This window comes from Sinorhizobium sp. KGO-5, assembly GCF_036245905.1.
Classification (GTDB): domain Bacteria; phylum Pseudomonadota; class Alphaproteobacteria; order Rhizobiales; family Rhizobiaceae; genus Sinorhizobium; species Sinorhizobium meliloti_A.
Genome location: NZ_BDIZ01000017.1, coordinates 1 through 40,418, shown reverse-complemented (window position 1 = coordinate 40,418; position 40,418 = coordinate 1). Strand labels below are relative to the sequence as shown.

Genomic DNA, 40,418 nt, shown 5'->3' with positions numbered 1-40,418 from the left:
TTGTTGTCCTGATAAATCTTCCGGTTTACTCGCCATTTATAATCACCCCAACATTCCTAATCGTTTTGCCTGAACATAAGCCCATCCAGGCTTATATCCATTTTCTTTTGCTAGTTGATATAATTCTTCAACAGATTCACATTCTTCGGCTGTTTTTAAATTCAATTGAAACACTTTATCTTCAGTTACTTCTTCAAGTTCTGCATTTAAAACTAAATCGTAATCAGTTTGTTCTTCTTTAGGAAATTCACATCCACAGTAAGGACAAATCGTATAAGCAGATTCAACAACACCAAAACATTCTGGACATTCTTTTATTGGTATCGAATTATCTTTCGATTTCTTTTTCTTACTACCTTCAAAATAGTCTTGCCAATTATGTTCAGTATTTGGCAAACCGTGTCTATACCAGTTACCAACGTGATCTATAATAATCGCTTGTTTGTCAGGCTGGTAACGCATTGCTCTCATTGTCTGTTGAATAAACAGTGTGAGTGATTCAGTAGGTCTAAGTAGTATTACGCATTCACAATCTGGTACATCTACACCCTCACCGTATAACTCTGCGTTAACTAGAATATTCACCTTACCTTCTCTGAACATTTCCATTGCTAACTCTCTTTGTTGTTTAGGTGTCTTACCATCAACTTGTAATGCATCATAACCATTATCTTTAAATTTCTCAGCTACATTAATGCTTGATTCAACATTGTGTGTGTATATAATCGTTTTCTTACCGTCTGCAAATTTTTTGTAATTTGTAACTGCATCACCATAAATCGTTTTTTGCATTGCTTTTGTAATTGAATCGTTATTAAAATCACCTGTGCTATTGTGTGTTAATATATCTGAGTCCATTAAGTTCACTGAATAATATTTGAACGGTGCTAAACGATGTTCATCTATTAACCAATCGACAGTCTTACCTAAAATCAAATCTTCAAATATTTCCGTGAAACCTTTACTACTCATACGCCACGGAGTAGCAGTGAAACCATATACATATGCATTTGGGAAACTTTCGAATATATTAGTATAAGTTTTTGCTAATGAGTGATGTGCTTCATCTACTAATATGATTGCTGGTGTTGGTTCTTTGCCATTTTTAATTCTGTTTGCGACAGTTTGAACCATACCAACATGGCAAAGTTCCATATTTACATCATTAGCAATGAATGTACCCTTGATTTGAGATACTAACTCTCTCCTGTGTACGATAAACAACACGCGATTACCTTTTTCAGTAGCTCGTCTAGCAACTTCTGACATTGTTACGCTTTTTCCACTTCCTGCAGGACTTTGTACCATAATGTTTTTGTTGCCTTTACTCATGCTTTCATATACACCATTTAACAATTCTTCTTGATAATCACGAAGTGGTATCATCCACATCACCTACAGTGAATAATTCTTCTTGTAAACAATGTTCTCTATTATCTAATTGGTTTTTAGCAAACACATTATTACTTGGTGTTAGGATAAAACCGCGTTTTCCACTTTTTTCATTGAATACAAGTCTTGCTACTACTTGGCATAGTCCTGCTATGTTATCTCTAATTGTTTTACGAATATCTGGTACACTTTGCGTTATTTGTTGTCCTGCTGGTGTATAAAACTCAAAATTTGTTTCCCAAGCAATAAACACTAAACGTTTTTTAAGTGATTGCAGAAATCTCATGCTATCTATAGTAAAGAAGTCAACTCTTTGGTAGTGGCTCATTTCTGGTACTCGGTCATTTTTACCATTACGACCTAAATTAGCTAACATTGATCTAAACAATTCAGATATATTATCGATTGCGATTGTGTCGTAGTTATCTAAAGTAGTTTTATTATCTGCAAACCATTTCATTAAATCTCCCCACTCTTTCCAAGCATCGTGAGTGTTAAATTCTAGTATGTCTATATTTTCATTACCTTTTAAAGGACGTTCTGATTTATCAACATTTATATATAGCGTTTTACCTGGAAGATAATTAATTGTATGAGTTTTACCTGTGCCTGGTTTGGCATAAATTAAGTATGTTGCATTATCGGTTCTAATATTTTTAGCGTTCGATATATTAAAACTCATCTTGTACCTCCTCATATTCAGTTATTTCTGTGACTGTCTTTTTTATAGCTATGTGATGATCCATATTAATTTTTGCTTCTTCCATTCCATCAAACTCCCTTGCTCTGCTTCTGTTTGTGGAATAATTTGTATCTGGATTAGCATCACTAGGTTTGTTAGTTATATAAATTGGTATTTCTCTGTGCCGAATAATGTAAGTTATTGTTTCACTCACCATTGCATCACCCGATTCATAATACGATCTGGTTCATCTGTATTCTGTTCTATCCAGTTATATATAGATCGCTCAAATATTTCGTGAGATAATTGTAGACCTAAATCTTCATCGTTAATTTCAGCAGAATCTACTAAATTTTCATGTTTGTCAGTAATTTCTACAAAGACACCAAATTGCGTTTTTGTACCTTTCACATGAAAAGTAAATCCATCTACGGTAATAAAATTTCTTCTTATCTCTCCTATTTCGTAATACATCTTGTCTACCTCCTAGAATTGGTGGTATACTTATGTTGACTAATTACACAAATATACTCTTTGACTGTTAGCAATTGCCGTTGCTTTCAGTCTTTTTTTATTCCAAAGAAATCGTTTGGAGTAATTTCTAAATATTTACAGAGTTTTAAAATTGTAGTAGCGCTTGGGTGCTTTGTAGTTTCTTCGTAAAGTCCATACAGTGTTGTTTTAGATATACCAGTATCTTTATATACATCTGCAATCTTTAGTTTTTGTCTGGCCAATATTACTCTAAATTCGTTTTCCATTTTAAATTTCTCTCCTTTCAGTCTTTTTTATTGCATCGAAAAACTTATCCCAGAACCAATACAATCCGAAACCTGCCATTACCGATAACAACATACCGATAAAGAAATCGTTTGTTGCTAAGCCTATCGCTATTGTTGAAAATGGCATTGATAGAAATGTTAATAGCGTTCTCATGTAATCACCTCCTTATAAATTAGTTTCTTTAATGAGTATGTTTTGTTCTATATACTCAATTGCTGGTCTGATTTTGATATATCGTTTGTTACCTTTACCAAAACGGTACATACACGCTTCTTGAAATCCTTTGTCAGGGTAAACTTTAGTTTCTAAATCATCCCTAGAAATTCCGCTTGCTTTTACAAAGTCCTTTGCATCTGCAAATCCGATGAATTCCATTTGATCAACTCCTTTCTTTACATTGTATTAAGTTGTCAATTTGGAAACACTATGTGTAAAAAAAATACCACAATCTTCTTCGCTTAATTCTAAGATCTCAAATATTTTTGCCAGGTCGTCAACATTAACTCTTATCTTCCCATTCTCTTTTTTCGAATAAGTTCCTTGAGTCATGCCTAATTTATCTGACATCTCTTTAAGTGAAATTCCTTTTGCAATACGCTCTGCTTTCATTCGTCTTACGTTGAATTCGTACATGTTGTTTGTCACCTCGCTTTCGTACTGTAACCAATATTAAACGCATGTTTCCATTTTGTCAACAATATACTTCAAAAAAGTTTTTAAAAATATTAAAAGTACCAGTTGTTTCCTATATGGAAATATGGTAATATTAAATTATCAAATAACGGAGGTAACATATTATGAGGAATTCAGAACAAATTGGTAAATACATAAAGCAAATACGACAACAAAGACAAATGAGTGTAACTGATTTGGCGAAGAAAGTGGATGTAAATAAATCTACTTTATCAAGATATGAAAATGGAACTCGTAAAATACCAATGGAAGATATTGCAAATTTTGCAAACGTATTGGGTGTGACTCCTGAAAGTATTTTATTTGAACAAAAAGAAAATAATAAAAATAAAAGTTCTTTCGAAACAATCGCTGCTCACTTAGACGGTGATTTAACAGAAGAAGAATGGCAAGAAATATTGGATTATGCAGAATTTGTGAAAAGTAAGCGTAAAAAATAAGGGGTGTTATTGTGGAGAGTTATGAAAATTTATTAGCACAATATGATGATGAAATCATTATTGAAGAAACTAATTTAAAAAAGGGCCTACTCGGTGTGTATTTAGGTGAAATCATACTTATTGAAAAACGCTTAAGTTCTGTAAACAAACTTGAAACCTTGTACGAAGAAATAGCGCATCATTTAATTACATGTGGTGATATTAGAGATCAAACAAAAATGTTGAATCGTAAATTCGAACTAAAAGCTAGACGATTAGGTTCAGAGTTAGCCATTTCGCTTGATGGTTTAATAGATGCTTTTCATCATGGAGTGAAAAACTTATATGAAATGTCACAATATTTTGAAGTGTCAGAACAATATGTTTTGAATGCACTCAATAATTACAAAATGAAATATGGATTAGATGTCTACCACAATGGATATGTAATCAAGTTCGAACCGTTACAAGTATTTGAATTTAAAAATTTAGATTAAAAGGAGTAATATGTTATGGCTAAAAAAACAAAAAACTTATCATTAGTTAAAGAAACAGTACTAAATGAAAATGAAGAAATACAATATAGTATATTTGGAACTTATGAAACTAAAACGTTAGGACAAGAAACAATTAAAAATGGCGTTTTAGTAGCAACGAATAAACGCATTATTTTTTACGCTAAAAGATTTAGCGGTTATGATTTAGAAAATTTTGATTATAATAAAATAAGTACATTTGAATTAAGTAAAAAATTTACTGGGAATACTTTGTCTTTTTATTCCAGTGGTAATAAAGTTAATATGAAATGGATAAATGATTCTGAATTGGATGATTTTATAGCTTATGTAAATAATAAAATGCAAGATACAAAAGAAAAACCTTCTCAAACTGAAAATAAAAATGATAACTTAGAACAAATCAAACAATTAAAAGAACTTTTAGATATGGAAGCAATAACGCAAGAAGAATTTGATTTAAAGAAAAAACAATTGTTAAATTTGTAAATTTGCATATACGATATGTTAGGTGAAGAAAAATAATTGGTCGTGTTGTAGCAAGTCAAAAACTATTTTAATAAGCGTCCTTAGTAGAGCTTTTATATACAAAAATATAATTAAGGAGAATGTAGAATGAAAAAGGTTTTATTTTTAATATTAGCAAGTTTCTTGGTATTAGCAGCATGTGGACAAGAAGAAAGTAAGTCGGAAGATAAGAAAGAAACAAAATCATCTAGCAAAGATAAAAAGAAAGAAGATAAGAAGTCAGATGATGATAAAAAAGACAATAAGAAATCAGATGAAGAAAAATCTAAAACAGATGATAAAAGTTCTGAACAAGTAGCAGATAATGAAAATGTAAATACAGAAGAACAAACTACTGCACAAGGAAATGTACAGTCACAAGAACAACAAACTCAACAAATAGAACAACCAGTGCAGCAAGAACAAACTCAATACCAAGAACCACAATCACAAGAAGAAGTTGTAGATAACCCTGCAAGACAACAAGTAATAGATGAAGGTATTGATATGGATAATCCAACAGACGCAGAGATTGAAAGAATGAGAGAATTGAGTAAAGATTCACCACACGGATTACAAAATTCACCGTCTTAATTTTACGGGCAGTCCCTACTGCCCTATATATTTTTATCTTTTTTAGGAGGAATTGATGAATATGGCAACATTTACAGTAACAAAACGTAAAAACAAAACGTCTACTACTTGGCAATACGATGTGAAAGACCCAAGTTTTAAGTCAGGTAAGAAACGTAAATCGGGCTTTAAAACGAAAGCAGAAGCTACATTAGCAGCACAACAACTTATCAGAGATTTAGAAGATGGAAATAAAATAGAAGATAATAAAAAGTTTGAAGATTATTATAGAGATTGGTTGATAGCTAATGGCAAAAACACGTTGTCTGAAAAACAACAATATTGGTATGAACATGCGCTTAATTTGTTTCTAAAACATTTTGGAGAAAACATACTGATCAAAAACATAACAAGAAATGAATATCAAAAGTTTATTTCCGAATACTCGATTGACAGAACATCAGAAACGGTTAGGAAAGTACATCTGTATATATCTAGTTGCCTCAAAGATGCAATTTATGATGGATATATAAAAAAGGACCCGACTTACAAAGTAACTTATAAAGGAACTAAAGCACCTAAAAAAGAAAGTGTGAAATTCCTAACGATATTCCAATATGAACAATTAAGAAAACACTTTAAATTAAAGAGTGATAAAAGTACATTAATGCTATATATTCTTTTGATAACTGGTGCTAGGTTTTCAGAAGTTAATAGAATGACATATAATGATTTATATTATAAACCAGGTTTAATTCATTTACCTGGTACAAAAACAGAAAACGCTGATAGAGAAATAGAAGTGTCAGACGCAGATTTAGCACATATTAAAAAAAGTATTGCTAATCATCCGTTAAGAACAGATAAAAAGTTATTCGGTTTATCTCACACAGCGGTTTCTAAAGTGTTTAATAAAGCCAAAGATAGATTTAATATAGAAGATGAAATAACACCTTACTCATTAAGACATACACATGCTAGTTACTTAATTAGTAAAGGTATTTCCATTGAATATATCAGCAAAAGATTAGGACACGCGAGTATATCAATTACGCTAGATGTTTATACACATTTACTTGATGAACATAAAAAAGAGCAGGGCCAACGTGTCAGAGAAATATTCTCTTGACACATATTTGACACCTGCACGCTTGAAACGTTGTCATAGCAACGGGTTATAGTGTCCTGGGAGGGCATTTGTATACTTTCGGATATAATCGAAAACCGCATAACTAAAGGATTTTAGAGCATATACTTTAGAACGGAATAGAACGAAACGGAAACATTTTGACACGTATTTGACACGCGACCCACCCATAAAGGTGGGTTTATTTTATCTCCACAATTTCCATTAAATTAATTCTACTTAATCCAGTTCCTTCATCTAAATATAACTTTTGTTCCTAAAAAAATAACCACCCAGTGACATGCTTGGGTGGGATTGGGAATTATGAAAAGAGAAAAAATTGAAATTTTTGCATGTATTATAATAGTAACATTAATTTTATATTATACAAATATTAATGTGTGTACCTATAATGCTTAAAGAATTTATTATAACATAAAAAATAGGGCAAGCACCACTATGTGCCTACCCTAGTATGATTACGTGGTATCTACATTATACCACACTTCATGAAATTGTTCCCCATAATGGTCCTAAACTACCGTCTGACTTCACTTGTCTTACTGGCATGTAGACAGTGTAACCAGAATTGGTCATCCAACTAATCCAAATGTAACCATCATTCTTCTGAATTTCTGTATAATTTACAGTTTGGCCTTTCTTCAAAGTACCTGCAATAGGATATTGTCTACCAGGTCCTATTCTTCGTGTGATTATCCCTTGTGGTACATTACATGTGAAAGAAGCTACTTCTTTACGCCATAGTATACCGTATTGGTTTTTGTTCCACTTCTCATTACTTGTGGAAGTTGTTTTAGTTACTTTCTTTTTAGCGACTGCGTTTTTTCCGTTACCACCTTTTATTGCACCACCATGAATAGCTTCTGCGATAGATTTACAATAAGCATCAACATTTTTTCTGATTGTATTCATGTCTTTTGATGAAGTGATGAAACCTAGTTCAACTAATCTATAATTAATACCAATTCTTTTAGCGACATTACAATTTAATAAATTATTTCTTCCTGTAATACCTCTAATAGTGCCTACATGTTTTTTTATAGCGTTCTGTATACCAGTATCAATGCTATCTGCTTTTAATCCACTTGGTATGATAGTGTGTCCTCCACTTGCAGAACTACCAGCAGCATCTAAATGGAATTCGACTACTATTTCATATCCTTGTGACTTAACCCAATATAAACCATAATCTTTTCTATTGCCTATATTATCTCCGTATGCAGTATCTTGGTACATATCTTGTGATTGCTTAGACCCACCATATAAAGCAACTGTATGCCCTTCTTTTTCAAGATAGCTTTTAACTTTTTTGGTAATGTTGTTTCTAATAAAATCACGTTCATTTGTAGAATTACCAACAGCACCGGGATCATTATATCCATGACCTGCTACAAGCATAATTTTGCGTTTTTTCGTCTTAGGTTTACTTTTGATTGCCTTAGTTGTAGTGTTTTTAGCAGAACCATTACTTGACGATGTTGAAGTTTTTGTTGGTGGTACGATGAAATGTGTTAAACCACTGTAATTATCCCATCTTAATTTAGCGGGACTGTTAGCCAACCCATCAAAGTTTTGTTCTAATATTTGAAATTGTGAAGTGTTGCCGCCGTTATACACAATACCTATATGCCCGTATCGTTGATAAACACCAGTAGTATAAACTGCAATCCAACCTTTTTTAGGCACTGTGGACGCTTGATTTCTTATCACTTTCCAACCATTAGGGAATTTATTGTCTATGGCATCTTTAGCGTTGCCATACATTCTAAATGAACCGTCCGTTAATTTATACACATAAGATACTGCTAGATCCATGCACTGAAAAGCATAGTAACCATCGAAATCGACATATTTCCCTAGATAACTATTCACAATTTTATTTATCTGTGTTTGTGTTTTCGCCATTTTCAACTACCCCCTCTACTTGTTGGTTTGTATCTAGCATTACACCAGAGTTATTAATATCAGAATCAAAGTTATCCACTATAACTTCATCATCTTCGACATCTCTTAAACCTTCTTCAATCTCAACTTCTTCCGCAAAATCATCATTCCATTGTTCTGGTTCATAACCTTTTCTCTGATACTCAACTGGATCAACATTTTCATCGCGCGGTTTTGAATAAGTTTGTGCAATACCACTGTCTTTCATCCCTTTAGTAGTAGGATCGTTTATTACTCCGAATGTGACTAATACAGCTAATAATCCATTAATACCATCGCTAAATTGTTCCAGTTGTTCTGTATAGTTTAATCCTAATGCTTGCGTTATATTGTTAACAAAAAGGACTATCGCCGAAACGATAGCCACCCAAAATGATTTCTTTTTGAAACGTATTTTCCAGTTAATACTCTTCATCTAAAAACCTCCATAATAAAAAGCCGACACATATGTGTCGACTTATTTAAAGAAGATGTTTGCTACCAAAGAAATAAGTGGGACTAATACAACCCCCGCAAACCCCAACCAGTAGCCAATTACTTCTCTGTTTCCTTTTGCTTCTGCTTCTACAGTTCCTTGTAAATTTTTAATTTCTTTCTCATGACTTTTTGTTTCGTATTCTAAATCAGTAACTCTAGTCCCTACCGTCGATAATGATTCACTCATTTTTTCTAAATGTTTCTCAGACCTAGATTGCGATTCAAATGCTTTTTCTTGCAACAATGTCTGCCTATCTACTTTGTTTAACAAACTATTAAAATTGTCTGTGTGTTTGTTATCTACTTCGTTTATGCGTTCATTTAGCTTACCTCTTGATCTTTCCCACTCGTGTCTTAGTACATATTTATCTTCGTCCATAAATACCCAAACCACCTAAGAAACCGACAAAGCCAAGCCAAGCTGTCATAGCAATAAATTGTGCCGGTGTTATCCAATTAATGGCGTTATATACAGCCGCCGATGACATTAAGAAGTGTATGATGGCACTTCCTACGCCACCTACTAACATAAAATAGCTCGAATAATTATTTATAGACCGTTTACCAAACAAAAGACTTGATAGAATTAGACAAGTGCCGAACACAAGCAGTAACAAACCCCAAATCCAAATAGGCATAACTTCATTTAGCGCTCGGTAGAAATCACTTTCGTTAATAACCTTTTCTTGGCTTATGAGCCAATAGACACCTCGTATATCTACAAACACACCTAACCCAAACAAAGATAAAGTGGCTAGTTTATCGTGTATTGTGAAGTTTTCGTTCATCCATTCACCCACTTTCTACAAAATAAAAAACTACAACCTATTCGGGTTGCGACTCTTTTAACTCTTGATTTTCTCTATATAATTTTTCGATTTGTACCTGTAAATTAATATTCACGTCATTTAACCTTGCATTTTCATTCTGCAACAAAGCGATTTTAATATCTTTATCATCAACTTGTTCACTCATTCGTTAAACCCTCCAATTTCTTTTCTAATTCAGCGATTTTTTTATCTTGCTCTTTTAGTCCTAGTACTGCCCATGTAGCGATTTTTTGAACACTAATAGATTTATGATCTAACACACTAATATCCGGACTATCTTCTGCGATAAACCCAATATCCCCTGTGGTAATACCATTCTTCAAGTCATCTTTATAATCAAAAGAAACGGGCGTTAATCTTCGTATAGCTTGCATACCATCTTCTAATTCTTTAATGTTGGTTTTTAACTCTCTTGATGAACTCTTAATAAAATCTTTGGCCTGTGCGCTGACAAACTCACCAGATTTATATTTAGTAAAACGTACGCCCGTTTGCCCTTGTAAATAAGTGTCGCCACCATCAAACGCGATACGCCCTACGCCAGACAAATCAAATGTACTCGCATATATGTCTTGTAAACTGCTACCTTCTGAATTCAAAGCCCGAATAGCATTACCACGTAAATGAACATCGCCAAATTGACTTTGCACACTCAAATGTCTATTATTTGATATAATGCCTACATGACCGTGTTCATTACCGTCATATGATTGAATACTTATATATTGGCCACCACTACCTGCATTAGAACCAAAAGCAGTTTGTCTGCGTAATGCTAGACCCATTCCGTCTTTTTCGATTTCTAACGCACTATTCGTTAATCGTGAGTTCCAACCATCAGAAGAAGTTAATGTTAATCTATATTTACTTTCTACCATTAAATTTTGACCAGAATATATGTGCATACCTTGACCATAAACGTCAGATGTATATTCTTCATCTGCGAAAAAGTCAATAAAACGTGCGCCTTTTTTGTCGGGCGATGCACTGTGAACTTCCCTTTGTGTTGTAATCTCTTTATCGGTTAAGGATAACCAACGTGTGATATTAGTAAGTGTCTTACCACCTGCTTTTTTATTTATCAATCCCGACCGGTAGACACCATTCCAACTTTCTGTGTAGGCTTTATAAACTGCCTCACCTTGTGGGAATGTTCTAGTGAATTCACCCGTAGAACGTATTTTACCCCCCGTCATTTCTGTAAATTCATCTAAATCACGACCATGTACTCTTACAAGGCTTGTATCTAACGAACCGCTCGTTATAGTATCTGCTACAATACCTTCTGCAGTCAGTGCGGTTTTCGCTGTTCTACCACCATCAGTGGACAACATCCACCCACTACTATTCATCGTGACAATGTTGTTTGCGTTCTTCTTATCGATTGCATGAATACCCAAATCATCAAACATTAATTCGCTTGATGTATTTTGAATTTTCGTTACCATCGATTTACTTATAATATCTAGTGCTTGGAACGGTAATGATTTACGCCCTTGTATTAAGTCAGCTATATCTTTAGCTGCAGTCGATAAGTTACTACCGTATTGATCAGCCATGTTACCGGAACCGAAAGTTATTTCTAAATCTAATATTTGACCAGTGCTACTAAAGTTCCGTGTTATCTTAACTACACGAATTTCAGTATCTAATCCGATACGCTCATCTACTAGAAAAACCCTATCACCTAATACTGCATGTTGATAGTCGTAACCTTGTTGTGACATGTCGTAAATATCAGCAGTGAATGAAATTTGAACACTTTCATCAACTATCTTTTTAAGGTTAGCGTCCATCGTTGCTTGTTTAGTAACACGTCCATCACGTATAGGTGGCGCTTCTCTTATTCCTATTATTTTAGCAAGTGGAGAAGTGTATTCACGTTTCAATTTAGCTTTTTCAACAACATCTGTATCTGAATCATCATCTGAATAATTGCCGTACCCTCGTGCATAAGTCCACATTTCAGAAGCATCTACTTCTTTTTCAATATTTTGTGTGTTCACTTTATATCTATATTCAAAATTCGCATCATTACCGATTTGGTTATATAAATAGACAACGTTACCTACTATTTTAAATTCATAACCATATCTATCTATAAATGTTTTGAATATTTCAAGACGTGTTTCACCTTCTCCAATACCTTCAAAGCGATTACTAGGTGATGGATTGACGGTTAAATAAGTAAAAGGTGTATCATTAAACACAATATTAAATGCTTCTGTTACAGTTAAGCTTGCATCTATGCGTTCGTATACACGGTGAGAGTTAAGCCAATCCAACATATACAAAACTGCAGTAACGGATATACGGTATTTATCACCAAATCCAGTTTGTTTACTGGAAATGATGCGATATTCTTTACCTTCAAATAGGATAATCCACATCTTCAAATCGTCTTGCTTATCAAGAAACTCACTGTTCATATCGGTGTATTCTATATCTATATCGATACGTTCATCACCGTTTAACTCTTGATCGTGCTTGATAACTCCTTGTAAGAAGTATTCATTGCCTTGTAAGTCACGTATAAACATTTATTCACTCTCCTTTCTCAAAAGAAAAAGACTAACTTTAAAAGTTAGTCTTAAATAATGAATGATTGTGTACATCTAAAGTCGTGAGAATCACCAGTTGTTGAAACTAAATTTCCAGTACCTCCTATTACCAATCCCGAGTTAGTCGTACCACTAAAAGCTGGTAACCTAGTTAGTTGCCCCGGGTGAACACCACTAGGAAGTGTTGCAAATGCTTGTCCAGTTTCGCCGTTAACTGCTATTCTTAAAAATATTTCTGTAGTAGTACCATTTGTAACTTTTCTGTACGCACTAGGTTTGTTAGCGTCTGTGTTTTCAACACCAGTTAATTTTAAAGGAACCCAACCTGTATCTTGTCTTTTAGTTAATAATCCAGCAACATTACCCGCCACACAATCAAAACCGAAGAAATCGCAGTTTGTAGCTTTTACAGTTATCACATAATGTCCTTTAGTCGCAAAAGGTGCATTAAACAATTGCATATTTGGATTTGCATATATATTCTGTGTGTGATAGGGACTAGCTGTAGTGTTAAAGTTAGTGTATTTTAAAACTTGTGTGTTAGTAGCAGTATTTCTATTTATACTGTTGTAAAACATGTAAGGGTTAGAATATAAAAATGGGTTGTTACGATTATTTATATAAATCGTTAGAGATTCAGAGCCATCAGTTTTAGTGAAATTAAAATTTGGATATAACAATAAGTTATCTTCATCTATATTCACAGCATAGTGGAAAGTCTTTTCATCGTTACCAGTTGAAATTGCTGTCCCCGATTTTTCAGTTGTTTCTGCTGGCGTAGGATAATAACTAGCTTGACTTATATACTGATAGTCACCCACAAATTTTATTCCATCTACACCTGCACGTACCCCTAAGAAATCTCCATTTTTCAACTTTCTCAATGTATTTGGGGGTTGAAAACCAATGAAAGCTGCTACTTTTTCAGAAATCATTTGATAACCTAAATCATTTAAATGAATATGTGGAACAGCTTCCCCTGTTTTAAATGCTGACCAATCAAGGTTTCTAGTTTCTTTAAATAAATCTAATACTGGAATATTGTATTTATTTCCTATATCATGAACTATTTGATTATAGTCCTCCATAGATCCATTAGACGCTTTTACTTGCCAGTCTTTACTACCCCATTGTGGCATAGTAGTTAGAACTACAGTGGAACCACCAGACACTTCTTTATCGATAATTTTTTCTAACGCGCCACTATATTCTTCACTTCTTTGTACTTTATTGTATTCATTTGTTCCGAAAGATATAATGGATATATCCGCACCACTTGGTTCTGGAAATTCATCATTAACTTGACTTGCGTAATAACCCCCAATAGACCTGTTTATTATAGTGATTGTTTGCCCATGTCGTGAATATCTATCTAATGTATTCTTTAATCTGTCTGGCCAAGAATAGCTCCCACCATTCCCTGCACCTAATGAGTTACCCCATACACAAATTGTCACTTCATTACCCAACCATTCCTCGGGCGAGGTATTCATCATTTTATAAGCGTAAGCACTTTTAACTGATATATCTTCTGTTTTTTCTAAATAAGCATGGGCTTCATTCTCGGCATTAATTATTTCACTATCCATTGTATTTAAACGTTCATTCAATACTTGATGTGTTCCCCTAGCTTGAACAACCTCTGCGTCACTCGTTCCAGCTTCTACAACTAAATCGTTCAAAGCTTTCTCAACATTTTTATTTTGTTTATTAATTTCTTGTGCGTTTGAAATTACATCTTCAATATCTCTTTTCATATCAGAAACGCTATCTTTTTCATTATATAATTCTGTAAAATTAGCATTTACATTATTTAAAGTTCTTCGTTCCCATAAAGATTCTATTGTTCGTCTCGTCATTTTATCACCTATTTATAATAGTATTTTGTATCAATCTTCACTTCTTTAAAACTACCGTTGATAACTTTGAATACATTTTTACCCGGCTTTATTCCTACAAACTTCCTGTTCGTACTTCTAAGCATGTTGTTAATGCCAATTAATATTTTCGTACCATCTATTATTAAATCCTTGTTACTAATAGCATCTTTATATATAAATTTTTCTCCTGTTGTTGTATTTTCGATTGTTAAATTTCCGGTTGTGGTTACATCTGTTAATATAATTTTTAGATATAAAAAACGAGGGTCAATTTTTACATTGCCCCCGTTCCATACTGTGAATGTGTTAGTTGTATAAGTGTAAGTATCAAAATCTTGATTTATACCATCTGCCAAACCGTACTTTTCTACAATTGCATCAAAACCATTACTTTGTAATTCTTGTGTTGTATATTTCGTGCGCCAAAAAGGTAATCCTGTGATTCGTGCGTCTACTTCAAACGTTGAGTACCAATAACCGTAACGTTCTGGTGTAAACGATCCATCAATCGTTATTTTAAGCACCCTAGAAGGCACTGTGTTGTCACTTACATATAAGTAAGGGTAACTATCAAACAAGTTGTATATTTCATCACGTTGTAATCTGTGGTCAAAAGTTCCATGATAATGTTCAGTCATGAAGTTCATTTTGATTTCACGACCTTTTAAATTATAACCATAATCTATAACACCCGGTATGCCGTCTATCGCTTGTTCTTTGCGTTCCTTTTCTATAGACGAAACTAATAAATCCAAAGGGCGAACGCCCTCTGGATATTTCAATTCATTCATATTTGGGTCATACAGTGTAAAGGTCAAATGTATATACCCCCTTTATCTCATTAATTGTGTTGCTGCATTAAGTGCCATATTCTCATTGTTCATTTTTGTTATTTCTCTACTACTAGGGAAATAGTTTTTATCTCTAATTTCTTGGTTAACTACCTTAGTATTAGTTAACTCACCTAGTATAGCTTTCATAGTATTTAAAGATTCTTTCAATATACTGTTTTGTTCTTTGATATCTGCATTATCTCGTGACAAACGTTGTAATTCCATTTGCTCACGTGTAGCCATTTGTTGTTTTTCTCTCAACTGATCAGCGTATTGGCTTATCGCATCATACACGGCCGATTGTGTTCGACTGAATATGTCGCTTGTGGCAATCTGTTTAAACGCTTGGATAGAAACATCATTAGGTATGACAGTTTCGCCACCACGCATTTGCATGATTTCTCCACCTTTTTCGAAAACTTGATTGTAACCACGACGTGCGTTGTTTGTGCCAGTAGCGTAACCGTGTCCTTTACCTACAACGCTTAACATGCCACCTTTACCATATCTAGCTTTAGCGTATCTCATACCAGCAATTAGGTTATCCAAACCATTCCATATGTTTCCGTGACCTTTAGCTTTATAAGCGTTGAACGTACCAGGCTTAACTTGTACCAAACCTTTTGCACGACCATCAGCCAATCCATCAGTACCACCCATTGCTTTCGGATTTCCACCAGATTCAGTTTGTATTTGTTTTTGCCACGCTTTTACATATGCTCCAGATGTAGGTAATCCTGCAATTTTAAGTGCTTTTTTAATATCTCCGTTCCATTTGCCAGATTTACCTCCGCCGCCGTCATTTTCTTTTAACCATTTCAATGGGTCAATAGCTTTACCGTTTCTTCTTACTTCAAAGTGTAAGTGTGGTCCTGATGACATACCAGTGTTACCAGAAACACCTAGATAATCACCTGGTTTAACTTTTTTACTGCCATTAAATGCAAATTTACTCATGTGACCATAAATATAATCCATATTACCTTTTTTAATCCACATATGTTTACCAAAACCACCAGCAGTAGTTTTGGCTGTCGCTGTACCAGAAGCTACCGAATACAGTTTGTCGTATACATATCCAAGATCAATACCCATGTGTGGATAAGGGAATGGATAACCTGGCGCTCTACCATGTGGACTGAACGGGAAGTTAATCCCTTTAGATAAATCTATATAACCACCGTCACCGCCTTGTTCTTCCATCCATGACGTGAAAGTATCGATAGCAGACTTTTTAAGTTTGCTAAACATACCTTTCATCATATTATAAGGCAATTCGGCTGCTTTACTAATACCAAACCCATCTAAGTTTAAGCCAACGCCTTCAAGAACTTTATCGAGTAGTTTACCTGGCTTGTCTATCCAGTCCATTACGTCGCCTATCTTTTCAGACATCCACTTTTTACCTTTAGCTGCAGTTTCTAATGTTTTATTAACTACCGCCTTACCACCGTCTACAACTTTACCAGTAGCAACTTTAGCGCCAGCTTTTACACCAGTCGCAACATCACCGAAGAAATTATCACCTTTTTTCTTTTTCTTTGGTTTCTTCTTAGATAATGTACCATTATGGAATCTAGGTAACGTACCTTTAGAGAATGTAGGGTTGCTATTGCTTAACATAGAATGCGTTTGCGCACCGTTATACACAGTAGATCCTTGTGGTAAAAATGCGGTTGTATCTTTATTAGGTGTGAGTGCCACTTTACCGTTTGGATAACGAATAGCTTCGTGTCTGAAACCATTAGGGCCATTTCCGCGTCCTTTATCACCCACAGTGGCAAATGTATCACGTGCAATCTTACCGTTCTTAACTATATTTGTAGTCGTATTCGTGTGTTCTGTACCAGTGTGCAATTTGATTTTAGGTAGTTTGTCCATACCTAATTTTTCGCCGACCCAGTTTACACCACCGATAAGTTTGTTTAATCCACTTTTTACTTTGCCTATCATGCCAGAGAAGAAACCTTTAATCTTTCCTGTAACCGACTTGATAGCGTCACCCATTTTGTTCATGACACCAGTTATTTTGTTTTTCATTCCAGTAACTAAATTCACTGTGCTGTTCTTGATGCCACGCCACTTGTTAGACATGAAACCGCCAACGGAATTCATTGTGTTACGCGTTCCTTTAGATAAAGAACCCCAAGCACCTTTTACACCTGACCACAAGGCTTTTGCTTTATTTACTACTGAATTTTTAATTGCAGTCCATTTTTTTGAAAGCCAAGTGCTTACGGCAGAAATAATTTTTATGGTTCCACTTTTTAAAGCGTTCCATGTATTTTTAACTCCAGTCCATAAAGCTTTAACTCTATTAACAACACTGTTTTTAATAGATAGCCACTTTTTGATTAACCAAACAGCGACAGCAGCCATGATTTTTATAGTTCCAGTTTTAAGTGCGTTCCATGCACTTTTAACACCGTTCCATAAAGCTTTAGCTCTTGAAATCACTGTATTTTTAATGGATGTCCAAATTTTAACTGCAAAGTTTTTAACCGCGTTAAATATTGATACGACGCTATTTTTGAGCCATGTGAATGCGTTTTTAACACCAGTCCACAAACTTTTGGCTCTCGCAACAACACTATTTTTTATTGTAGTCCATACTTTAATTGTAAAATTCTTCACTGTATTGAAAATAGAAATCACACTATTTTTCAACCAAGTAAAAGCGTTTTTAACTCCAGTCCATAAACCTTTAGCTAAATTCACTACAGTGTTTTTAATCGTTGTCCATATTTTGATAGCTATTGCTTTAGCGGCGTTGAATACGGTCGATATGACTGTTTTAACAGTTGTTATATACCATTTAACACCATTAACTAAGGCCTTAACAATATTTACAACGCCAGTTTTTAGTGCGTTCCATACCCATATAGCCGCCGTCTTAATACCGTTCCATATTGCAGACAACACAATTTTCAGAGCTTGAATTGGATTTTGTACCGCAAATTTAATACCATTCCAAACTGTAATTGCAGTAGCTTTGATAGCGTTCCACACTATGCTAGTCGCTACTTTGATACCATTCCATATTGCAATTACATATGGTTTAATAAAACCAAATACTGCAATCGCTGCATTTTTAATAGAATTCCAAATATTAATTACTGCATTTCTAAATGTAGCGTTTGTATTCCACAAATGCATGATTCCAGCAACTAATAATCCTACAGCAGTTATAACTAAACCAATAGGACCAGTCATAAATCTTATTGCTAATCCTAATCCTCTTGCAGCTAACGACGCTCCTTTTGTTACTAGTGACCAAGTTTTAGTTGCAGCAGCCGCTATTTTTAATTTCGTTGAAGCTATTAAACCTTCATTACCAAGTAATTTAGTTTTTATTGCTGCTATTGCACCGGCATTTCCGAATACTCTTGATGCACCTGTTGCGCCTAATAATGCACCTCTAAATAGTAATATCGGTTTAGCTGCTAATAAGGCTACACCACCAAATGCAGTTAGTAATCCTAGTATCTTTCCTATCATAGGATGTGCGTTCGTCATTGTGGCAGTCCATTTGAAGAAAGCACCGCTTATACTTAACACTGCAGCACCAACTGGTGCCATACCTTTAGCTAATCCCCATAATGTTGAGGTGATATTTTTAATCAGTGTCCACACTTTAGGACCATTCGTTTCTAGGTATTGCACAAATTGTTGGAAACCATCAGACTTTTTCAATCCTTCTGACCATTCTGCAAACCCTTTAGTCACATCTTGTATACCTAACAGTACGTTGTGAGAATGACCACTGAATGCTTGGAACAAACTGATAATCCCTTTAAATATATTTCCAAATATGTTACCTACAATAGGTAAGTTAGCTTTCGTATATTCAATAAAACCATTTATCGCTTTAGATCCTTGTACCGAATTAGCCCAGTTGTCAAAACTTTTAGCCATATCAGCAAAACCTTTAGCAGCCCAACCATATAACGGACTTAACTTATTAAATAAAGCTGCAGAACCATTTACAAAACTTTGTGTTGCATTAAGTAAGTGTTGGAATATCTTTGGTCCTTGTGTGTTTAGAATATCGAATGAACGTTTTGCCACCGAAGATGTTTTAGCCCAATTAAGCATTTTTCCGCTAGCTGTTTCTATTTGGTTAGCTGTTTTAGTTAAGAAAGGATTGAGTGTAGTTAAAGCGTGTCTAGCAGTATTAATACCATTTGTCATAGTATTAAATATTGCTGACTGATTTTGTGCTATTAGACCTTCCCATGATGTTTTAAGACCCCTTAAAGCCGTTTGATATGCAGAAACTTCTTTAGTTACTCTTAATTGGCCATCTTCTAACATTTTGAGCGCGTATGTTGCTTGTCCTGCAAATGCTTGAACAGCTACACCAGCAATACCGAACGCGCCACCCATACCGATAGCCCCACCAGCAGCTGCAGTTAGCATGCCACCTAATCCAGCCCCTAAACTAACTACTGACCCTAGAATAGGTACGAGTGCAGAGAAGTGTGTGGTCATTACACCACCAACAACACCTTGAGTGAGTTCTCCTAAACTACGTAATGTGGTAGCGATACGGTCCATTTGTTCACGTGCGCCTACCCACGCATTAGTTGCTGTACCCATAAGTCTTTGTTGACGTTGGTATTCTTTTAGCTCGTCTGTTGTTTCATCAATTCGACCTTGTAAAACTTGAAAAGCTAATGCTTCTTTAGCAATATCATTACGTAAATTTGTTGCTGCGACACTATTCTCACCCTGTGCGTGTTTGACCTCGTCATATCTACGATTCAAACCATTTAATACCGCACTTTGTTGTGTCATAGTTGCTTTCAACTGACTTATCTTAGCTTTGTAATCGTCTGCAGTTTTTTCAGACTGTTTAAATTTTAATGAACTCATTTTTAATTCGTTGTTCATATCTTCTAAACGTCTTTTAGCTTCACCTAATGTTAGATTTGTTTCAGAGTTTTCAAGTCTAAATTCATCGTATTCATTAGTTGTACTATCAATTTGATTTTTAAGATTAGTAAAACTAATATTTTGTTTTGCTATTTCATTTTTTAAGTTTTGTGCTTGTTGTGATGTTTTACCTTGTGATAAAGAAACTTGATTATATTCATCTTCAAGTTCTTTAATAATTTGTATCTGATTAGATTGGACAGTGGTTAAATTTCTTAGGTGATTTTTATAATCGTCTGATTCTTTTGAAGATTTATTGAATTCTGCATTGCTTTGTCTTAGTGAATTAGATAGTTCTGATATACTATTCTTCGTATTATCAATAGCACTGTCTAATTTTCGCATAGCAACTGCTGATTCTGAATTTTCTTCTTTATAATCGTTAAAAGACGTTTTAGTTTTACTTAATTGTAATTCTAATTGTTTGAAAGCTAGTTGTTCTTTAGATATTTCCCCACGTAATTCTTTAGCTTCACGACTGTTTTCGCCTTTTAAGTCAGAAATGATTTTTAAATTGTCGTCAAGTTGTCCTAACTGTTTCTCACTTTTATTTAATGATCCCGTTAAACTGTCAATATGACGTTCATAATCACTTGTAGCCTTACTTGATTTTTCAAATTCTATCTGACTTTTCTTAACTTCGTTACGCAATTCATTAAGGTTCTTTTTAACATCATCAGTTGTTTTGCCAAACGTCTTTTGTTTTACTTGAACACTATTTAGTTCATCTTGATAACCGTTAAGTTGCTTTTTAGATTTTTCATAAGCTGCGTTCAAGTTTTGAAGTTTGATTTTTTGTTCGTCAGTAACTTCATTACTTTTGGCCATTTCTTTTTGTTGGTCTTGTAATTCTTTGTTGCGTTGTGCCATTAAACCTTCTTGTAACTTGATCGCACGGCCTAAATCAGTTTCTTGTTTTGCTAACGATTCGGCGCTTACTTCGTTTTGTTTCATTTCCTTACGTTGATCACGTAAAGATTTATTGATTGCTTTTAAGTTACGTTCTATCGTGGTTTTGGATGCTTTCAGTGGGTCAACATCCATCGACACCTCTGCACTTAAATTAAAATCTGCCATTCTCTCACCACCTTTTTTATAACATCGCCATCATTTCTTCTGGGCTTAATGCACCAGATTTAGCAACTTTTGATGCTTTTTTCTTACGTTTCTTAGTAGAGAAGTATTTATTGAAGTCCTCCATAACGATTTGGTCTACTTCGTGAGGCTTGTATTGTGCATCCTCGATAAAGTGACGATAAACTTCGTAAATATCTTCTACGACTTCGCTGGCTGTTTTGTCTTTGTTGTACTCGCTTTTTTTGTCGACTTTCCCGCGTCATTACTAGCGAAGATTTTGCTATAAGTTTCAGGTAAAGAATTTTCAACTTCTAATCCGTCAAACACTTGATCTACAGTGAATTTTTCATCGAATACTTTTACCAATAAGTTAGCGAAAGCGTCGTACACTTCAAATGTTTCTAATGATTCATCTTTTTCAGTTTTCTCTCTTAATTCTTCAATTTCAGATTCGAAAGCTTTATATTCTTCTGTTGCTTCAACTTTTTCTATTTGTTCAAATAGTTGTTCGCGTTCTTCATCTGTTTCAGCGTCTGCTACTTTTTCTTCTAACTTTTCATATTCGTTCAAAATTTTACGGTGCTTACGCATTACAAGTTGTGCTTCATTCACAAAACTAAATCCACCCTGTAATTTTTCTTCAAATTCTGCTTGTGCTTTCATTGCACCTAAATTTAATTTATCTTTTACAAACTGCTTGTTTTTACCATCGATTTTTAAAGTTATTTTAGCCATATTTTTATAAGCTCCTTATAAGTTATTTTTTGTATACAAAAAATAGGCGACCGGTTAAAGTCGCCTTAAGTCAATTTATGCTGCTGGTTCTTCATTAGGTTCAGTTGGTGTAGTCGTCACTTCACCATGAATCGCTTTGTAAAATTCTTCTTCACTAAAATCAGGGTCTGCACTGTGAATACGAGCGAATACTAATTTATCTTCTTCACGTTGCATGAATGACCCTTCCATTTCAATTTGGTCTTGTTGCTCTGGTGAATCTTCCATTGTAGAAGCACTTGTACCAGGAATGTTGAAGTTACCACGAGTTAAACCGTAATAAATGAATGATCCATCATTACAACGATACTTCCAAGTTGCTGATACATAAGGAGGTACCATATCAGATGTGTACATTTCAATTCCTTTGTCATTTTTAACGCCCAAAATTTCGTTACGTTCTTCTTTTGTTAATTCCATTAAGTTAGCTGTTAATGTTGCACCTGTAATACCACTGAATAATGATAATTTTTTAACCCCATCTGCGTATACTGGTTCGTTACCTTGTTCTAACTCTAATTCGATTTCTTGTAATCCCGGAACGTCTTTTAATTCTCCCGCTTCAAAACCATTACCTTCTTGCTTACGAATTTTAAAACCTTCACATGTAATTGCTACTTTTTTATCTGCCATAATTTATTTCTCCTTTTTAGTTAAAATAATGTTGAAACTAAGCATTTGGTTATAAAGATTGAAATCTTCATCTTTGCTAAGCTCTCTTTCAAAACAAATGCCGTTGATGCTCTCGATAATTTCAACCACACGTTCATTGATTGAATGAACATCACTGATTGACTTACCAAAGGTTTCAACGGCAAATAAATAACGATAATGACCACTGCCACCATCGTTTTCTAATGCATTGCCATTCATGATTTCAGTCAAGCGCATGAATGGTGCTTCTTCAGTTTTTTGATAAGATTCGGGTATTTCAAACGTGTATATTAAAGGCTGTTTAGAGCTTGTTTTACGGACTTCATTCATCATTGATACCAACTGTTCATCTTTACGTAATACGTCCCACATACGCACGATAGGGTGCCTAGTCAACGTCGAATACCTTTTCCATAGCCTGACGATAAATTGCTAGTATTGGACCCTTAGCTTGTTCGTGAGATTTACGTAAAAAATGTTGTGGTGGTTGGCCAACTGTACCTCTAACTTTTGTACCAACGTCTGGGAAATGGATATACCAACCAGATTCTTTACGTGATTTACCCATTTGATAACCAACTTCTTTTTTAGGATAAGATTCGTCACGTTGGAAGTTAGATATTTTGGTAACGTCCCTAGCATGTTTACTATGCGTTTGCCTATCAGATACTGGTGTATTTATTTTCAGAATGCCTTCATAAGTTCTGGACGCATTAGTAACAGCTTTTTTAGCTTGTTTCTCGCTTTCCCATATCAACTTATTGAGTTTGTCTGAAATATCCTTATCGGAATCTCTACGTTTTGTCATTCAACCACCTCACATTTCAACTGTTGGCGTTCCATATCTTGAAAGTCCGTTTCAATAGTTTTAATTTCATATTTCTTGCCTTTAAATTCCACAAATAATCCCGAATGTATATCTGTTTGTTGTCGATAACGAATGATAAAAACTATCGTTTCACGTCTTGTGTCTAGGTCCTCATTTCTAAATTCTTTAATAGTCGTTTTTGACACTTCACAAAACGGAGTAGCGATAGTAGTAGGCGTTTCTTCGTACCCACCTTCATCATTAATCGTGTTCTCGACTGTATATATCTTTATTCTGTGTTTGAGTTTGCCGATTTCCATTTTGCATACTCACCCCTTAACGCTTGAATATGAGCTAGGGATGAACGTGCAATCTCAACTCTTTCAAACTGTGTAGTTGTAGAACGATTTTCGTAATTATGCCCAATTGTATTAAGTACAGCCAAATTAAAAAGGGCTTTTATTTCTTCGTTAGAATTGTAAAAGTCCTCGTTGGATGTGACAGCCCCTTTGATTTCTCTCTTAGCTGCCGGTAATAACATGTATTCAATTTCTTCATCGTCATAATCTACGTCAATACGTATTCTATTCTTAATATTTTCTAACGTAAGCTCATACACATGTATCACCTACTTTTTATCTGAACGTTTTAAAAAAGGACCGTCAAAACCATTTGCTTTTAAAGTTTCTTCAACTTCATCAGCACGTTTAACAGTCATTTCTACCTCGTCATTTTTCTTTAACTTTTTGTCTAACTCTAAATCTTTATAAGGTTTAACAACTTTATATTTAGCCATTCATATCCCCTCCTATTATGCTTGTGGTTCTGAACCTGTACCTAAGTCGCCAGCAGTGCCAGTGTAAGTAATGAAACGACCAGCTTCTTCTACACCTTTTTTAACGTCGAAACGCATATAAGCTGCTAATACTTGACCGTAGATTTCATTTTCAACCCATTTAACAGAAGCTTGTTTACGGTCTGCAAAGAATACTGCGTATTTTAAGTCGCCGATAAATGCTTTCTTATCGCCTTTCGCACCAAATAATTCATCTTTGATAATGAATACTGGACGTCCGAATAACACTGTACCTGTTGGGCTTGTAATGTCTTGTTTTAATAGGTATTGACCGTTTTTGTCTTTCAATGTATCTAACGCTTGATAGAATGATTGAGATACAACTAATGAAAGATTATATGCAGGATCAATATCCACATTGATGATAGCTTTGATGTCATCTAAGTTTGCAGTGTTAACCGCTTCGAATGATTTCATTACATCTGCAATGTATTTGTTAGTTGTGTTAACCGCTTGGCGTGCATTATTTTGTGCAACAATGTTTGCTAAATTAGCTTCTGAATCGTCTAATGATTCTTGAGACACTGGAATTTGCCCACGATAAGTCTTAACTTTGTAGTCAATGTCAGTGAATTTTGGTTTAGCAAGCTCTGGGTTTTTCTCTAATTCTTCCACACTAACCATTGTTTCTTGTGCTGGGTTTAAAATTGGGTGTGATCCAGCAGCAGTTGTTACTGGTTGTACGTTAACGAATTTTTTCAAGTCAACGAATGTTTCAGGTAATTCTTCTGGTTGGTATTTAATATCTTCCGGAATGATTGGTTGTGCATCTACCGATTTAACATTGTCACGTTTAGCACCTTTTGATTTTAGGTACTCAACGAAACCTTTCGCTTCATCTGATAGTTGATTCTCTTTGTTTTCTAAAATTTTTCTCGCCATAGAACGTTTGCCCCCTAGTTTCTTTTTCTTTTCTTCTTCTAATTCTTCTGATGTTTTTTCTTCAACCGGCGTTTCCGGCTTTTCTTCCGGTACTTCCTTCTCGTCTGCTTTAGTTTCTTTGTCTTGTTCCGGTTGCTTTTCTACTTTTTTATCTTCCGCAGGTGATTCAGCGTCCGGTTTTTCGTTTTTTGCTTCTGTTTCTGTTTTTTCTTTTGGTGCTTCTGCATCACCACTGATTTTTTCTTCAGCAGATACAGAATCAACAATTTCCTTTTGCTCGTTATAAGTATCTTTTGCTTGTTGGATTTCTTCCTTTAACTTACGAGCTGTTTCTACATCACCGTTATTAACGGCTTTTTGTGCTTGGTCAATTAAGTCGTTAATCGACTTTGCTTGTTCTTGTAAAGTAGCCATATAGGTATTGCCTCCTTATTAATTTGTTGAAAATTGGCATAAAAAATAGCCTACGAATCAATTCGTAAGCCTTCCAATTCAAACTCAATTTTCATTTTTTCCAGTTGTTTGTATTTGTCTAATCCTTTAGCTCTTTGGCCAACTGCAACCGTTGTTTCTTGATACGCAGGTATCGTTACAATACTTACTTCAATCAGTTCATCAATTTTGTTGATAGTTTGTACATATTCACCGTTAATGTTTGACCACGTACGAGCTGTATCATCATTAGGTGGTAAGGTAAAGAAAAAGCTACATTGATTAACATTACCAGCTTTGATATTTTCGTATATATCTTTAGCATATGATGTGTTTGGTAGATAGCATTTAAAATACAACCCTTTTTGATCTAGTGATAGCTCTAAAGTACCAGCTTGTGTTCTTCCTACAACTTGATTGAAATCATGATTGATTAAGCACTTAACATCCGATATATCTACTTCGCTTAGTGCATTCGGATTTATAATTTCTTTAAACCCTCCTAAGTCGTCGCTCATTGTATCGAATATAATCGCATAACCTTCAACAACCATTTCTTGTTGCCCAGTATCAATTTCACTGTTCGGCATTCGGTTCACCCCCTTTTTGTAGGGAATCGATGTTCTTCTGAACCTTACTGTTTTGATAAGCTGCCAAGTCCTCCAAATAAATACTGTTCAAGTCGGCTAGTGGTTTATCACCACCCGGCAATGGCTCTCTGCCAAATTCGGCACGTGCTTCGTTAAGCGTAAGTATTTTCTTTTGGAACAGTTGTGTTACACGTTCCAACTTAATCTCTGGATCACTATCAATTAATCGTGATACGTCATAATCGAGTGTGACTTCGTATGGCGCTTGTACAAATAACTTTTCTTCTATTTCAGCGTTCATCATTGAAAAGATTGGATATAAAGTGTTTCTATAATACTCAATACCGGAATCTTTAAGCGATGTATTAACTGTTTCGATACCCAACTTACTCATTGGCAGTCCAAAAGCTTTAGCAACCTGTTGTGTACTAAACTTGTAACTGTTTAAGAAGTTCAATACTTCGGTAGGCACTTGCAGACGTTCAAACTTCATTGTGTCATCTAAGGCAATAAATCCACCGTTATTACTTAATTGACTATCAGCGAAGTTGCGTTTCATTTCTGCTAATTCTTCTTCGTTAAAACGACCTTCTTCATACGTTAATATAGAGGTTGATGTACCACCGTTTTTAAAGAAGTCATCTAAGAAACGTTTGCTGCCCATTGATATGCCGATCTCATTAGCGAGAGAGAACAGTGGACTATAACCATTGAAACCATCTAGCGAGAACATTCTAAAATGCAACACATCTTCCACATCTAATTGAACGTGGCCATCTAATTCATCAATGTAATGATATTTAATATGGTCATCTATTTGTTGGATAGATGTCGCACTATTCTGCATGTGGTATAACTCAATAGGTTCACCTTTGTCATCACGCACAATTTCAATGTACGAGTTGCCATTTAAAAGCATATTAGCAACAATAATGTATTTGAAGTGCCATGCGTCTAAATATGGATTGGGTCGTTTGTTCAATAGTTTAAGTATCTTCTTGTCAGCGTCTAAATAACTATCACGATCATTAAACTTAATACTGGTTGACGCAATATCTTTAGAAATAATATCAATAGCCGTAAATACATCACTATTTTTAAGTGACTGTATGCCCGACCACGCTATTCCACCAACGCCACCAACTTCCGTTAGCATTCGTAACGTGTTCTTATCCACCGATACGTTGTTACTACGTTTGAAACCGTTAAAATTAAATACTCCCATTATCTATTTCCACCTCCCTTCTGGAATGGTTGGTCAATAGTCATGGCCAATCCTGTTAATAACAGGCCACCTATAATAAAACCTAGAGGCTGCCACGCTAAATAAGCACCATAAGCGATTGATAGAACGCCTATAAGCACAAATAGGATAACTAATATGTCTTTGGTTAATTTCACGCATACACCCCCCTTAAATTGCGTTATAATAAGTTTATACAATAGATACTGTTGCGTTAGGTAACATTAACACCTCATAGCCATACGCTTTCTTAAATTTTTCTCGAATATCCTCTAAAACTTCATCTTCATATGCAATCGAGTCATAACCCAATAAAACAATACCTTTACTTTCATCAATAAATACTTTCATATACTCTTGCATTATTATTCTCCCCCTTAAATGAACATTGGTAATGCTCGTTTTTTCTCCCATACATGTTCGCTTGCTATTACATAAGCAAATATTGTGGCCATGAGTGGATCTATTTTTTCTCTGTTCATTTTCTTTTCAATCATCACTGCATCATTCACGTTTTTAGCAACTGCATTTTTTACTGCAATGTCTAACAACGGATTTTTATGATGCTTAATTTCTTCGTTGATAACTTTGAATCTAAAATCGATATTAGGATTAGATAACGTTTGTTGACCTTGCCTTATTTCGATTAAATCAAAGCGCCAATTTCTTTTTTCAATTTCTGGCAAGTAAGTGTGAATAGCATACGGGTCATAACAAATAGCTTGTACATCTAAATTATTATCTCTAACATAATTTTCGATGTAATCTAATACTTGTACTGGATTTATAAGTCCTGTACGCAAGTTTGTGATTGTACAATAGCCTTGTTGTTCTATTTGCCGGTAATCAATCAAATCACGCTCGATTTTGCCTTGTAAACCACCTTTAGTAGCCACAAATGAATGTGAAGTAACATAATATTTTTTATTAGGTTCGTCTAAATGTATAAATGATACTGCTGTTAAATCATCTGCACGTGATAAATCTAGTCCAACGTATGTTTTTGTACCTTTGATATTGAATTCTGTTTCGTTTTTCTTCCAATCATCAAAGTTTAAGTAACTTTCTTCGCTTGCTTGCATCCAATAATTGAAGTTTTTAACTAACACTTTAAACATTGTGCCTTTTTGTACTGCTTCATCAACACGTTTTTGCAAGAATGTTTCTATTTGTTCCTTTAACTCGTCTGATTCGTTAATAAGTGGGTTGGATTTCGCCCACATTGAACGATCTTGCCATTCATCTTCACTGTCCTGTTCATAAATAACTGCGAAATATTCTTCATCTTCGTATGTTTCTTCCAATATTTCTTTTGCATATGGCCATTCATCTGTATACATTGGTGCATTAAGGTTGAAACCAGCAGTAGAGATAATAAATATCATCGATTGAAGCAAGTTACCTTGCCCAGATTGGATAAGTTCTATCATTTCATTCGTTTTCGCTGCATGATATTCATCAATAACTGCCAAGAATGGTTCAAAACCATCAACTGCACCTGTATCACGAGAAAGAGGCATAACATACGAGCCGTCTTTTAAGTTTTGCAATAATTCACGCACTTTTTTGACATCTTTTTTTATTTCTGGGACCTGCGATACAAAATACATTAGTTGTTTAGCAACCATGTTAAAAACAATACTAGCTTGTTTCTTGTCATTTGCAGCAGTAAATAATTGGCGACCTTCTTTTGGCTCGTTATCGAATAAGAACGAATAAAGGACAAGCCCTGATACTAAAAGCGACTTGCCTCCTTTTCTCGCTAACGATATAAATGCTTTTTTGTATCTTAAATAGTCATCTTCCGTAAACCAACCACGAACATTGGCCACAATAAACTTTTGAAACAACGCTAACTTATGAAACTTACCTTTTGTATCAGGCAAAGATTCCATAAATTTGATTACCTTTTTAGCACGTTTAGGCTTGTACACATAAGGAAAATCATCATCTTCGATACTTCGTTTAATATCTTTTAAATGACGCACACACGCAAGCTTAGTGTCCTTACAAGTGGTAAATGTACCAGATAACACCATAACGCAATATTTATACGCATCATCTTTGTATTCATCCGGTATATCAAGTAATTCTTCATATTCTTTTGCAATTTTTACGCTAGTCATCGTCATCAACACCGAATTCATCGTATACAGACTTGCGTACTTGGTTTTCACTAGGTACAACTAACTTCATACGTGAATCAATTGTCATTCCTAACGACCCGCACAACGTTTTTAACTCTTTCAAACCGTCCATATAGTTAAAATATTGTGGCGTGCGTTTCGTACCTTCTTCGTTTATTGAGCCAAAAGTAATGATATGTTGATATGCTTCATCTGTTAAAGCGACTAATTGACAGTAACGCTTAATTCTATCGTAATCTAACTCTGCAATAGGCAATTGTTGTAATAAAGGCACAACACGTTGCCATTCTTTTTTGCCATCTTCTGTTAGATCGTCTGGAATGTTCTCAACGTTAATTTTGTCGAATTGTTCTAATCCATTTTCACGTAATTCTTGTTGTTCCAATTCTTCTTTATTGTGATTTCCAACTTTAGCTGCGTTTAATTTTCTTGGTCTAGCCATTTTTACACCTCCAATTGCCTAAACAGTCATGATTTCGATTTATAGTTTCTAGAATTTGGGTACAAAAGAGTATCGAGCGATTACTTTAATTGTGCAAAACATAACCCGTTGATTGACCCACCCCCTTTAAATATTATATTTTATTTTTATATAATACCTAGCGTATTTTATGTTCTATCCGGTTATGACATGCCGTACACACAGTGATCAGGTTATTCATATCCAATCTTCGTTTCCAATCATCTTTCAATTCCACAATGTGATGTACCATCAGACGTTTATCATTCACAATACCTTGCTTCAAACACTCTTGGCACAGGTACTTATCACGCAATAGCACTCTCTTACGTTTAGAACGCCATGCAGACGATTGGTAGAACTCTGTATACTTACTATCCTTACCATAACGAACGCTTGCATTGTACCTCTTACTGTTCCGTTTGCGTTCGTCGTGTAATTGGTCTTGTGTCAACGTCTTGTTGCCAATACGAACCTTTGGTTCCATGAATGACAATCAATCAACTTCTTTCATTTGATATTTATTTATTTTTATTTAATTTTGTTTTGTTAAATTTGTTTTGTTAAATTGAAATTCATTTTGTTGTTTAGAAATAATAAAAGACAAAACGAAATAAGAAATTATAATCTCAAATCATTTTGTCTTTAACTTTAGAAATTGTTTCATCAATCAAATGCAAATTAATCTAATAAAGTTTATGATCAATAAAACAATTCTTTTAATATTCAATTGTAAAGAAACAACAAACAAACTTTATATTCTAATTATGATTTAATGTTTCAATTAATCTTTATGAACTAATGAAACCTTTTAATATATATAAATGAATGTTCATTGTTCTATCTGTCACACACTCAATGTATAAGTGATGACCTTAAAGTATGTGACCTAAACTATGTGACCTTAATTAGTATGACCTTTAATCCCCACCTTAATAAGCAGTGTCCTTTAATATGTGTGTCCTTATTGTGTGGGTCATTAAGATTAGGTGCATACAAAAAGACACGCTACAAAAGTAACGTGCCTCATATAATATAGTATTAAGTTTACATACCTACTGAATAATAACCTCACCTCTAAAGCTACCATCCAGATTTCCTATGCATATATTATATAACGTATTAATATCAAACGCCTATCATCGTTCGATGTGTTCGATTGGTTCGATGTGTTCGTTTCGTACACTAATCGAAATGACCTTGCTGTGCGTCCATGTATACATTCACTATCTCATTCAGACATCCATAAAATGTCGACTTGCTTTTAATCTCCATAAGGTCCATGACAGTTTTATGTTGTGTGCCTAATTTAATCATCTGTAGAATGTGGTAGTTCATTTCATTAGTTATATGTTCCTCGTACTTATCAATGAATTCTATCTTCTCTATCAGTTTAATGTTTCTTCTCCACGCTTTGTTTCTGTTCATGACCTTAAGTAATACTTTGTCACCTGTTTGTCCTTTAGCTTTAGGCATAGCAGATTCAACACCGTATTGTGCAACCGAAGTACTATCTGCATCATAAACTTGCGACGTTACAATGTTGTTCATCCACTTATAATTGTCTATCATTTCTCTTATATCTTCACGTGTATACATGCGATACCTCCCAGTTATTGTTTAAATATATGCCTACAATATATGCATTGTTTCCTAGATACTTTCATTTTAATATGATTTACTTCTTGCACTTCCGCTTTAGTCATATTATCTAATTCTTTAAGGGTATATATCTTCATTTTTCGAATTTTTTCTATATCGGGAATATATCTATTTTTAATCGTTCTAAATGTTTCACAATTATCACACCATTCCCACGTAAATCTTTTAGGATAGCTATGCATATTCCCCACACCTACTTCATACGTTTATCTAACTCATCTTTAATCTTGCGTATATCTTCATCGTCCAGCTCTCTCTTAGGCAGGTCCTTTTCAAATATTGTGTATAACAGATAACCGACTTCATACTCTAACGCGTTTATCTTTGCGTCTTTGATGGCATTGTATATAAGCGTGAGTATCGCAATACAACCTAACACGATTGTTGTTATTATCCACAAATTATTCACACTCCATATAGCGCTTAAAGAATTCATTTTTACTTATAACATCCCATGATGTTGGCCCATAAATATTTTCATCGTTTCCAAAGTTGTTCCACTTATAGAATATTGTACCTGGATCTACTGGCACTGATTTTTCACTTGAGTTAAAGTGATTCATTAACAAATACTCTGTGCCATCTATACGTGTAAGTAATGGTTCTGAACGTCCAATGAATTCACAAACTTCTTCAAAATTTTCTCTACCTTTAAACTCAATGTATTCAATTTCATCTGGTCTTTTAACAGCTTTTTTTATCATATTACTTCTCCTCCTCATAATCTTTAGGTACCATATCTTTCGCTTGCATACGACAAATAATTTCGTACGTGATCTCTTTACTTAGTTCATAGAGTGCGAGTGTTAATAATAGTTTGAGTATTTGTTTCATTGGTCACTGTCCTTTCTATACATAAAAGCTTTTAACGCTCTACTAATAGGACCGTTATTAAAACTAGATGGTACTACTTCCAATAATCCTTTAAGTTTCCTTACTTTCTCTTTCGCATCTTCCTTATTCTCTGCGTCCACTACAATGAACTCCTCATTCTCTTTAGCTCTAGTTGCATCCAGGAATATTTCACCTGTTGTGTGGTGTATTTTGCGTACTAGGAATTGCATAGCGTCACTCCTTAAAATATTTAGCGATTAATCTTTGTAACTCTGCTTGTTCTGCATTAAGTTGAACCCAATCTACTTCCCGATCTTCTGAATACTCATCGATATTACTTGATTTATACAAATATCTTTGTTCCAACAAATAATCAAATAAACCTTGCTTACTCTTAATATTCAATATATCCTCGTCGATATCTGGATTGATAAGCTTACGTTCTCTTTCTCTTTTCTCACTAAGCTCTGCACGTAGACGTATACCTTCTGTTATCAATTCATATTCTTTTGGATTGTTGTAATACACTTTGTAATTTTCAGATCTTTTTTCTTGTGGAATTTTTTCCATTACTCTGTTGAATTTCTTAATGTTTTCATCAGTATTCATCACTATTATCCATTTGTCCTTATTACTGAATGAAATTATAGGCGTTTGTTGCATACGTCGTTTTTCTGATTCGATAAAATCATCTGTCCACATAACACTCACTCCTTACCTAATATTATTCGTACACGTTCAACGATGTCTTTAGTATCCTGTTGATCCGTATCCGCCTCTGTCTGATTCTCGCTCAAAACTTTCCACCTCTGTTATTTCTGGTAAAGCTACACGCTGTACAACTAACTGTGCTAGTTTCTTACCTTTGTCTACTGAAATTGGTCGCTTGCCAATATTATCCACAATAATACCTATACTCTTATGATATGAATTATCTATTGTGCCTAACTGTACTCTTAACTTGGTCTTAGCAGTCACGCCACTTCTAGGCCTAACCTGCGCCTCATATCCTTCATCTAAATGAATTGCAATACCTGTATCGATAATTGCAGTTTCACCTGGATCTAGCGACTTAGCTTCACATGTAAATAAATCTAATCCGCTGTCACTAGCGTTTGCTCTATATGGTTTGATTGCATCTTCATGATTGCGTTTGAATATTAGTTTGTTCATCTACTTAACCCCCAATTGATCTAACTTACTTCGATATTCTCTATACATCAAACTGCCTTGATGCAGTGTTAATTTATAATCTATGAGCTTTCTAAACTGTTTCAGTAATGCTAGTTGTTCTGCGTTTTGTCGTTCCAATCGTTTATTATTCGCACGCAAGACGATTAAATCATCCACACAGTGTTGATAAGCTTTTTTGTATTGGTCGCGTTGCTTTTTTACTTTCTTCAACCTTGCATCCATAACACTGACATGAAATTTCGTTTCTGAATTCATAATTAGCACTCCTTATTGATTAGGTAATCCGTAACTCATACATTCGTTGTACAATTCATCTTCTGCAATCGCTTTTTTAAGTTCATCTATGACAATGCTTATTTCGTTATGGCTCATATTTTTGATTTCTTTTTCTGTATAATCTTCTGCACCATATTGTTCTTGTAATAATTGAACATACTTTACTTGTTTTTCTGTAGCCACTAGCCATCACTCCTTTATAAAATTGAGATCATTATATACGCTAATAAATTCACTACGACCCAAAAGGAAATAAACCAAACAACATCATTGTTCACTAATTCACCAGCCCTTTCGCCCCATTTAATATTTCCCTGTTATGTTCCTTGTCCTCTGGCAACACTGCCATGACAATACTACGTGGATTTACAGAGTATAAATACCCGCGAACTCCCCAATCTCTTAGTAGCTTTGCCATTTCGACAGTATTCCTGCCTTTAGTATCGAGTTTGTATTTAACTTTGATAGTGTTTGATAGGATCATTACTGCAGCTCTCTTTTAAGCTGTCTAGCTATATTAATTAAGTTATCTAATTGTTCTTGTTTAGTTGGTTTATAATCTTTATCCGAAACTAGCAACTCATTAATTTCTATGTTGAAGTAGTCGCATAATTTCTCTAATGTAGAAAATTTGATTCCTTGTGCGTCATTACGCATTAGTGATAGTAATGTAGGTCTAGTAATACCTGTAGCATTAGCAATATCGGTTTGTGTAACCTCGTGGCGTTCTATTAAATCTTTTAATGTACACTTAATCATCTACTTCACATCCCAATTCTCAAACGCTCTTTCGATATACCATCTAGCTTTTTCCACATCTTCTTTACCATTCTTGTGCGGGCTGCGTGCAAGATACTTAATCGCATTACCAATGTGATAAGCTACATTAGGATTGTAGTGCTTGGTTACTTGCTCTATAAAATCTATAACCTCTATCTCACCATAGTTATAATGTGAAGGACTGTTGACGTTATCCTTACGCTTACGTTGTTGTAAATCATTGGATTGTTTATCCAATCCCATACGCTCCGTCTTATTTTCTATCTCTTTCGCCCACACCTCAAAATCGTTGAAGTCTGTGATTTCATATCTGTGTTTAGGTAGCGATTCGACAATTGCATAATTTCCTTTATTATCAATCTCAACCACTTTACCTATCACACGCATACCACTGCTATATTTGCTTGCACCTAAGTCATTCACAACAACGTAGTTACCAATTTTTAAATCACTGATGTTCATCTAACGCACCGCCTCTGCTTCTATTTCTTTAATACTCACTTTTTCAACTACTATTTGATTTGGCCCAGCTTCTCTTTTAGTTAATGAACTTGCCATTCGAGCAAATGTACCTTCTGTAATATTCATCTTCGCTTGTATTTCTTGTCTAGTACCGGCACAAATCACTTCGTCGCCTTTATAAACAACATATTCATACATGTGTGGACGTCCACTTGGCATTTTTATTCACTCCTAAACTAATTGTTGATTGCCATATTTATCTTTTTTAAGTTTTGCAACTAAATTATTTTTAGATAATTCCTGAAACCACTTACTACTACATTTCGCATCCTCAATCATTTGCAGTCGTTCCTGTTCCTTACGTTGTTTTTCTTCCGCTAATGCTCGCTTGCGTTCTTCACGTTCTCTGTCCTCACGCTTTAATCTAGCTAATCCTTTTTGAACTTCGTAATCTCGAATGTATTTACGGAAGTGTCTCTTGCCTTTTACAATCTGCTTCTTAATCGTACCGTTGCTTATTCCAGCCATCACAGCTTCTTTATAATCTTCAACTGGCACTAATAATTCTTTGTCCCCGTCTATAATCAGGAAACAAATTTCACCTTGTTTATCTTTCACACGTTTTAATCTCATCTCAATAACCCCTATCTATAATTTTTACGTCGTCAAACTCTAATGGTTTTGCGTCCATGTAATCTTCTTTTAATGTCCACATCTGATCGTGTATCTTATCAGCAGCAGTATTATCGTCGTCTTCGTGATTAACATACACTTGCTTTTCAACATAGACTTTATAGCGAATAGTCGCTGTTTCTTCATCCATTTAGGTCACCTTCTATAATTTTGATTGCATCATCCACACTGCGGGCTACTCCGTATAAAACAGGCTGTGTTTCAATGAAAGTTTTAAACCTTTCTTGTTCAGGTCTTAATCTTCCTTTATCTGTTTTAACTTCTATAAATATAATTTTGCCATCTGTTTTCCGAAAACCTACTGTATCGGGAAATCCTTTAGGAAATAATTTGATTATTCTGTTATCTTTCGTCTGTACTTTTCCAGCATTTGCTCTCCAAAGTCGATGACCTCTTTTATTAGCAGCTAGTATTATTTGATTTTGTATTTCTTGCTCACTCATGAGTACCTCCCTAAAATGTGGAATAGTTGGAAGGGTTGGTTTTTGAAAAGTGGAAGGGTTTGTTCTTACTCTCCCAACGGTTACAAGCAAAATGGAAGGGTTTGAGCTATTTTTACTAAAGTATTTATATATATATTTATTATTTTTTATTATTTAAACTTTTAGAAAAACTATTCCAACTATTCCAAAATAAAAATAAAAGTACTATAAACCCTTTGGTATCAACGGTTCAAGTAGTGGAAGGGTTGAAAGGCAAACTATTCCAAAACCCTTCCATAACTATTCCATTTTTAAAATTTCAATCTAATTAAATGAGGATTATAATCTTGTTCTAAATTAACCCCATAATATTTCACACCATTTGATGTTTTCTTTGTAAATTTGTTAGACATTTCTTTACCAAATTTTGTGCTACTCATTCGATGTTGATTATTTTCTTTAGCCCAATTATCATAAGCTTCAAATAAAAGACTAGCTTTAATTTTTTCATCTGGTTTAACAATGCAACATTCATCAATAAACGCTGCAATACTGTCCATTTCAGTTCTATATTCATCTCTCTGCTCTTTGATTATTTTAGGTTCGGATAATCCTATACGTTGCCATTCGAGGAAACCATCTACACACCAACGCATAATTGCTGGTAATTCACGTTTTAACTTTCTAGTTAAGTCACGATCAATCTCATGAAGTGGTATTTGCTTATCAAAAGGAATGATTACAAAACGACGCCAAATACCTTCATCTCTCCCTCTCACATATGGTTTATGGTTAGTTGCCATCCATAGTTTAAATTGAGGTGTAAATTCAAATTCATTTTCGTATAACTTGCGTGCCGATACTCTATCTCCACCAGTTAATTGTTTAAGTAAACCTTCGTCAAAACGTTCACCTTCGTTAGGTTCTGTAGTAGTTACTAATCTTGCACCGTCTAACTTTGCAATTTCTGGTGATGCGTCTGAATTATTCTTACTTGCCATAATTGCTTGTGGTTGTATATTCGTTGAATAGTTACCAAATACTTCATTCAAAATGTCTAAAAATACTGATTTACCATTGCGTCCGTTACCATATAAAACAAATAGTACTTGCTCTGATGTATGGCCAGAGAGAGAATAACCTACTGCTCTCTGTATGAAGCGTACAAGTTCTTGATTGCCAAGAAATATATCGTCTAGGAATTCATCCCATTTAGGACAATCGGCTTTATCTGTGTACTCTACGTTCGAAATTTTAGTAAAATAATTGTTTTTATCGTGGTCTGTTAATTTACCTGCTTTTAAATCCACAAATCCGTTTTGAACATTAAATAAATTAAAGTCATTATCAAATGTTTCATTAGTGACTGGTAATAAATGTTCGCACTCTTTCATCATATTCACTTTCTTGTTATGGTTACGTGAATCTTTCCAATGTCTGTAACGATACTTTTCCATGTCCTCTTGATCCACACCATCAGCTAGGAATAATTTTTCGTTTTTCATATTTTCTACAACTTTATCTGCAAGTATTTTCATTCGTCCAGTATCGTCATATTTCCAACGTTTACCGTCGTAATACATCCATGTGTTCGAAGTATAGTTAAAACGAATATTCTCTCCAAACAAATCTTTGAGTCTTTCAGCATTACCTGTATCATCATATGAATAACGCTTATCCTTTTTAGCTGGTTTAACATCTTCTTCCATTACAAATATTTGAAAATCTGTATCAGTGTTTTCTGGCACAAATTCATTTTGACAACTCTCGATTGCTCTATTAATTGTCATATCGCCATAAGTATAATCACCACGTTGTTCATCCCATTTATCACGATAGAGATTAGATTTACGGAAGATGTCATCCATTTTTTTAGGATCTCTTGCGGTCCAAAATGCTAAATCATTTGCAAGTGCCATATCTGCTTCTGATTGAGAATCGTAAAATTGCGTCCAATCACCCTCGTATAATGTTGTAAAGCGCAAACTGTTTTTAGATTTTTTTGCTATATCAATAATTTGTTCAACTGATAAATCATTGCCGAAACCTGTTGAAGTATTTAATTGTTTGGTTTCTTTTTCGTGACTAGCAATATATTTATTGTGTAGGAAATTAAGTTGACCGTATTCATCTTCACTTATACCGTTATATCCTCCGATATGTTTACCGGTCATTGTAAAGAATCTACCCGTATCATAAATTTCTACGTTGCCACGTCTACGACCTCTTGGTGGTAATTCACCTTTAGTAATTAAATGAATACCTGTCCCAGATGGTGATATTTCAGCATATGTTTCTAGCACATTTATGAATTCACCAATTATATTATCTGTGTCGGGTTGTTCTAAATATTCTTCTATTTCATTTTCGACTTTATCTAAATCGATACCTACATATGGTGCTTTAAAGAAAAAACCTATACCATCATAATTAAGTGACTGGCTTGCAGCATCTTCAAAACTCACCCATGCAGATTCATCATTGGATTTTGCCATTTCATTAGTATTAGGGTTGTAAGGACGTTTAGTAAAACGCCCATTATCAACCTTTTCTATTTTGAAACAACACCAATGATCTAACTCTTTTAGCTCATATGGTATGTTGTCGTACACAGGTTAGCCCTCCTTAATTATTAAAACGGCATGTCGTCGTCATCAATACTGTTTATTCCTCCGGCAAATGGATTGCCACCGTCTTCTGTTTTAAATTTATGTGCAAGTTCTGGGAATTTTGTTTTCTCCCAACGTTTAACGTTTAGATTTTCGTAAGTTTTACCGTTATATTCTGATGTTTCATTCTTAACGGTCACTCTCACTGGTTTTCCTAAGAAGTCTTGGAATAATTCTTCAATAGATGAATATTGTTTACCTTGTTGTAATTGTGCAGCAGCCCCAATTGTGTTGAAGAAACGCATATCATATTTACCAGTTGCCTTCGCTTTCCAAATACGATGGAATACGATGTTATTTTTATATTTTTGATCAATGTCATTTCTAATTGTTAAGCGTACATCTGCAAATTCTGTACCTGATTGTGTTGCGTTTTCTTCAAATTTAGTAATCACTGTTTCGTAAGTTCCGTCTTGAATTCCACCGTCAAAAGTATCTTCCATGTTTAAAGTAAAGTTTGTCATTTATAATTCCTCCAATTGTTTTTCTAAAATTTTAATTTGTTCATCTACTGCTTTTTTTCTTGCTTTAATTGCGTCTTGTTTAGTGTCATATCGGCCTAAATTCATTTGTTTTCCGTTAACTTTTATGCTGGCTTGCCATTTGTTTCTATCGAACCTGACTCCTTTACCTTTTTTCAACCACATAATTTTTTTTCGTATTTTTGCTTTCTTAATTTCAGAATCTGTTTGTTTTTGTTTTTCTAAAACATAATGATTCATTTTAATGTGGTTTCTATCTAATTTTTTATATTTCTCATACTCATTAGTCATTAATGGGTTAATATATTTAATTCTGAAATCATTTATATACATAACTGCATCTTTAAAGTTTTCAAAAGATTTTGTTGTTATTTTTCCATGAAGCTCCACTTTAGCGAACCATCTATTATGAGAATTACTATAAAAAACGCCATTATAATCAGTTTTAGACGTTGATATCACAATGTTTTTAAAAGTATTTGTTGCTGTTCCATTTACAAAAAGTTTTTCCCTATTCTTTTTTCTAATTTTCTCATCTTTTAAAATATTAGATATTTGTTTTATATGTTTTTCGCTACCAACATATCCAGTTATATATCCATCTTTGAATTTCCAAGCTTCACCTTCGTGTAAATCACCTGTCTTTTTATTTCTAGCGATAACTATTTGGTGTCCTCTATTACTGCGTTTTCCAGTATCTCCAATAATCTCGTAATCTCCGAATTGTTGTCCTGATAAATCTTCCGGTTTACTCGCCATTTATAATCACCCCAACATTCCTAATCGTTTTGCCTGAACATAAGCCCATCCAGGCTTATATCCATTTTCTTTTGCTAGTTGATATAATTCT

General features: G+C 34.4%; 52 protein-coding genes. 5 read left to right on the top strand and 47 right to left on the bottom strand.

Annotation, left to right across the window (positions count from 1 at the left end):
• Positions 1–42: 42 nt before the first annotated feature.
• From BHD07_RS31500 to BHD07_RS31470, 7 genes are all read right to left on the bottom strand, one after another.
• On the bottom strand, positions 43–1,386 hold the full coding sequence (locus tag BHD07_RS31500) for a DEAD/DEAH box helicase (protein WP_338284299.1): 1,344 nt from the start codon (positions 1,384–1,386) through the stop codon (positions 43–45).
• Positions 1,370–2,074: an AAA family ATPase gene (locus tag BHD07_RS31495; protein WP_145381391.1), complete on the bottom strand. Its 705-nt coding sequence runs from the start codon at positions 2,072–2,074 to the stop codon at positions 1,370–1,372. Before BHD07_RS31495 ends, BHD07_RS31500 begins: the two co-directional genes overlap by 17 nt.
• The gene (locus BHD07_RS31490) at positions 2,064–2,288 is read right to left on the bottom strand and encodes a DUF2483 family protein (RefSeq protein ID WP_338284298.1); all 225 of its coding nucleotides are present in this window, start codon (positions 2,286–2,288) and stop codon (positions 2,064–2,066) included. The genes BHD07_RS31495 and BHD07_RS31490 overlap by 11 nt, the downstream gene beginning before the upstream one ends.
• Complete coding sequence (locus tag BHD07_RS31485) at positions 2,285–2,548, bottom strand: DUF1108 family protein (RefSeq protein WP_047503133.1); 264 nt, start codon at positions 2,546–2,548, stop codon at positions 2,285–2,287. Before BHD07_RS31485 ends, BHD07_RS31490 begins: the two co-directional genes overlap by 4 nt.
• Positions 2,549–2,634: 86 nt before the next feature.
• Positions 2,635–2,835 carry a helix-turn-helix domain-containing protein gene (locus tag BHD07_RS31480; protein WP_338284297.1) on the bottom strand — a complete coding sequence of 67 codons (201 nt, stop codon included), beginning with the start codon at positions 2,833–2,835 and terminating at the stop codon, positions 2,635–2,637.
• A gap of 187 nt (positions 2,836–3,022) precedes the next feature.
• Positions 3,023–3,232: a hypothetical protein gene (locus tag BHD07_RS31475; RefSeq protein WP_338284296.1), complete on the bottom strand. Its 210-nt coding sequence runs from the start codon at positions 3,230–3,232 to the stop codon at positions 3,023–3,025.
• Between the two features lie 27 nt (positions 3,233–3,259).
• Positions 3,260–3,490 carry a helix-turn-helix domain-containing protein gene (locus BHD07_RS31470; RefSeq protein WP_338284295.1) on the bottom strand — a complete coding sequence of 77 codons (231 nt, stop codon included), beginning with the start codon at positions 3,488–3,490 and terminating at the stop codon, positions 3,260–3,262.
• A 164-nt stretch (positions 3,491–3,654) separates the two neighbouring features.
• Between BHD07_RS31470 and BHD07_RS31465 the strand changes: the two genes are divergently transcribed.
• From BHD07_RS31465 to BHD07_RS31445, 5 genes are all read left to right on the top strand, one after another.
• Positions 3,655–3,990: a helix-turn-helix domain-containing protein gene (locus BHD07_RS31465; RefSeq protein ID WP_338284294.1), complete on the top strand. Its 336-nt coding sequence runs from the start codon at positions 3,655–3,657 to the stop codon at positions 3,988–3,990.
• 11 nt (positions 3,991–4,001) lie between these two features.
• The gene (locus BHD07_RS31460; protein WP_338284293.1) at positions 4,002–4,466 is read left to right on the top strand and encodes an ImmA/IrrE family metallo-endopeptidase; all 465 of its coding nucleotides are present in this window, start codon (positions 4,002–4,004) and stop codon (positions 4,464–4,466) included.
• A 15-nt stretch (positions 4,467–4,481) separates the two neighbouring features.
• Positions 4,482–4,973: a PH domain-containing protein gene (locus BHD07_RS31455; protein ID WP_210129025.1), complete on the top strand. Its 492-nt coding sequence runs from the start codon at positions 4,482–4,484 to the stop codon at positions 4,971–4,973.
• Positions 4,974–5,099: 126 nt separating this feature from the next.
• Positions 5,100–5,585 carry a hypothetical protein gene (locus BHD07_RS31450; protein ID WP_338284292.1) on the top strand — a complete coding sequence of 162 codons (486 nt, stop codon included), beginning with the start codon at positions 5,100–5,102 and terminating at the stop codon, positions 5,583–5,585.
• 55 nt (positions 5,586–5,640) lie between these two features.
• Positions 5,641–6,693 (top strand): tyrosine-type recombinase/integrase, encoded by a 1,053-nt coding sequence (locus BHD07_RS31445; protein WP_338284291.1) that lies wholly within the window; start codon positions 5,641–5,643, stop codon positions 6,691–6,693.
• 504 nt (positions 6,694–7,197) lie between these two features.
• Here BHD07_RS31445 and BHD07_RS32040 read toward each other — a convergent pair.
• The 40 genes from BHD07_RS32040 to BHD07_RS31245 form a co-directional block, all read right to left on the bottom strand.
• Entirely contained in the window at positions 7,198–8,616 is a 1,419-nt protein-coding gene (locus tag BHD07_RS32040; protein WP_445190512.1) for an N-acetylmuramoyl-L-alanine amidase, read from the bottom strand.
• Positions 8,588–9,070: a phage holin gene (locus BHD07_RS31425; RefSeq protein WP_338284290.1), complete on the bottom strand. Its 483-nt coding sequence runs from the start codon at positions 9,068–9,070 to the stop codon at positions 8,588–8,590. The genes BHD07_RS32040 and BHD07_RS31425 overlap by 29 nt, the downstream gene beginning before the upstream one ends.
• 42 nt (positions 9,071–9,112) lie before the next feature.
• Positions 9,113–9,511: a hypothetical protein gene (locus BHD07_RS31420; RefSeq protein WP_338284289.1), complete on the bottom strand. Its 399-nt coding sequence runs from the start codon at positions 9,509–9,511 to the stop codon at positions 9,113–9,115.
• Complete coding sequence (locus BHD07_RS31415; RefSeq protein ID WP_338284288.1) at positions 9,498–9,920, bottom strand: hypothetical protein; 423 nt, start codon at positions 9,918–9,920, stop codon at positions 9,498–9,500. Before BHD07_RS31415 ends, BHD07_RS31420 begins: the two co-directional genes overlap by 14 nt.
• Before the next feature lie 37 nt (positions 9,921–9,957).
• The gene (locus BHD07_RS31410) at positions 9,958–10,107 is read right to left on the bottom strand and encodes a hypothetical protein (protein ID WP_338284287.1); all 150 of its coding nucleotides are present in this window, start codon (positions 10,105–10,107) and stop codon (positions 9,958–9,960) included.
• On the bottom strand, positions 10,100–12,502 hold the full coding sequence (locus BHD07_RS31405; RefSeq protein WP_338284286.1) for a phage tail protein: 2,403 nt from the start codon (positions 12,500–12,502) through the stop codon (positions 10,100–10,102). The genes BHD07_RS31410 and BHD07_RS31405 overlap by 8 nt, the downstream gene beginning before the upstream one ends.
• A 50-nt stretch (positions 12,503–12,552) precedes the next feature.
• Positions 12,553–14,382: an SGNH/GDSL hydrolase family protein gene (locus BHD07_RS31400; RefSeq protein ID WP_338284285.1), complete on the bottom strand. Its 1,830-nt coding sequence runs from the start codon at positions 14,380–14,382 to the stop codon at positions 12,553–12,555.
• An 8-nt stretch (positions 14,383–14,390) separates the two neighbouring features.
• On the bottom strand, positions 14,391–15,194 hold the full coding sequence (locus tag BHD07_RS31395; RefSeq protein WP_338284284.1) for a hypothetical protein: 804 nt from the start codon (positions 15,192–15,194) through the stop codon (positions 14,391–14,393).
• 42 nt (positions 15,195–15,236) lie between these two features.
• Entirely contained in the window at positions 15,237–21,248 is a 6,012-nt protein-coding gene (locus BHD07_RS31390) for a peptidoglycan DD-metalloendopeptidase family protein (RefSeq protein ID WP_338284283.1), read from the bottom strand.
• 198 nt (positions 21,249–21,446) lie between these two features.
• Positions 21,447–21,983 (bottom strand): phage tail assembly chaperone G, encoded by a 537-nt coding sequence (gpG, locus tag BHD07_RS31385; RefSeq protein WP_107504739.1) that lies wholly within the window; start codon positions 21,981–21,983, stop codon positions 21,447–21,449.
• A gap of 75 nt (positions 21,984–22,058) precedes the next feature.
• Positions 22,059–22,655 carry a major tail protein gene (locus tag BHD07_RS31380; protein ID WP_338284282.1) on the bottom strand — a complete coding sequence of 199 codons (597 nt, stop codon included), beginning with the start codon at positions 22,653–22,655 and terminating at the stop codon, positions 22,059–22,061.
• A gap of 3 nt (positions 22,656–22,658) precedes the next feature.
• The gene (locus tag BHD07_RS31375; RefSeq protein ID WP_338284281.1) at positions 22,659–23,054 is read right to left on the bottom strand and encodes a hypothetical protein; all 396 of its coding nucleotides are present in this window, start codon (positions 23,052–23,054) and stop codon (positions 22,659–22,661) included.
• A gap of 10 nt (positions 23,055–23,064) precedes the next feature.
• On the bottom strand, positions 23,065–23,484 hold the full coding sequence (locus BHD07_RS31370) for an HK97-gp10 family putative phage morphogenesis protein (RefSeq protein WP_107504735.1): 420 nt from the start codon (positions 23,482–23,484) through the stop codon (positions 23,065–23,067).
• A complete protein-coding gene (locus BHD07_RS31365; RefSeq protein ID WP_338284280.1) occupies positions 23,481–23,804 on the bottom strand; it encodes a phage head closure protein in 324 nt (107 codons plus the stop codon). The genes BHD07_RS31370 and BHD07_RS31365 overlap by 4 nt, the downstream gene beginning before the upstream one ends.
• Positions 23,774–24,103: a head-tail connector protein gene (locus BHD07_RS31360; RefSeq protein WP_338284279.1), complete on the bottom strand. Its 330-nt coding sequence runs from the start codon at positions 24,101–24,103 to the stop codon at positions 23,774–23,776. Before BHD07_RS31360 ends, BHD07_RS31365 begins: the two co-directional genes overlap by 31 nt.
• Before the next feature lie 9 nt (positions 24,104–24,112).
• A complete protein-coding gene (locus BHD07_RS31355) occupies positions 24,113–24,280 on the bottom strand; it encodes a hypothetical protein (protein ID WP_338284278.1) in 168 nt (55 codons plus the stop codon).
• A 15-nt stretch (positions 24,281–24,295) separates the two neighbouring features.
• Positions 24,296–25,636 (bottom strand): phage major capsid protein, encoded by a 1,341-nt coding sequence (locus BHD07_RS31350; RefSeq protein ID WP_338284277.1) that lies wholly within the window; start codon positions 25,634–25,636, stop codon positions 24,296–24,298.
• Positions 25,637–25,686: 50 nt separating this feature from the next.
• Positions 25,687–26,244: an HK97 family phage prohead protease gene (locus tag BHD07_RS31345; protein ID WP_107504731.1), complete on the bottom strand. Its 558-nt coding sequence runs from the start codon at positions 26,242–26,244 to the stop codon at positions 25,687–25,689.
• Positions 26,231–27,469 (bottom strand): phage portal protein, encoded by a 1,239-nt coding sequence (locus tag BHD07_RS31340; protein WP_338284276.1) that lies wholly within the window; start codon positions 27,467–27,469, stop codon positions 26,231–26,233. Before BHD07_RS31340 ends, BHD07_RS31345 begins: the two co-directional genes overlap by 14 nt.
• A 210-nt stretch (positions 27,470–27,679) precedes the next feature.
• Positions 27,680–27,850 carry a hypothetical protein gene (locus BHD07_RS31335; RefSeq protein ID WP_338284275.1) on the bottom strand — a complete coding sequence of 57 codons (171 nt, stop codon included), beginning with the start codon at positions 27,848–27,850 and terminating at the stop codon, positions 27,680–27,682.
• Positions 27,851–27,864: 14 nt separating this feature from the next.
• A complete protein-coding gene (locus BHD07_RS31330) occupies positions 27,865–29,619 on the bottom strand; it encodes a terminase large subunit (protein ID WP_338284274.1) in 1,755 nt (584 codons plus the stop codon).
• The gene (locus BHD07_RS31325) at positions 29,606–30,076 is read right to left on the bottom strand and encodes a phage terminase small subunit P27 family (RefSeq protein ID WP_107504729.1); all 471 of its coding nucleotides are present in this window, start codon (positions 30,074–30,076) and stop codon (positions 29,606–29,608) included. The genes BHD07_RS31330 and BHD07_RS31325 overlap by 14 nt, the downstream gene beginning before the upstream one ends.
• Before the next feature lie 157 nt (positions 30,077–30,233).
• Positions 30,234–30,581: an HNH endonuclease gene (locus BHD07_RS32035; protein WP_445190511.1), complete on the bottom strand. Its 348-nt coding sequence runs from the start codon at positions 30,579–30,581 to the stop codon at positions 30,234–30,236.
• Between the two features lie 698 nt (positions 30,582–31,279).
• The gene (locus tag BHD07_RS31320) at positions 31,280–31,693 is read right to left on the bottom strand and encodes a hypothetical protein (protein WP_069794769.1); all 414 of its coding nucleotides are present in this window, start codon (positions 31,691–31,693) and stop codon (positions 31,280–31,282) included.
• A gap of 464 nt (positions 31,694–32,157) precedes the next feature.
• Positions 32,158–32,460 carry a hypothetical protein gene (locus tag BHD07_RS31315; protein ID WP_338284273.1) on the bottom strand — a complete coding sequence of 101 codons (303 nt, stop codon included), beginning with the start codon at positions 32,458–32,460 and terminating at the stop codon, positions 32,158–32,160.
• A gap of 1 nt (position 32,461) precedes the next feature.
• Positions 32,462–32,590, bottom strand: a complete 129-nt coding sequence (rinB, locus tag BHD07_RS32030; protein ID WP_103161275.1) for a transcriptional activator RinB — start codon at positions 32,588–32,590, stop codon at positions 32,462–32,464.
• Positions 32,587–32,820, bottom strand: coding sequence for a DUF1381 domain-containing protein (locus tag BHD07_RS31310; protein ID WP_338284272.1), 234 nt, complete (start codon positions 32,818–32,820; stop codon positions 32,587–32,589). Before BHD07_RS31310 ends, rinB begins: the two co-directional genes overlap by 4 nt.
• A gap of 4 nt (positions 32,821–32,824) precedes the next feature.
• Positions 32,825–33,292, bottom strand: a complete 468-nt coding sequence (locus tag BHD07_RS31305; protein ID WP_338284271.1) for a hypothetical protein — start codon at positions 33,290–33,292, stop codon at positions 32,825–32,827.
• A 48-nt stretch (positions 33,293–33,340) separates the two neighbouring features.
• Entirely contained in the window at positions 33,341–33,763 is a 423-nt protein-coding gene (gene dut, locus BHD07_RS31300) for a dUTP diphosphatase (RefSeq protein WP_338284270.1), read from the bottom strand.
• Positions 33,764–34,039 (bottom strand): hypothetical protein, encoded by a 276-nt coding sequence (locus BHD07_RS31295; protein ID WP_338284269.1) that lies wholly within the window; start codon positions 34,037–34,039, stop codon positions 33,764–33,766.
• 12 nt (positions 34,040–34,051) lie between these two features.
• Complete coding sequence (locus BHD07_RS31290) at positions 34,052–34,243, bottom strand: hypothetical protein (RefSeq protein WP_145445841.1); 192 nt, start codon at positions 34,241–34,243, stop codon at positions 34,052–34,054.
• A gap of 300 nt (positions 34,244–34,543) precedes the next feature.
• Positions 34,544–34,819: a helix-turn-helix domain-containing protein gene (locus BHD07_RS31285; RefSeq protein WP_145381384.1), complete on the bottom strand. Its 276-nt coding sequence runs from the start codon at positions 34,817–34,819 to the stop codon at positions 34,544–34,546.
• Positions 34,820–35,302, bottom strand: a complete 483-nt coding sequence (locus BHD07_RS31280; protein WP_338284268.1) for a DUF3310 domain-containing protein — start codon at positions 35,300–35,302, stop codon at positions 34,820–34,822.
• On the bottom strand, positions 35,303–35,500 hold the full coding sequence (locus tag BHD07_RS31275) for a hypothetical protein (RefSeq protein WP_037539989.1): 198 nt from the start codon (positions 35,498–35,500) through the stop codon (positions 35,303–35,305).
• 33 nt (positions 35,501–35,533) lie between these two features.
• Positions 35,534–35,935, bottom strand: coding sequence for a hypothetical protein (locus BHD07_RS31270; RefSeq protein ID WP_338284267.1), 402 nt, complete (start codon positions 35,933–35,935; stop codon positions 35,534–35,536).
• Between the two features lies 1 nt (position 35,936).
• Complete coding sequence (locus BHD07_RS31265) at positions 35,937–36,125, bottom strand: hypothetical protein (RefSeq protein WP_338284266.1); 189 nt, start codon at positions 36,123–36,125, stop codon at positions 35,937–35,939.
• A complete protein-coding gene (locus tag BHD07_RS31260) occupies positions 36,118–36,438 on the bottom strand; it encodes a VRR-NUC domain-containing protein (RefSeq protein WP_338284265.1) in 321 nt (106 codons plus the stop codon). Before BHD07_RS31260 ends, BHD07_RS31265 begins: the two co-directional genes overlap by 8 nt.
• A 290-nt stretch (positions 36,439–36,728) precedes the next feature.
• A complete protein-coding gene (locus tag BHD07_RS31255; RefSeq protein WP_338284264.1) occupies positions 36,729–39,029 on the bottom strand; it encodes a phage/plasmid primase, P4 family in 2,301 nt (766 codons plus the stop codon).
• A 20-nt stretch (positions 39,030–39,049) separates the two neighbouring features.
• Positions 39,050–39,550 (bottom strand): DUF669 domain-containing protein, encoded by a 501-nt coding sequence (locus tag BHD07_RS31250; protein WP_338284263.1) that lies wholly within the window; start codon positions 39,548–39,550, stop codon positions 39,050–39,052.
• Positions 39,551–40,327, bottom strand: coding sequence for a hypothetical protein (locus BHD07_RS31245; protein WP_338284262.1), 777 nt, complete (start codon positions 40,325–40,327; stop codon positions 39,551–39,553).
• Between the last annotated feature and the right edge of the window lie 91 nt (positions 40,328–40,418).

Coding starts and splice junctions, on each gene's coding strand:
- BHD07_RS31405 (WP_338284286.1), bottom strand. CDS start 12,502: ATGTTTATACGTGACTTACAAGGCAATGAATACTTCTTACAAGGAGTT.
- BHD07_RS31455 (WP_210129025.1), top strand. CDS start 4,482: ATGGCTAAAAAAACAAAAAACTTATCATTAGTTAAAGAAACAGTACTA.
- BHD07_RS31325 (WP_107504729.1), bottom strand. CDS start 30,076: ATGGCTAGACCAAGAAAATTAAACGCAGCTAAAGTTGGAAATCACAAT.
- BHD07_RS31390 (WP_338284283.1), bottom strand. CDS start 21,248: ATGGCAGATTTTAATTTAAGTGCAGAGGTGTCGATGGATGTTGACCCA.
- BHD07_RS32035 (WP_445190511.1), bottom strand. CDS start 30,581: ATGGAACCAAAGGTTCGTATTGGCAACAAGACGTTGACACAAGACCAA.
- rinB (WP_103161275.1), bottom strand. CDS start 32,590: ATGAAACAAATACTCAAACTATTATTAACACTCGCACTCTATGAACTA.
- BHD07_RS31450 (WP_338284292.1), top strand. CDS start 5,100: ATGAAAAAGGTTTTATTTTTAATATTAGCAAGTTTCTTGGTATTAGCA.
- BHD07_RS31355 (WP_338284278.1), bottom strand. CDS start 24,280: ATGGCTAAATATAAAGTTGTTAAACCTTATAAAGATTTAGAGTTAGAC.
- BHD07_RS31340 (WP_338284276.1), bottom strand. CDS start 27,469: ATGGGAGTATTTAATTTTAACGGTTTCAAACGTAGTAACAACGTATCG.
- BHD07_RS31295 (WP_338284269.1), bottom strand. CDS start 34,039: ATGAATTCAGAAACGAAATTTCATGTCAGTGTTATGGATGCAAGGTTG.
- BHD07_RS31395 (WP_338284284.1), bottom strand. CDS start 15,194: ATGAATGAATTGAAATATCCAGAGGGCGTTCGCCCTTTGGATTTATTA.
- gpG (WP_107504739.1), bottom strand. CDS start 21,983: ATGGCTAAAATAACTTTAAAAATCGATGGTAAAAACAAGCAGTTTGTA.
- BHD07_RS31470 (WP_338284295.1), bottom strand. CDS start 3,490: ATGTACGAATTCAACGTAAGACGAATGAAAGCAGAGCGTATTGCAAAA.
- BHD07_RS31330 (WP_338284274.1), bottom strand. CDS start 29,619: ATGACGATGACTAGCGTAAAAATTGCAAAAGAATATGAAGAATTACTT.
- BHD07_RS31380 (WP_338284282.1), bottom strand. CDS start 22,655: ATGGCAGATAAAAAAGTAGCAATTACATGTGAAGGTTTTAAAATTCGT.
- BHD07_RS31480 (WP_338284297.1), bottom strand. CDS start 2,835: ATGGAAAACGAATTTAGAGTAATATTGGCCAGACAAAAACTAAAGATT.
- BHD07_RS32040 (WP_445190512.1), bottom strand. CDS start 8,616: ATGGCGAAAACACAAACACAGATAAATAAAATTGTGAATAGTTATCTA.
- BHD07_RS31400 (WP_338284285.1), bottom strand. CDS start 14,382: ATGACGAGACGAACAATAGAATCTTTATGGGAACGAAGAACTTTAAAT.
- BHD07_RS31345 (WP_107504731.1), bottom strand. CDS start 26,244: ATGCCGAACAGTGAAATTGATACTGGGCAACAAGAAATGGTTGTTGAA.
- BHD07_RS31425 (WP_338284290.1), bottom strand. CDS start 9,070: ATGAAGAGTATTAACTGGAAAATACGTTTCAAAAAGAAATCATTTTGG.
- BHD07_RS31275 (WP_037539989.1), bottom strand. CDS start 35,500: ATGTATGAATATGTTGTTTATAAAGGCGACGAAGTGATTTGTGCCGGT.
- BHD07_RS31365 (WP_338284280.1), bottom strand. CDS start 23,804: ATGGAAATCGGCAAACTCAAACACAGAATAAAGATATATACAGTCGAG.
- BHD07_RS31280 (WP_338284268.1), bottom strand. CDS start 35,302: ATGAACATCAGTGATTTAAAAATTGGTAACTACGTTGTTGTGAATGAC.
- BHD07_RS31465 (WP_338284294.1), top strand. CDS start 3,655: ATGAGGAATTCAGAACAAATTGGTAAATACATAAAGCAAATACGACAA.
- BHD07_RS31350 (WP_338284277.1), bottom strand. CDS start 25,636: ATGGCTACTTTACAAGAACAAGCAAAGTCGATTAACGACTTAATTGAC.
- BHD07_RS31250 (WP_338284263.1), bottom strand. CDS start 39,550: ATGACAAACTTTACTTTAAACATGGAAGATACTTTTGACGGTGGAATT.
- BHD07_RS31310 (WP_338284272.1), bottom strand. CDS start 32,820: ATGCAATTCCTAGTACGCAAAATACACCACACAACAGGTGAAATATTC.
- BHD07_RS31320 (WP_069794769.1), bottom strand. CDS start 31,693: ATGTATACACGTGAAGATATAAGAGAAATGATAGACAATTATAAGTGG.
- BHD07_RS31485 (WP_047503133.1), bottom strand. CDS start 2,548: ATGTATTACGAAATAGGAGAGATAAGAAGAAATTTTATTACCGTAGAT.
- BHD07_RS31245 (WP_338284262.1), bottom strand. CDS start 40,327: ATGGCGAGTAAACCGGAAGATTTATCAGGACAACAATTCGGAGATTAC.
- dut (WP_338284270.1), bottom strand. CDS start 33,763: ATGAACAAACTAATATTCAAACGCAATCATGAAGATGCAATCAAACCA.
- BHD07_RS31445 (WP_338284291.1), top strand. CDS start 5,641: ATGAATATGGCAACATTTACAGTAACAAAACGTAAAAACAAAACGTCT.
- BHD07_RS31265 (WP_338284266.1), bottom strand. CDS start 36,125: ATGGATGAAGAAACAGCGACTATTCGCTATAAAGTCTATGTTGAAAAG.
- BHD07_RS31335 (WP_338284275.1), bottom strand. CDS start 27,850: ATGCAAGAGTATATGAAAGTATTTATTGATGAAAGTAAAGGTATTGTT.
- BHD07_RS31285 (WP_145381384.1), bottom strand. CDS start 34,819: ATGATTAAGTGTACATTAAAAGATTTAATAGAACGCCACGAGGTTACA.
- BHD07_RS31475 (WP_338284296.1), bottom strand. CDS start 3,232: ATGGAATTCATCGGATTTGCAGATGCAAAGGACTTTGTAAAAGCAAGC.
- BHD07_RS31260 (WP_338284265.1), bottom strand. CDS start 36,438: ATGAGTGAGCAAGAAATACAAAATCAAATAATACTAGCTGCTAATAAA.
- BHD07_RS31415 (WP_338284288.1), bottom strand. CDS start 9,920: ATGAACGAAAACTTCACAATACACGATAAACTAGCCACTTTATCTTTG.
- BHD07_RS31270 (WP_338284267.1), bottom strand. CDS start 35,935: ATGAGATTAAAACGTGTGAAAGATAAACAAGGTGAAATTTGTTTCCTG.
- BHD07_RS31495 (WP_145381391.1), bottom strand. CDS start 2,074: ATGAGTTTTAATATATCGAACGCTAAAAATATTAGAACCGATAATGCA.
- BHD07_RS31315 (WP_338284273.1), bottom strand. CDS start 32,460: ATGATAAAAAAAGCTGTTAAAAGACCAGATGAAATTGAATACATTGAG.
- BHD07_RS31420 (WP_338284289.1), bottom strand. CDS start 9,511: ATGGACGAAGATAAATATGTACTAAGACACGAGTGGGAAAGATCAAGA.
- BHD07_RS31500 (WP_338284299.1), bottom strand. CDS start 1,386: ATGATACCACTTCGTGATTATCAAGAAGAATTGTTAAATGGTGTATAT.
- BHD07_RS31410 (WP_338284287.1), bottom strand. CDS start 10,107: ATGAGTGAACAAGTTGATGATAAAGATATTAAAATCGCTTTGTTGCAG.
- BHD07_RS31305 (WP_338284271.1), bottom strand. CDS start 33,292: ATGTGGACAGATGATTTTATCGAATCAGAAAAACGACGTATGCAACAA.
- BHD07_RS31370 (WP_107504735.1), bottom strand. CDS start 23,484: ATGACAAAACGTAGAGATTCCGATAAGGATATTTCAGACAAACTCAAT.